We start from the raw sequence: 57,671 nt of genomic DNA, 5'->3' as shown, positions 1-57,671 counted from the left end.
AAATCAAAACAGGTTCAACAATCTCAATGCCTGCTGGAATGAAACACACAGTATTTGCAACTACAGAATTAACAATGATTGAAGTTCAAGTTGGTAAGGATATCAATGTTCATGATAAAATAAAGTATGAGCTTAATTGAGAAGGTATATTGAATGAATGATTGGAAATCACTTTATAATGAATGGACAACTAATGCTTTAGAAGATAAAGATCTTATAAAAGAACTAGAAGCTATTCGAAATGATGAAATCAAAATAAAAGATGCTTTTTATCAAGATCTAAAGTTTGGTACTGGAGGTCTAAGAGGCAAAATAGGCGCTGGGACTAATCGCATGAATGTATATACTGTTGCCAAAGCAACGCAGGGGCTAGCAAGCTATATTATTCACAATTTTCCTAAAAACCAGCATATTGTTGCCATTAGTTATGACTCTAGAGTTAAATCTGATTTATTTGCTAAAGTTACAGCTGAAGTTTTTGCGGCTAATAATATTAAAGTAAGCATATATAACACGCTTATGCCGGTACCTTGTTTGTCTTATGCTGTAAGACAATTACATTGTGCAGCAGGTGTTATGATTACAGCTTCTCATAACCCTTCTGTATATAATGGGTATAAAGTTTATGGTAGTGATGGTTGCCAAATCACTACTGAAGCCGCAAAAAATATACAATTAGAAATAGCAAAAGTTGATATCTTCAAAGGTGTAAAAAGAAAAAGATTTGATGAAGGCATCAATGATAATACGATTTCATACATACCTGAAGTTGTCTTTGATCAATATGTCAAAGATGTAAAAGAAGAAACATTACTCCATCCTGAAGACCATGTAGATAAAAATGTTAATATTATTTATACACCTTTGAATGGTTCAGGACTTGTTCCGGTTTTAAGGGTTTTAAAAGAAGCAGGGTACAATAACATTACAGTTGTCAAAGAACAAGAAAAGCCCGATGGTTTATTTCCAACTTGTCCATATCCTAATCCAGAAGTTAGAGAAGCAATGGAACTTGGTGTTGCTTATGCTAAAAAGTATGATGCAGATTTATTATTAGCGACTGATCCTGATTGTGATCGTGTCGGTATAGCGGTTAAAGATAATGAGGATAATTATATTCTTCTAACAGCTAATGAAACTGGAATGTTGCTACTAGATTTCATTTGTAAGCAAAGAATCAAATATAACGAAATGCCAGTAAACCCTGTTTTTATGAAAACAATTGTCACAATTGACATGGCTGAACGCATAGCTTCCAAATATGGACTACGGACAGTTAACACTCTCACTGGATTCAAATTCATTGGAGAACAGATTGGTTTATTAGAAAAAGAGGGTCGAAAAGAATCATATATATTTGGATTTGAAGAAAGCTATGGATATTTAAGCGGTACTTATGTTAGAGACAAAGATGGTGTTAATGCATCATTACTTATTTGTGATATGTTTAGCTATTATAAATCTCATGGTATTTCATTATATAATCAATTAAATAAACTATATGATGAATATGGCTATTGTTTAAATACACAGCATTCTTTTAAGTATGAAGGCCCTTCTGGGATGGAACGAATGCAATCAATAATGGATAATTTACGTCAACCAATTTCAATGTTTGGGGATAAAAAGGTACTTAAAACAAATGACTATAGTATCGGTGTCGATGGATTACCAAAATCTAATGTTATAAAATTCTTTTTACAGGATCATTGTTCTATTGTTGTTAGACCATCTGGAACAGAGCCTAAATTGAAAATTTATATATCAATTAGTGCAAAGGATAAATCATTAGCACAAAAAGAAGAAACAAAACTATTCAATGAATTGCGTACTTATCTAGATTAGGAGAAAGATAATGGATCGACAACTTAGAAAAAATGTTGTATGGAATATAATTGGGTCGACATTTTCATCATTTAACTCTTTGTTTTTCCTTGTGATTGTAAATAGAGTAAATGGTATATTTGATGGTGGTGTCTTTAGCTATGCATTTTCACTGGCTTGTCTATTTTTTATTATCGGTAATTATGCTGGTAGAACATACCAATTATCAGATAGTGAAGGAAAATTAAATGATAGTGAGTATTTATTACACAAGATAATTACATGTATAATTATGATGGTATGTTGTCTTTGCTATTGTATATTTCAACCATATACAGAGAAAAAACTTATTGCTGTTATAACGCTCACTGCCTTCAGGGGATTGGATGCACTAAGTGAGACTTTTTATGGCTTTATGCAAAAGAAAGAACAGCTTTATATTGCTGGTATTTCAATGTTTGTGAAGTCTTTAATAGGTGTAAGTATATTCCTTATTGTGGATTTATTGACTCATAATTTGGCTTTATCATGTGCTATTCTTATATTGACAAATTTATCAGTTATATTATTAATTGATATCCCCTTTGGAAGAAAAAATATGCATAAAGCAAAGATAAGAAATAATCATCTATTGAGTTTATTTCCATCTGGCTTTTCAGTCTTTGCATTTTCATTTTTAGCAATTTACATTGTCAATGTCCCTAAATATGTCATTAATGGCATTTTAAGTGATGATTATCAGACAATATTCAACATAATTGCTATGCCTGCTACATTTATGAGTCTGTGTGGACAGTATATTATCAATCCAGTATTGGTGAAACTGGTAGATTTCCATGAAACCAACAAACCTGATAAGTTCAAAAAGCTTATTGCTAAAATTTTATTTTTGTTAGTTGGAATATTAGTAATTGTAGAGGTCGGTGCGTATTTATTAGGAATTCCTATTTTGAGTTTAATATATGCAGTTGATTTACATGCATACAAAATGCAATTACTATTAATTCTACTAGGTGCATTTGTGTATACATTAGCGACAATTTACTCCATGGCATTAACCACAATGCAACATAATAATTTTCAACTTGTCATTTATATAGTTAGTTCAATATGTGGATTTGTATTATCATCAGTACTTATAAGAAGACTGGGTATTCAAGGTGCAACGTTTGCATATTTTGGTACAATGTTATTGCATGGAATACAATATACAATTTATTATCATTTTGAATTAAATAGTTGGCATAAAATGATAGCAAAGGAGCAGTAAAAACAATGATTATTGGTATAGATTTAACATGGGTGAAGCCTGGAAAAAATGGTGGGACAGAGTTCTATATTAGAAATTTATTAGATGGCTTTAAAACATTGAAGAATGTTAATTCTTATATTTTATTTGTAGCGGATAATAATAAAGAATCATTCAAATCATATTTAGATGATTCTCGTTTTAAATTTTCAGAATGCCATGTTAATACAGAAAAACTCGTATCAAGAGTGATATGGAAGAACACTCAACTCTATCGCCTCATGAAGAAGGAAAATATAGATTTGGCTTTTTTCCCTGTTTATGATATGCCTTTATATCGCTGCAACAGTTTTAAAATTGTTACAGTTATTCATGATTTACAAGCCCTTCATTATCCAGAATATTTTACTAATGTGGAAAAAGCAGTTTTAAAAGCGAGCTGGAAGAGAGTGGTTAAAAATGCTGATAAGGTGGTTGGTATTTCAAATTATGTGAAAAATGATATAGAGGAGCATTACGGAACTAAAAATGTTGTGGCTATTCACAATCCGATAGTAGTAAAAGACGCATTTGTTGATTTTCAAGGTCTTCAAGAGAAATATGGAATTGATGATAATGAGTATTATTATACTGTTTCATCTCTATTACCTCATAAGAACTTAAAGACTATCCTAGAAGTTAAAAAGAAGATAGTCTATGATAATATAGCTTTACCTAAAAAATTACTCATATCAGGTGTGGGAGGAAAACAGTTAGCGGAAATTAAACGTTATTTAGATGACTATAAGCTTAATGACAATGTTATATTAACTGGATTTATCAGTAACGAGGAAAGAAATACATTAATGAAGCATGCTAATGCTTTTGTCTTCCCTTCAGTGTTTGAAGGATTTGGGATGCCTCCTATTGAAGCAATGCTTCTAGGATCAAAAGTCTTAACAACAAAATGTACATCATTAGAGGAAGTTACAATGGATCGTTGTTATTATGTCAATGACGCATTCAATATTGATGACTGGATTGGTAAGCTTAAAGAAATAAAAGAAAAAGAAAAAAGAACTATTCCTTTCCCTGAATATGAAGTAAAAAAAATAGCACAAGAATACTTGGATTTATTTGATAGTTTAGTATAATCAAAGTGTTATTTAGAGTTAATATATTAATTATGATTCGTGAGGTAGAATATGTATAGTGCTAAAAATCATATGTTTGTCATATGTGCATACAAAGAAAATCATCACATTGAAACAACAATTCAGTCATTGCTTAATCAATCAGTAAAATCTAGAATCCTTCTTTCAACATCTACGCCAAATGAATTCTTAAAAGGCATTTGTGCAAAATATAAAATACCTATGATTGTTAATCCTGAAAGAAAAGGTGCAGGTTGCGACTGGAATTATGCATATGATCATGCAGATACTGAATTAGTGACAATTGCGCATCAAGATGATTTTTATGAACCAGAATATGTTGAGAAAATTATTGAATCGATAAATAATCACAAAGAAGATGATGTTATCATGGCATTTACTGATTATTATGAGTATAAAAAAAATAAAAAAGTAATGACAAATAAATTATTAAAAATTAAGCGTATCATGAATTGGCCTTTAACAAAAAAAAGACTACAAAATAGCATATGGATGAGAAATAGGATACTTTCATTTGGAAGTCCAATATGTTGTCCTGCTGTGACTTATGTAAAGAAAAATGCGGGAGATTCAATTTTCGATACAAAATATATTAATAGTTGTGATTATAAGACATGGGTTGAACTTGCAAAACTTAAAGGAGCATTTGTTTATGTACCAGAACCTTTAATTGCACATCGAATATATGCTGGTTCAGCAACAACAGCTAATTTAAGCGAAAATATAAGAGCAAAAGAAGACTTGGAAATATTTAATTTGTTTTGGCCAATGCCTATCGCTAAATTTATCAATAATATATATAAAACAAGTGAAAAGAGTAATATTGTATAGGGAGTAAAAAATATGAAAATATTAGTTACAGGCGCCAATGGATATATTGGCAGACACATTGTTAAATATTTGCTTGATCATGACCACGAAGTTATTGCAGCAGATTTACGTTATGATAAAGTAGATGAACGTGCAAAACGAAGTCATGAAAATATATTTTCAGGCGATAAAGATATTTATAATAAATTAGGACAACCAGACGTATGCATTCATTTAGCGTGGCGAGATGGATTTAATCATGGGTCTGATGCACATATAATGGATTTACCAAAACATTATGAATTTTTAAAGAATATGATTCAGGGTGGATTAAAACGTTTGGATGTAATGGGAACAATGCATGAGGTAGGATATCATGAAGGGGCGATTGATGAAACGACACCATGCAATCCTATGTCAATGTATGGTATTGCTAAGAATGCCTTAAGAGAAATGCTACTAGTTCTTACAAAGAATTCAGACTGTAAACTAACTTGGACTAGAGCCTATTATATCCTCGGTGATGATGAAGGGAATCATTCTATTTTTACTAAAATTCTTGAAGCAGCTAAAGAAGGAAAGACAACATTCCCATTCAATTCAGGAAAAAATCAATATGATTTTATTTCAGTCACTGGATTAGCAAAACAAATATCTGAAGTTTCTATTCAAGATGAAGTACTAGGAACTATTAATGTATGTTCAGGTAAACCAGTTGCCTTAAAGGATAAGGTAGAAGAATTCATAAAGGAAAGACATTTAAATATTTCACTAGACTATGGTAAGTTCCCAGATCGACCATATGATTCACCAATAGTTTATGGTGATGTTAGTAAAATTCAAAAGATACTAAAAAAATAACCATTACTTTGTAATGGTTATTTTTCGGAAAGTCAATATTAAAGAGGGAGCTTACAATAATGTATTTAGGAGAATATACAAATAAAAGATCAAATAATCTAAGCTTTTTGAAATTTATCGCAGCTTTACTTGTCATTTTATGCCATGCTTTTCCACTTTCTATGGGTAAGCAAAATACAGATTTTATCTCTCAATATACCCATGGTTCAATGAGCTTTGGTAGTATAGCAGTTGGTGTATTTTTTATCAGCAGTGGTTATCTTGTGACTAAGAGCATTATAAAACATAAATCAACAAAACAATACTTAATAGCAAGAATAAAGCGTATATTTCCACCACTCATTGTAACAGTTTTATTGTCTATATTAATACTTGGTTTTTTTGCCTCTAATTTAAGTATTATTTCATATTTCAAAAATAGACAAACATGGTTATATTTATTAAATATGTTGCTTATTCCTGTACATAATTTACCAGGTGTTTTCGAAAACAATATTTATAAGTCTGTTGTCAATGGAGCATTGTGGACATTACCAGTTGAATTCGCTTGTTATATTCTTTTACTTATTCTTTATAAAACAAGATTGTTAGAACGATATACAAGAGTTCTTATAACACTACTTTTCATTAGTTATGTTGGAATATTCATGGTTAACATACCCATATTTATAGTGCTTAGAAATTTTATTGAGCCAGTATATTTATTCTTTATTGCAAGCGCAATGTATATTTATAAAGATAAAATAAAGATTAATCAAAAATATTTATACATGTTCACAATGATATTCATTATTCTATTTATTTTAAAAAAGGGTCATTTAGCAAACGTAATTTGTTTACCATATATAATTCTTTATATTTCTTTTTGCTTGCCTCAAATTCATTCTAAATTAGCTTCACTAGGAAATTATTCATATGGCATGTATTTAATTGGATTTCCAACGCAGCAAGTAATAGCAATGTATATACGAGGTGGTCACGCAATTGTTATTAATTTCCTTATTACTAGCATAATTGCAACATTATATGGTGTTTTTATTTACTATTGCATAGATTTAAATATTAATAAAATAAAACGTTGATGATATAACTGTATCTTAATAGTAATTTTTATATTTTCTAGTTTTTCCTTGAAATATAGGGGTGCGGATAGATTCTTGGACCCGCAATAATGGGGGAGTGATAAAAATGTCATTTACTGAGGAAGAAAAAAGAAAGCACTCCAATTGTATGATGAGACAGGATCGATTGCTAAGGTAATACATAATCTTGGATATCCAAGCAGGCAGAATATGTATACTTGGATTAAAATCGAAATATTGAAAAGAAACACAAGGAATATAGTTTTACTAATTCACCAGACCATAGATTCATCCATCGCTGGAAACAAAACTTGAAATACTTCACCGTTGCTTTAAAGAAAGAGAAGACATAAAATCAATATCAGAAGAATACGGATATTCAAGGACGAGTATTTATAGTTGGAGAAAGCTGTATTTATCTGGAGGTGCAGCAGCGATAATGAATAAAAAGAAAGATTTGCCAAGAGGAGCTTTGATAGTTAATGAAGATGTTGATAAGGGTTCCGATAATAATATTGAATTGGCAGCTAAGATAAGAGATCTTTAGCTAGAAAACGATATATTAAGACAGACAATAGAAATATAAAAAAAAGATCAGGGACTGATACGATCCCCTATAGGTAGACAGTACAAATACACAAAATGTACTGCCCTGCTTTTAGGGGGGTTTTATTATGGGACGAAAAGCAAAATATACATTTGAACAGAAACTGAAAGCTGCACAGGATTATCTATCAGGAAAGAAATCAGCAGCTGCTATTGCCTTTGAATTAGGTATGGGGAAATATGGTGACAACAGAATACGTCAATGGGCGAGTCTCTATAAAGCCAATGGGCAAGAAGCTCTCAAGCCTAAAGAAAGAAATTCATCTTACTCAAAGGAATTCAAAGATATGGTCGTTCAGGATTATGTACAGAATGGGCTGTCACCGTACGAACTGGCAACAAAATACAATATTCCTAGTAAAACAGTCATCGATCAATGGATCAAAAGGTATAATAACCATATAGAGCAGAGGGATTATTGTCCCCATCAGGAGGTCTATATGGCAGAAAGAAAGAAAACAACGAAAGAAGAAAGAATGGAGATCGTTCAGTACTGCATCAATCATGGTCGCAATTATAAAGAAACAGCCGCAAAATATGGCTGCAGCTATTCCCAGGTCTATTCATGGGTACGCAAATATGACAGGCAGGGAACAGATGGCCTGAATGACAACCGCGGACATCGCAAGGCAGAGGAAGACCTTACTGATAATGAAAAGCTGGAGAGAAAAATCAGACGACTGAAGGAAGAACTGAGACGAAAAGAAATAGAGGTCATATTCTTAAAAAAACTCAACGAATTAGGGAGGGGGCGATAGAGAATACGCCGAAGATTGCCCAGCCAGCATTGCGTCATAGGGTGAAGATACAGATCTGTCAATCAGTTCAGGAGACGAGCAGTGACGAACAATGTTCCATACAGTATCTGTGTCAGCTGGCTGGCATATCCAGGGCATCCTATTATAAATGGATCCATCGCAAGCCATCCAGAGTGGACATAGAAGATGCAAGGATACTTCCCCTCATACAGGCCATTGCCGATGAAAACAACAGCCTGTTTGGCTATCAGAAGATGACCTATGCGCTCAATAATAACAGCGATGTGAAGTATAATCGCAAACGTATCTATCGCATCATGGCCATCAATGGCATAGAATCTCATTTCCGCATTGACCGGCGTCATTCCACTTACAGGAAATCAACTCCACAGGAAACGAAGGATAACGTACTGGACCGGGATTTCAATGCCGAAGCACCGAATCTGAAATGGGGCACCGACATAACCGAACTGAAATATGCTGGTGATAAATTATATATCAGCACGATCCTTGACCTGTATGATCGATATCCGGTTGGCGTTGTCGTCAGCAGAAGAAACGATACCAAACTTGTCCATGATACATACTTCATGGCCATCACCTTGAATCAAGGCGCCACTCCGCTCCTGCACAGCGACAGAGGATTTCAGTACACACGCAAGATATTTTCCAGGATGCTTGAGAATGACGGACTGACACAATCCATGTCACGGGTTGGCCACTGTATCGATAACGGGCCAGTAGAATCCTTTCAGGGGTTCATCAAGGATATGGCCAAGGTTCTGTTTGGCAAAGCGCATACGTATGAGGAAGCTGCAGAGATCATATACCGGACATATGAATACTATATCTACAGATATCCACAGAAACGTTTTCATGGGAAGACTGCGTACCAGGTAAGACAGGAAGCACTGACTGCAGATACACCGGAACAGTATCCAATCGCACCAAACAGAAAAATAGAACGATTCTGGGATAGGATTGAGAAGAGCAAAGCAAAACACCAGGCGCAAGCACAACAATAAAAAACAAGGCCAAATCTAATTGACCTTGCTTGGTAGTTATTTTGGATATTTTCTCTGTCTACTTGACAGGGGTCATATCAGACCTTATTGTAGAATGTAATTGGAAATAAAGTGTAAAACATCCGATACTAAAACGATATATGTATATATTTAGAAAATCCATTGTTTAACTGAAAATCATTTTCAAGTCATATATTCAAGATAATTTCTTGATTTCAAATGCTTTATGTGATAACCTACAATGGCAAGAGAGGTTAAAAAGAAAACACAGTATCCATTAATTTCTCTTTGTTTTAACTTGTTAATTTGGGATGAAAACAAGTGAAGAGTGTTGCGTGGGAATATATAAAATATTTGGGATAAGAAAGTAATATGTGAATATTTTATGCGTTTTCACGTGTCGTAAGATACGTGTACAATAAAGAAGTATGTGTGTCTTACATGTACTTCTTTTTTTCTTTGAGGATGTGATAGGATGTACAGTAATTGGTATGCCGTACAGGTAAGAAGTGGGAAAGAAGATAAGTTTGTAGAATGGTGTGAGAAGAAAGTGAATCATCAAACCTACAAAGATATCTTCATACCAAGAGTCATGATGGCAAAGAAATATCAAGGTAAATGGCATAATGAAAAACGTGTGTTATTTCCTGGTTATGTATTTGTCATAACAGATCAAGTAGAAGATTTGTTTCAAGAACTTAAAAAGATTCCTGATCTTACAAAGATGTTGGGAGAATATAAAGGAGAAATATTCCCAATATATTCTAAAGAAGTACAGTATCTTCATAAATATGATCAAGAAGGACATGTCGTTAACATGTCCACTGGATATATTGAAGGAGACAATATTATTATTACTGATGGTCCTCTTATGGGATATGAAGGATCAATTAAAAAGATTGATAGACATAAACGTATAGCTTATCTAGATATAGATGGTTTTGAGGATATTACAAGTGTCAAAGTTGGTCTTGAAATTATCAGTAAGAATTGAGACAAAAGTGTTGTACTTTTAATCGTCGCTTTGTCGCGTTAAAAGAAATGCATGGTTAGGCTTTGAATGTCTGCTTTTAAAGCGGATAGGCGAAGCCTATCCAAATGCATGAAGATAAGGGAGGATATTGGGATATGCGTGTAGTTCTTATGTCGTCTATGGAAGTAGGTGACTGTCATGGATGAAATGGAATTAAAGAGAAAAAAGAGTTGGATAAAACATTATGATTTTATCTTAGCTGATTTCATTGTATTACAACTCTCACATGTACTCGCAAATTTAATTAGATATTATTCAAGTAGTTATGGCGGACTGGGATATGCTTTTAATCTACCTATATACAAGAATGAAGTTATATTTCTAACGGTTTGTTTAGTTGCTTCTATTACATTTGGTGATCCCTATAAGAATGTTTTAAAGAATTCTAAATATGTAGAATTCATTAAAACATTCAAACATACAATTAAAATGGCAATGGTGAACATTGTCATAATTTTTTTCTTACAGTTAGGAGATGACTCTTCAAGATCAGTTGTATTAATGACTTGGAGTATATATTTCATCTTAGAGTATTTCGCAAGACAAATACAAAAAACATATTTAAGAAAGAAAATAAAGCATTATGGTGCAAGAAGAGCTATGATTGTTTATACATCATCTTCTAATGTAAAACGTGTCATGAGGAACTTGGTTACTAAAAAATATGTAGGTTACTTTGTTTCAGCTATATTCTTGAGTGACTATGATGGAAGTATTCAAGAAGTGAGTGGAGTCAAGGTTCTTGGTAATGAAGATGATATGATTAAATATGCTTCACATAACTGGGTAGATTCAGCATTGGTCGCTATTCATGATCGTAATAAGAGTATTCATTTAAGAGATCTATTTGATGTGATGGGAATAACAACACATACTATCATTAGTAGAGTCGATACACACCATAATGAATATATTCAGAAGTTAGGTAATTATATCGTATCATCAAATACATATAGAACTATTCCAATCGGACAGAAGATTATAAAGAGAGCTATTGATATTGTTGGTGGTATTGTAGGTTGTATAGCTACAGGCATACTTATTCTTATTATTGGGCCAATGATATACATAAAATCACCAGGACCAATCATCTTCTCACAAAAGAGAGTTGGTAAGAATGGTAAATTATTTACTATGTATAAGTTCAGAAGTATGTATATGGATGCTGAAGAACGTAAGAAAGAGCTAATGAAACAGAATAAGATTACTGATGGCATGATGTTTAAAATGGAAGATGATCCACGTATTATTGGTTCAGAAAAGAAAGATAAAAATGGTAATCCAAAAGGCATTGGGAACTTCATTAGAAAGACATCACTAGATGAATTCCCTCAGTTCTTTAATGTCCTTAAGGGAGATATGTCATTAGTGGGTACAAGACCACCTACTATTGATGAGTGGAATAAATATTCACCTCATCATAGAAAAAGAATGGCTATAAGACCGGGTATTACAGGATTATGGCAAGTATCAGGTAGATCAAATATCACTGACTTTGAGGAAGTTGTAAAGCTAGATAGTGAATATATTGATAACTGGACTATATCAGAAGATTTACATATTATTGTAAAGACATTTACATCAGTATTAGCACATGAGGGTGCTAGTTAGAAGAGGTAAATTGAGGGGGGAAAAGAATACGATTAACAAAAAATACCATCCTTGGGATGTGTACATAGATAAAAGCACCTTTTTGAGGAATTTAGGTCCGAAGAAGACCGGAGGAGTAAATATTATGAAAAATTACAAAATCGCTGTTGCTGGCACTGGTTACGTTGGTCTGTCGATTGCAACTTTGCTGAGTCAGCATCATCAGGTAACTGCAGTTGATATTGTACCGGAGAAGGTTGAACTGATTAACAATCACAAGTCTCCTATCCAGGATGATTATATAGAGAAATATCTTACAGAGAAAGAATTGAATCTGACTGCAACGCTGGATGCAAAGGCTGCATACTCTGATGCGGACTTTGTTGTGATAGCGGCCCCTACGAACTATGATAGCCACACCCAGCACTTTGACACATCTGCAGTCGAAGCTGTGATCAAACTGGTTATGGAATATAACCCGGATGCCATTATGGTTATCAAGTCCACCATCCCTGTGGGTTACACGGCATCTGTGCGTGAGAAATTCAATAGTAAGAACATTATCTTCAGTCCGGAGTTCCTGCGTGAATCCAAGGCACTTTATGATAATCTGTATCCTTCGCGTATCATCGTTGGTACTGATCTCAATGATGAGCATTTGGTGGAGGCCGCTCATGAGTTTGCTGGCCTGTTGCAGGAAGGTGCGATTAAGGAAAACATCGACACACTGTTTATGGGCTTCACCGAGGCAGAAGCAGTTAAACTGTTTGCTAATACATATCTGGCATTGCGTGTGGCTTACTTCAATGAACTCGATACCTATGCTGAGAGTAAAGGACTGAATACTGAGCAGATTATTAACGGTGTTTGCCTTGATCCTCGTATTGGTAGCCACTACAACAATCCCAGCTTTGGATATGGCGGGTATTGCCTCCCTAAGGACACTAAACAGCTGCTAGCAAATTATGCCGATGTACCGGAGAATTTAATTGAAGCTATTGTTGAGAGTAACAGAACAAGAAAAGACTTCATTGCTGACCGCGTTTTAAAGCTGGCAGGCTACTACGCCTACGATGCAGAAAATGAGTTTGATGAGGACAAGGAAAAGGCAGTTACTATTGGTGTGTATCGTTTGACCATGAAGAGCAACAGCGATAACTTTCGTCAGAGCTCCATCCAGGGTGTCATGAAGCGTATCAAGGCAAAGGGTGCTACGGTTGTGATTTATGAGCCGACTTTGAAAAATGGTGATACTTTCTTTGGATCAGTAGTGGTTAATGATCTAGCTAAGTTCAAGAAAATGAGCAATGCAATTATTGCAAATCGGTATAGTAAAGATCTTGATGATGTGAAAGAGAAAGTTTACACCAGAGATATTTTCCAGAGAGATTAAGAGATAGAAAGGAAGTAGAAGATGGACATTAAAAAAGAATATAATCGTTGGTTGGAAAATGCAACAGCAGATGCAGATGTTGCGGCTGAACTGAAAATGTTGGATGATGCAAAAATTGAGGACGCTTTCTACCGTGATCTTGCCTTTGGAACCGGTGGCCTGCGCGGTGTGATTGGTGCAGGCACGAACCGAATGAATGTCTACACCGTGGCAAAGGCTTCTCAGGGTCTGGCCAATTATTTGAAAAAGAACTTTGAAGAGCCGTCTGTGGCCATTGGTTATGATAGCCGCATCAAGAGTGATGTATTTGCAAAGGTGGCAGCGGATGTGTTCGTAGCCAACGGTGTCAAGGTCAACATTTGGCCTGTTCTAATGCCTGTTCCTACCGTGTCTTTTGCAACCCGCTATCTGCACACGTCTGCAGGTGTCATGGTGACGGCTTCCCATAATCCCAGCAAGTATAACGGCTACAAGGTCTACGGTGCTGACGGTTGCCAAATTACGACGGAAGCTGCTGCCGAAATCCTTGCGGAAATTGAAAAGTTAGATATTTTTGCTGATGTAAAGCATAGCAATTTTGAAACTGATCGTGCTAATGGTAGCATCCAGTACATTTCAGATGAAGTCTATACCGCATTTGTGAATGAGGTTAAGAATCAGTCTGTTCTGTTTGGTGAAGCGGTCAATAAAGACGTAGCCATTGTGTATAGCCCGCTGAACGGCACAGGACTGAAGCCCGTGACCCGCACTCTGAAGGAGATGGGGTACACCAATATCACGGTGGTCAAGGAACAGGAGCAGCCGGATGGCTACTTCCCGACCTGCCCGTATCCTAACCCGGAAATCAAAGAGGCGATGGCATTGGGTATGGAGTATGCCAAAAAGTGCAATGCTGACCTGCTGCTGGCAACTGACCCTGACTGCGACCGTGTGGGCATCGCCGTCAAGAATAAAGCAGGGGAGTATGAACTGCTGACCGGCAACCAGACAGGCATGCTGTTGTTGGATTATATCTGCAGCCAGCGTGTGAAGCACGACAGGATGCCCGCTGACCCGGTCATGGTCAAGACGATTGTCACCATGGATATGGGTGAGCAGATTGCTAACCATTATGGCCTGCGTACCATCAATGTGCTGACTGGGTTCAAGTTTATCGGTGAGCAGATTGGCAAGTTGGAAAAGCAGGACAAGGTAGACAGCTATGTGTTCGGCTTTGAGGAAAGCTATGGTTATTTGACTGGCTCGTATGTCCGTGATAAAGACGGTGTGGACGGCGCTTACATGATTTGTGAGATGTTCAGCTACTACGCTACCAAGGGTATCAGCCTACTAGATAAGCTGGATGAGCTGTATAAAACTTATGGCTACTGCTTGAATACCCTCCACAGCTATGAATTTGACGGTAGTGCGGGCTTTGCAAAGATGCAGAACATCATGCAGGCATTCCGTGCTGACATCAAAGAGTTTGGCGGAAAGAAAGTCGTAAAACTGCTGGATTATGCACCTGGTCTGGATGGTTTGCCGAAGTCAGATGTGCTGAAATTCTTGCTGGAAGATAACAGCTCCATCGTGGTGCGCCCTTCCGGTACAGAGCCGAAACTCAAGACTTATATTTCTGTCAGCGCAGAGAACAAAAAAGCTGCTGAGAAGGTGGAAGCTGAGATACGCAAGAGTGCTGAAGAATACTTGATGTAAAGAAAATATAGAAGGTTATATGAGGAGAAATACAAATGAATATTATTTTACTTTCTGGTGGTTCAGGTAAACGTCTTTGGCCTCTTTCTAATGATGTTCGCAGCAAGCAGTTTATCAAGTTGTTTAAAAATGATGACGAGTATGAGTCTATGGTGCAGCGTGTCTATCGCCAGATTACTGCGGTAGATGTTGGCGCAAAGATCACTATTGCTACAAGTAAATCACAGGCAAGTGCCATCAAGAACCAGCTAGGTGAGAAGGCGTCTATTTGTGTAGAGCCTTGCCGTCGCGACACATTTCCAGCCATCGCACTGGCTACAGCATACTTGCACGATGAGCTAGGCGTTGCTGAGGATGAAGCAGTAGTTGTTTGTCCTGTGGATCCGTATGTGGATAATACCTATTACGAAGCTGTCAAGACTTTGCAGGAGCTTGCGGAACAGGGTAGAGCAAATCTTACTTTGATGGGCATTGAACCGACTTATCCCAGTGAGAAGTACGGCTATATTATCCCCGAAAGCGGCGAAAATGTCAGCAAGGTGAGGGAGTTCAAGGAAAAGCCGGATGTTGATACTGCCAAGAAGTATTTGGCTCAGAGTGCACTGTGGAATGCTGGTATCTTTGCGTTCAAACTGGGTTATCTGTTGGATAAAGCGCACAGCATGATTGACTTCGAGGATTATCACGATCTGTTTAATAAATATGATAGTCTAACCAAGATTAGTTTCGACTATGCGGTAGTTGAGGAGGAACCTAGTATTCAGGTTTTGCGTTACAGCGGTGACTGGAAGGATGTTGGTACCTGGAATATGATGGCTGAAGTCATGGCAGATAAGACTAAGGGTAAAGTTATCTTGGACGAATACTGCGAGAACACCAATGCTGTGAACGAACTGAATATCCCGATTCTCTGTATGGGATGCAAGGATATGATTGTCGCTGCCAGTGGTGATGGTATCTTAATCGCTGATAAAGAACGTAGCGGTTACATGAAGCCTTATGTGGAAAAAATTGAGACAGAGGCAATGTATGCTGAAAAGTCTTGGGGTACTTATACAGTTATTGATGTACAGCCGGGATCTATGACGGTCAAGGTTTCTATGAGGGCTGGCGAACACATGACGTATCACATGCATAACTGCCGTGAGGAAGTATGGACGGTCGTTTCCGGTAAGGGTAAGGCAATCGTTGATGGCATTGAACAGGTATTGTGCATTGGTGATGTAATCACCATCGCACCAGGTTGTAAGCACACAGTCAAAGCTATTACGGCACTGGATATGATTGAAGTTCAGCTTGGTGAAGAAATCAGCGTTGCAGATAAGATTAAATTTCCGATGAAACATAAGACAGTGTAATGGAATTATGAAAATGATTCCGACGGGTAAAGAATTTTTATGAGGTGGTAATCGACTTCGGGAAAGAATATGGTAAAAAGATTAATCTAACATCATTAGCAGAAATTTGGGAGTGTTCGGTTAATCCGGACGGACCAAGTTATGTGACAAATGGTACATAAAAAGAAAAAAATGGCTGAAGTGCTGTAAGGTCAACCGGGATATCTTGGTACAAAAGTAGAAACGATGAGTTATCTGTGCTGGTGAAATTCATCGATGCCAAGTAAGATCTCTCAGTACAAGTTCATCCTTCTAATGAGTATGCGAGAGAACACGAAGGTGACAATGGTAAGAACGAGATGTTGTATGTCATCAACGCTAATGAAGGAGCCAGTCTGATTTATGGTTTCCAGCATGAGGTGACGGAAGAAATTATTCGTAAAGCATTTGAAAATGGAATACTGGATAAGCATCTGCAAAAGATTTCAGTCCACAAGGGTTATACTTATTTGGCTTCGGCTAGTACAGTACACGGAATTGGGAAGGACATCTTGGTAGCTGAAATTCAGGAAAGTTCTAATGTGACTTATCGTGTCTACGACTATGACCGGGTGGATAAGATCGTTAAAAAACGTGAACTGCATTTTGATAGAGCAGTGAAAGTTATGAAAATGAAGGTTGCATCGGATGTGAGTTAGAAAACGAGGATGTTGAAGTACTATTTAGGCTTTCTCGTGAATTGCTCTGGCTTTGCAAATATTTTGAAATAACAAGAATACAAATAAGGAAAGGTTTTGCATTCTTTGTTAATGATGCTTTTTTTCAGGTGTTAATGAGCCTTGATGGATATGGTGAAGTGTAGATGATGGATGTGGAGCAGAAGCCACTGCGATTCAGCGAAGGAGAAACACTTTTTTGCCTGATAGATTGAAGCAAAATTTAGTTATTAGGGATACTGAACTGCTTAAGGTAAGTGTTAACAAGCTTGTAGTGAGGGTGGAAAAATGACAAGAATGAAATTTATGAATACAGAGATTGATAATCTGACAATGCAGGAAACATTGCAGGCTATTGATCGACTGATTAAAGAGGATAAAAGTGCATATGTGGTAACTCCCAATGTGGATCATATTGTACAGCTTGAAACAAGTAAAGAATTACAGGCGGTTTATGAAAATGCGTCATTGGTTCTAACGGATGGTAAACCACTATTGTGGATTGCTAAATGGTATGGAACACCAATTAAAGAGAAAATTTCAGGATCGGATTTGTTCCCACTCTTGTGTGATATGGCTGCGAAAAAGAGATATAAGATGTTCTTTTTAGGTGCGGCTGAAGGGGTAGCTGCAAAAGCAGCAGAAAACCTTGCAAATAAATTTAAAGGATTAAAGGTTGTCGGTACATACTCTCCTCCATTTGGTTTTGAAAAAAATCAGGATGAGATGAATAAAATTAAATCCATGATAAAAGAGGCCGCTCCGCATATTTTGATTGTGGGATTAGGTTGCCCGAAACAGGAAAAGTTTATGTACCACCATTGTAAAGAACTTGGAGTACCGATTTCTCTTGGATTGGGAGCTAGTTTTGACTTTGAAGCAGGAAATATTAAGAGAGCTCCACGATGGATGTCAAATCATGGATTAGAGTGGCTTTTTAGAATTACACAAGATCCAAAGAGAATGGCAAAACGCTACTTGGTAGATGATCGAAAGATTCTCGGACTAGCGATTAAGTATAGAAAATAGGTGAATATATGTATTTAGTAACGATAATTACTCCCATTTATAATGGTGAAAAGTACTTGATGCGCTATTCTGAGCAGGTAAATGCGATTGGGTACAAAAATTTACAGATAATTGTTGTTAACGACGGAAGTAAAGATAAAACATCAGAAATAGTAAAAAAAATATGCTGAGAAAGATAGCCGAATAGAATTCATAGATAAAAAGGTGAATGAGGGTGTCAGCAGTGCAAGAAATGATGCATTAAAAAAAGCAAAAGTGACTTTCTGTTTCTTTTTCGATTGTGATGATACTTTTAATACACAAATCGTTGAAAATGTGTAGCAAAAGTAAAATCTGATACCGACACTGTTTGCTATAACTATGCATCAGTTCGTAGAAATGGAAACATAGCTGAACATCAGTTTTCCTATTTTAATGTCAATATAATAAAACGGAAATTTTGTAGCAGGTACTACCTAACTCCTTTGGAACATCGATAGCAGACTTAAAAGAATATCTTTCAGGTAAGCGAGGAATGCGTCAAGGAAAGGAATTAAATGGTCCGTGGCGCATGATGTATTCACTTAAGATAATCAGAAAGGAGAATATCTTTTTCCGAAAAGATTTGCGTGTTGGTGAAGATACGATTTTTACTAACAAATATCTGGCAGTAGCTGATGTGATTTACATGATAGATGAGTCACTGTATTATCTTCACAACAATGACGGGTCTGCGATAGAAACATATAATCTTGATGTTAATCGAATGATTTCAGGAAAGTTGCAACTTATTCAGGCAAAGAATGAGTTGTGCGATGAGCTGAAACAGAAGGGTATTGATGCATATGAATTGTGGGGTGGGGAATACATACTTTCCTCCGTTCAAATTGGCTATGCTCTAGCGAAGGATAAAAAATTATCATTTGCTGGTAAATGTAAGGCTTTAAAAAGTTACCATTTGAATTCATTAGTTGAAAATCAATGGAACCGCTTAAAAATAAAAGATATTATTGAATCAAAAAGCATTAAGGCAATTCCGGTGTTTTTATTAAAAATAAACTGGATTGCTATTACAGAATTGATGCTTATCCTGTTTTGTAAAATGGGATTTAAAATCAGCTGAGAAAGGGGCAGAGATGAAAGTATTAATAGATTTGACTTCTCTTGCAGATAACTTTTCTGGAATTGAGCGATTTGCACTTAGTATTACAAAAGAATTAATTTCGAATCAGAGCAGAAGTGATATTGAATATATACTCGTTTTCAAAAATGAGGTGCATAAAGATTTTTCTGAAGAGCGGAATAATGTAAAAAGAATTATTGTTAGAGGAAAGAACAAACTGATTTTTAATCAGTTGCAGTTGCCATTAAAACTAGCAACTGTAAAAGCTGATTACTATTTTTTTCCGGCTTTTCCAGCACCATTTTTCTTTTTTAACAGAAATGCAATAAGTGCAATTCACGATGTTGGGTGTTGGGATTGTCCAAGTAAAAATAAGAGGTACATGACTCTCTATTTTAAACTCATGTACAGAAAAGTGGCGTTTGGGCACAAGAAAGTCGTTACAGTATCACAATTCTCTAAAGACAGAATTTCAAAGATTTTGAAAAAAAATCCAGACGAGATTGCAGTTATTTATGATGGTTTATCTGATTGCTTTGCGAACTTTTCCTATAATAGAGAACAAGATATGAAGGCAAAAGAGGCCTACAGACTTCCAAAGGGGTATATTCTCTGTCTCTCGACTTTAGAGCCGAGAAAGAATATGAAACTTTTGGTAGAGGCATTTAGTGAACTTACTAAAGAAAAGATAATTAATACAAACCTAGTTCTAGCTGGAAGAAAAGGCTGGTTGATGGATGATTTGCTTTCAAATCTGGATAAAGAAATTGTTGATCGAATTCATTTCACTGGGTTTGTGGTTGAAGACTTATTGCCGTATGTGTATAGGAATGCACAGGTCTTCGTATTTCCTTCAGTATATGAGGGATTTGGAGTACCTCCAATCGAAGCAATGTCTATGGGAATTCCGGTAATTTCCTCTGATGCAGCTTCACTACCGGAGGTTTTAGGTGATGCGCCTTATTACTTTGAAAATCGAAATTTGAAAGATTTGAAGAAACAAATTGTAACCGTCATGAATCTTCCAAAGGAAAAGGTGGAGCTGACGAAAAAGGTTGGGGTAGAACAAGCACAACTATTTAATTGGAAAAATGAAGCATTGAAGTTAAGAGACACGTTGTTTAGGTGATGTATGGGGGTGATTAAATGCGAATTGGCATAGATGCAAGACCTTTGATTTCAGAGTCCCCTTCTGGAATTGGTATCTATCTGCTCGATATACTACGAAATTTTGAAAGAAATGAAAATACTACATATATTCTCTATACGAACGAGCCAATCAGAAATCAAGATCCTGTGCTGACTGGATTCGAAAAACGTGTAGTTCATGGAAAAATTGGAACGTTCACCATATGCTTTGGTTTAGATAAAGCATTAAAGGCGGATAAAATAGACAAATTTTGGGGTACAGAGCATATGCTGCCCCTTTTTGCGCATGGTGTAAAAAAAGTTTTAACTGTTCATGATTTGGCATTAATAATTAATCCGAAATGGGGAAGCAGAAAAAATGCCATTATGCAAAATATATTCTGCCGATTTTCTTGTAAGCATGCAGATGAAATAATTGTAGTTTCAGAAGCTACGAAAAAGGATATTGTTTCATTATTATCAATTGATGCAAGTAGAAATACGGCAATTCTAAATGGGGGGGTACGGCGAGTATATAACTCTCTCTGATGAAGAATGCAAAAAAATTAAGAAGAGATTTGAAATAGAAGCCGTACCATTCTTTGCGTATACTGGTAATATTGAGTCAAGAAAAAACATTGTTATGATTTTAAAGGCGTTTGAAATAGCTTGTGACAGGTTAGATAAAAATGTATCGCTTATTTTAGCAGGAAAATTAAGCTGGAGAACGCAGCCTATTATCGAATCGATAGAACAAAATAAATATAAAGATTAAATTCGCCTGCCAGGATATATTTCAGAAGAAGAAAAGAAATATCTAATGCACAATGCATGTGCATTTGTATACCCATCTAACTATGAGGGGGTTGGAATCCCGGTAGTAGAAGCAATGTCTTGTGGTGGCATAGTTATTATTGCGGACAATTCCTCTCTAAAAGAAGTTGGCGGAAAAGCTGCTTTTTATATACAAAAAACAGATGAGGTATCGCAATTGGCGGATAGAATGGTGCAGTGCTTTAATCTGTCAGATGCCGATAAAAAGAAATTAACGGTGGATGGAGAAAACTGGGCAGCACAATTCAGTTGGGAAAAGTGCGCTCATGAAACACAAACAGTGTTAGAGCAATATTAAAAACAAATCTCTCCTTAATTACATGTTTAAGGAGAATTATCAATGAAGAGAATTATTTTTAACGGATGCTGGGTAGGAACAAATGTTGTTGGAGTCAGTAGATATGCTTATAACATAATAAAAGAGTTGGATAAATTGCTTGAGGACTCTAAGGATAAGTATTGTGTCGAGTTACTTGTTCCAGCTGATGCTGTTGAGAGTGATTTAAGTTTTAACAATATCACGATAGTGAAGAAAGGCCAATGTAATGGAAAAGTTAAAAAATACTTTTGGGAGCAAGTGGTTTTTCCGCATTATGTAAAAGAAACTAAAGGGGTTGGCGTTGATTTAACGCTGAGCATTCCGGTGCATGGGATAAAATATATTGCTATCCATGATTGCATATATGAAAGCTTTCCAGAAAACTATAAAGGGCACGAACTTCATCGAGCACTATATATGTGGAAAGTAAAAATGGTTACAAAGCAAGAGAAGGTTCAAATAATAACGGTCAGTAATGAGTCTAAGAAGGAAATTGTTAAATATTATAATGTTGCATCTAACAGAATAACTGTAATTGGTAACGGTTGGGAACACATGAAGGACATTACTCCAGATGAGCGAGTGTTTGAAAAATGTAAAATTGATGATAAGAAACCGTATTTCTTTGCACTGGGTTCAAAATATAAACACAAAAACCTGATATGGATTTTGAATGCTGCGAAAAAGAATCCTGAATACAATTTTGTTTTGACGGGGAATGATTCTTTTTCAAATGAGTCTGAGGAATTAAATCGGAAAAAAGTAGATAATGTTATATTTACCGGCTTTGTATCTGACGGAGAAATGAAAGCGTTAATGCTTAATTGTGAGGCATTGATACAGCCGTCGCTTTATGAAGGGTTTGGAATTCCACCGATTGAAGCTTTAAGCATGGGTAAAAAAGTAATTGTATCAAAGGCAAGCTGTTTGCCAGAAATATATGAGGATTCAGCTATCTATATTGATCCTAATAATAGCGATGTCGATTTGAACCAGCTTATGAAAAAGTCGGTCGGAGATGCCAAGTACATTTTGGAAAAGCATTCATGGAAGAAATCAGCAAAAGAAATGCTCAAATTGATTGGCAGATGAGTAAAGGAGGAATTCGCTTTGAGAGTATTGATTATAAATTCTTTCTATGCTCCAGATATTCGTGGTGGAGCAGAATACAGTGTGAAAAAACTTGCAGAAGGATTACAGAGCAGAGGACACACAGTTCGAGTTTTATGCACGGGAGATTTTGACAAAGAAGAAACAATTGATGGTGTTGAGATTGTTCGTTTTAGACCGTATGGTGCACACAAAAAGAAGAACATTCATGATGTGCCACGGTGGCGAAGACTTTTGGGACATATTCTGGACATATGGAATATTGGAAACTGGAAGCGTTTATCTCAAGAAATTGATCGGTTTGCTCCTGATGTAATCAATACGAATAATTTGTACGGTATTACGCCTGTTGTGTGGAAAATTGCTAAACAAAAAAAAATTCGCTTGGTTCATACGATCCGTGATTACTACCTAATGTGCCCTCTTGTTGCGATGTCGTGCAAAAAGACAAATGGAGAAAAATGCGTGCATCCTGGATATGGTTGTCAGTTACATAGAAATTTGAATAGAATACATTCCAAGTATGTTGATTGTGTAACGGCTCCTTCTGCATTAACGCTAAATGTGTTGGTTGATGATGGCTTTTTCAAAAATAGTGAAAAGAAAGTTATCGCAAATGCAACGGATTTCGACATTGATTTAGTAAAGAAAATCTTATCGGTTCGGGTGGCTGAAGTTGACAAACGGAAAGGTGTTTCGTTTGTATATCTTGGCACATTAAGTGAGCAAAAAGGTATCCGCTGGATGATAGATTCGTTTAAGGCTATAGAAAATAAAACATGTAAGCTGTATATCGCAGGAAAAGGTGATTTGCAGGACTATGTCATAGATGAAACAAAAATAGACAATCGAATTGAATTTGTTGGTTTCTTGAATGAACAGCAGGTTTCACAGCTTCTTCAAAGAGCAGATGTTTTGCTTTGCCCTTCATTGTGGGAAGAACCTTTTGGGCGTGTTGTGCTTGATGCCTATAAAAATGCAATGCCTGTGATTTGTAGCAATATGGGAGCATTACCAGAGTTAGTCGAGGATGGACAAACGGGTTTTGTTGTTGAAGCAAGAAATCTTGAACAATTTAAGGATCGAATGACGTATTATATTGAAGATAAAAAGCGAATTATCCAGCAAGCGGAGAATGGTGTTAATCAGTTGGAAAAATATACTATAGAACATCAGATTGATGAATTTGAGATAATTTATAAAGGGTAAAAAAAGTGAAAATAAATAGAATAAATTTTAATAAACTGTTTTGGATAATATATTTTGTTATGATTGCATTGCCATTACATGCATCGAATAAATTGATTTCATACGTTTCTATAACAGGTATGGTTTCTATTTTTCATGTGTTGCTTGGAGGAATGCTTATTTATGCAATTGCTGCTGCTATAAAAAGTCATAAAATTAGCATAGAAAAAAATAGCTTTTTAGTTTATTTATTTGGAATCACTTTGATTGTAGCATTAATACATGGTATTGAAAACCATCCGGGAAATATAAATGCTGTTATTGGCGACTTTTCTATGTATTTCCTGTCCTACGCCATTTTTAGTATTATTAATAGTAGGATATTCGAAAGTGTAGATTTGCGATGGTTTTTTAAAATAACATTTTATGCTATGACAATATGCTTAACAATAAATATTCTGATGTATGCAACATCTGGATTTAGTTTCTGGGGTGTATCGACATTTGGTGGAGGAAGATTTGGTGGGGGGTATGTTTCTCTTATCGTTGTTACTGTTCTATATGGGGTGTATGATTTTTTATATGAAAAAACAATAAACACAAAGATATTAATTTATCATATTGTGTTGGCAATTATTAGTTCGCTCCTGGCACAAAGTCGAACGCATATTATTTTATGTGCTGTTGGATGCATTTTACTTCTTATTCCATTCTGGAAAAAAATATCATCGGCAATAGTTCTCAAGGTTTTTATCGTAGTAGTTATTGGGATAATTGGTTCGATGATTTTTCTTAAGGGAGATAGTAATCTTGCTCAAAGATTACTCAATATGGATATTACTAGCAATACAGAAACGACTGAAAGCAGAATGATTACATGGATATTTTACTGGAATCGTATTAAACAGAACCCTGTGGGAACAGGGTTTGGGGAAACGATGTATAATATTAATCCTTCTATGACATATGCTTTAGATACTGCAACGTATAATGTTGATAATGCATTTGCTGTTGTAATGTATAAGGGTGGTTGGATATTTGGATTTTTGTATTTTATGCTTATATTTAGGGCAGTATACAGAGATATAATACAATTAAAAAGGTCAGGAGACAAATTTTATGCGCTTGTGGCTATATTACTTTTAATGATGGTCGTTTCAACGATGATAATGACATCACAGGTAATTCATACTTATGCTATTAATACATTTATGTGGACGTTGTTAGGACTTAATAATAGAAATACTAGGAGGAGGGTTTATTGATATATGCCTTTAATTAATAAGGTAAAAAGACATTGTCTTATATGGTATAATATATTTTGCAAGACTATTCTTAACATTGCATTTCGAATAAAGTTTCTCTTCCCACCAAGTTATGGCTTAAATGTGGATGAAGAAAGACAAAAACATATTATTGTTTCATTAACCAGCTTTCCTGATAGAATGAGCACAATTTATATGTGTTTACGAAGCTTGCTTTGTCAAAAGAAGAAACCAGACAAAATAATATTGTATTTAAGTAAAAAACAATTTGAAGGAGTTGAAATTCCTAAAAAGGTTTTGAATTTAAAGCAATATGGAATTCAAATTGTTTTTTGTGAAGATTTAAAGCCACACAAGAAGTATTTTTACGCTATGCAGCAATATCCAAAAGATATTGTGATAACAGTAGATGACGATGTTTTCTATAGGTCTAATTTAATTGGAGACTTATTAGAGGCACATGAAAGGGAAAAAGAAGAGATTATATGTACAAGAGCTCATAAAATGAAATTTAAAAATGGAAAGTTGCTTCCTTATAAAGAATGGGATTATGAAACAAAAGATATACAAAATTCTAGCCATTACTTGATGGCGACAGGCGTAGGTGGTGTATTGTATCCGCCTGAAATACTTCCAGATTATGCTTTCGATAAAGATAAAATTATTCAGCTTTGTTTATTTGCTGATGATGTATGGTTAAAAGCTGTAGAGATTAAAGCGAGGAAAAAAGTACGGGCAATTCCCTCTTCTAAAACGAAATACGTCGTTGGAATCTGGGGATCAGAACGAGTTGCATTGAATTATTCAAATGTAGGTGAAAATAGAAATGATCAATATATAAAAAATACGTTTTCCTATTTTAAACTCACAGAGAATGACTTAAAGAATTAAAAAGGAAAGAATTATGAATATAGTTATTATTACATCAATTATGCTGCCTATGCCACCAGTGAAGGGCGGTGCTGTTCAAAATCTGATAAAGTTTTTTTTAGATGACAATGAGAAGACAAATGAAAATACAGTTCATGTTTTTAGTTTTTATGATTATGAAGCTGAAATGCAAGCTTCTGAATACAGGATGACTACATTCCATTATATTAAAAACACAACTTTTCTTGAAAAGATTCAAGAACTTAATATTAGTAAAGTGAGCAGAGCAGCAGTACTTATTAGAGAGAAGATATATATTGACAATGTTATCAAATGCATAGATGCTAATGATGAACTTAAAAATTGTGATATTATTCTACTTGAGAATTGTCCACAATTTGCTATTAAAATTAGAAAGAAGTTTTTATCCAAAAAAATTTATTGTCATTTGCATAATGATTATATTAACCTTAATAGTAGAAATGCTATCTCTATTATTCAGTCACTTGATAAGATAATCTGTGTGAGTGATTATATTGGAAGACAAGTACTATCTGTTTCAAAAAAAGCCAATGTAGTCACGTTACATAATGGTGTGTCCATCAGAAAACCAGATAAAAGAAAAGTAGAACTAATCAGGAACAAATATAAAACATCACAAAATGAAAATCTTGTGATATTTACAGGGCGTCTTATACCAGATAAAGGTGCACATGTATTATTGGAAGCATATTCTAAAATGCGGAATAAAGATAAATGTTCAATTTTATTTCTTGGAAGTCAATTGTACGGGAAGAATGTGGAAGATGAGTATCTGAAAAAATTGAGAGAGATGTCAAGAATGTATGGAGAACATATACATTTTACCGGATATGTTCCGTATGAAGAAATCTCGAATTATTATACTGCTGCTGATGTCGGCGTAATGCCATCTCTTTGGGAAGATCCTTGTCCGCTAACCGTGATTGAATGTTTGAGATATGGCGTTCCAGTTATAACAACGGATTCAGGAGGTATTCCTGAAATTGTTGATGAGAGTTGTTCGGTAATTCTTAATAGAGATAACATGCTATCACAAAAACTTGCAGATTGTTTAGATAAATTAATGAATAATAAAGATATAGTAAAGAAAATGAGTTCTGCAGCCTTGAAACGTTCAGAATCCTTTTCAGATGAATCTTATTTAAGAAATTTCAAATTACTTGTTCTCGATATTAAACCTACTGAATAATAAAAATTACTGACAACTATTCTAATCGATATAAACTATATGAAGAAAAATGACATATGAATGTAATGCGATTAATATTGGTAGTTGTTATGAAAAAAAGAAGTTGAGAGTGAGATATGATTAAGCAAGAAACTTATAAGTATTTATCGGAAGATCATGCAGTACTGTATTTGAAAGCTGTTGCCATTATGTTCATGGTATTTCATCATCTCTTTGCATTTGGAAATTTTGTTATTGCGTCTAATAGTTGGGTGTCAATAATAGGATATAAAAAAGCAGAAACAACAATTGCTATTTTTTGCAAAATATGTGTTGGTATATTTGCTTTTATAACGGGGTGGTTCGCCAGTTGTCATCATTATAAGTATGATTTTTCTTATCGTATTTATAAAATCGAACGACTACTTAAGAAGTATTGGCTATATTGTTTTGGATTTGTGATGGTTGGTTTTTTAATCTCAGAACCGCTACCTACTTTATCACAGTTTTCCTTTAATCTTATAGGCTTAGGAACAAAAGTATTTAATTATAATACGGTGGTGGGGTATATAAATGTCAGTCATGCTTGGTATGTCTTTTTTTATTTATTGACTATGCTGATTACATGTCCGCTTCTTAATAGAATGCGAAATATACAGACAAAGGGCAAAATCATTGCTTTTTGCATTATTATGGGTGGTTTGCATATTGCAATGAAAATGCTCCAGGATTTTTATGTATTACGATTTCCAGTTAGTATTATAATTGCAGGTGTAGACGATTATGCAAAATATAGCCCAATTGTTGCAGTTGGATATTGGTTGAAAGAGTACGATTATGACCTATTTAATAAACGGTACTTTAAACACTATGGCGTGTTGGGAATACTCATTTTTATTCTTCAATACAAGATACCATTCATGTTTGGAATCAATGCGGAAGTTATATATGTGCCTGTATTTGTATCATGTGTTCTTTCTTTTTTAGATGATTTGTTTAAAATGTTGGATAACCATCAAAAGAAAAAAGAAAATATTATATATAGCTTGACACAATTAGGAAAAGATAGCACTGACATATGGTTCTTACATAGTATTTTTTTTACGCCTCTTAGAAAATTACAATGGTTAGCATATTTTCCACGAATTAGTGTGCTAATTTGGGTGTGGACATTATTTTTGTGTTGCGCTATTACTGGAATATTTAATTACATTCGAACTGCTCTGTTCGCAAATCATTCCAAGCATTATGATTCTAAAATTTAATAGGAGGGAAAAAGATGGTTTCTATTTTGTAAATCATTAGATTAAACAATGAATAATTCAAGAACTAAAAAATCAATAAGGAATACAATAGTAGCACTGGTTGAGCAGGGAATATTTACTGTAATGTCTTTTCTATGTAGAACAGTATTTATATACTCACTGGGAAAAACTTATTTAGGATTTAGTGGTCTTTTCAGCGATATTTTAACGCTTCTATCGCTGGCGGAACTGGGTGTTGGCACTGCAATTCTGTATTCTATGTACAAACCACAAGCTAAAGGTGATCATAAACAAGTGGCAGCTTTGCTTAATCTCTACAAGAAAGTTTATAACACAATTGGTGTTATTATCACCATAATTGGTCTTGCATTGACTCCATTCTTGAAATATCTGATTTCGGATATTCCTGACATGCCAGAAATACCGATAATTTATATTCTTTATCTATTAAATACAACAGCAAGTTACTTCTTTATTTATAAGAAGAGTATTTTGATTACTGATCAAAAAAGTTACATTGCTTCATTGGTGTATATATGTACGACTACATTGCAGAATCTGCTTCAAATTATATTTTTGCTGACGACTCACAATTTTATCATCTATCTCTTGATTCAAATTGCGTGTACGCTGGCGAATAATATTATTATTTCTGTTTATGTTGATCGACATTATTCGTACTTGAAACAGTATAAAAATGAACAGCTATGCAAAGAAGACAAGCAAGTAATCTACAGTAATGTTAAGGCGATGTTTGTCAGTAAACTTAGTTCTGCGGTTGTTACATCAACGGACAATCTATTAATTTCAAAGTTTGTTAGTACGATTGTCCTAGGCTTGTATTCAAATTATACTCTGTTTACGACGATGCTTCGTACAATTTTCTCAAAGATTTTTGAGGCATTGACTGGAAGCGTTGGAAATCTTGTGGCACTTGAATCCAATGATAAGGTGTACAAAACTTTCAGAAAAATATGGTTTGTTAATTTTTGGTTGGTCTCTTTTTCCTGTGCGGCGCTTTTTGTTCTCGTGAATTCATTTATAGCTATCTGGGTAGGAGAATCGTATCTGTTAGAAGAAAAAGTTGTGTTTATTATTTGCTTGAATCTGTATATGCGACTCATCAGAAGTACATTTTTGACATTCAATGATACATACGGCATGTTTAAGCAGTTGAAACCGAAGTGCATTGCAGAAGCTATAATTAATCTGACAGTTTCGTTGCTTTTTGTCGGACCAATGAGGATGGGAATATATGGAGTTCTGCTTGGCACATTTGTAAGTAACATCACAACAAATTTCTGGTATGAGCCGTATCTACTCTTTAAAAAATTCGGTGTTAGTTTGAATAAATATTTTTCTCTGTTCGGAGAATATATTCTATTGACAGTAATAAGCGCAGGAACAATGTTTTGGGTCTGCAACTATGTGATTACTTTGAGTGGCTGGATTGGCTTTATCCTGAAAGTTTCAGTTACATGTATTTGTATTAACTTGTTCTATATTGTAGTGTTTTCTAGGACTGATGAGTTCAAATACTTTATGGGAATTATCAAAGCAAAATTAAAAGGTAAAGATAAATGGTAGAAGGTACTAGATCACAATCAGTTGATATTGAAAAAGGAATTCTAATTATATTAGTGGTTGTTGCGCATGCGCAAAGGGACATAGTTCACGATATTATTTTTATGTTTCACATGCCACTCTTCTTTGTAATTTCTGGTTTTCTCATTAAACGAGAAAAATTGTTAAAAGCTGGATATATGATGGGGAAGATTAAGCATTTGATTATTCTGTATGTAGTATATTTAGTGATTGATATGCTTCTTGTACGAAAGACATTCTCTGTACACGATTGGATGTATGCTATTTGGGGTGGCCGAGCAGTAACGGGTGTTTACTGGTACATAACCTGTTTCCTCTTCACTCTGTTTTTGTTTTTCGCACTTATAAGAAAATTCCCTGATGCGGCTGTAAAGGGCTTTGCTCTAATCGGGGGGGGAATAGCAGTAATTGAATCACATCTTATTGACAATATTCATTTTCTGCAATCACCTGGCATTCCGTGGAACTTGGACGTATCCCTAATGGCACTTATCTATTTAACCATCGGATTTTACTACAAAGGTAAGATTAAAGAACTGCTAAAATCTGATTTAAAAAAATATGATTTAGCAGCAGGGATCCTTGCAGCTGTCTTGGCTCTAATTTGCTGGTTTATTTACAGAGATGGTAATAGGCTTTACTATTTCGATATGAAGCCTGTGTGTTACAAAGAACTTATATCAGCATTATTGATACCATGTGCATTTGGATTTGTATTTGTAAGGTTGGTTTATTGGATGGAAAAAAACAACTGGCTTAAAGTTTGAAGCGTTTCCTTGCACTTTGCGGGCAAGCAACCATCCCAATCATGTTTATGCATATCCCATTGAATCATTGGGAAAAAAGCCTAGGGTATGGCAGAGCTACGTATGTGGTAATTGGTATTGGTATTTCTATAGTATTTACATTGATTTTCAATAAGTATAAAGCCATGAGAAAACTGTTCGGATTACCGAAATTGTGATATTTTGAGGGATGGAGCTCCCTACGCTGCTTTAATAATCACACAAATCTCTGGAGAGAGTAAATTGAGAAGCTCAAAAGTGTGGAATGAGAGATTTTGAACACAACATTATTTATCATGGCGCTCCGAATCGGTAGTCGGTTTGGACTAGAAATAAACAATTGAAGCCGGTCGATGATGCGAACCATATCATTATGGACTTCTCAATCCATGATGCGATTGAAGCTGATTTCAATCATATGGTATTTTTCATCCGTAAGGATATTGAGAAGGAGTTTAAAGAGGTCAACGGTGATCGCATTGCCACTATTTGCTCTTCTCACAATGTAACTGTAGAATACGCTTTCCATGATATCAATGATATTCCAGAAGAACTTCTGGAAAGCTGTACAAAGCCGTGGGGAACTGGACAGGCCGTGTTTGCAGAGAAAAATGTGATTGATACTCCATTTATCGTTATCGATGCAGATTATTACTATGGCAAAGAAGGTTTCATAGAGTTCTTCGAAAAAAGAAATCCCGGGCAATCCTCTAAAAGCCGAGTATCTGATCCCTATCTTCATTGGTTTTATGTTACTTATTTCAATTTCTATTGAATACATCTAATAAATATGATCTCATGTTTTACAGTTAGAAAACTTATAAAGGCGAAATGTATTGATAGAATCAATGCTTTTCGCCTTTTTGCTTGTTATTTCAGCTTCGTACTTTTCTTGGAGTTGACGACCCGCTGAAATTTTTTCAGATACTTCTGTGTAATGATCTCCCTTGATGGCTGGAATCCGAATGTCTCGGCCAGCGCATCAACAACTTCCGTCCGGGTGAATGATGGAATGTAGTTCGTTCCATTCAGGTATGTGATGTTGAGGTCACGAAGCGTGCTGAACACTTCGTCGCATGTGTATTTCTCGTTCAGATATTTCTTCTCTAGAAGGCGGTAGACCATGAGCGCCATGAAGCAGGTGAGAAGATGTCCGTTAATGGAGTCCTCCCTTGAGACATACATCGGTCTTGTCTTCAGCTCGCTCTTCATTATCTGGAAGCTTTCCTCGATCTCCCATCGCTGCTTGTTGGCCCTTATGATCAGTGACAGGTCACTGTCCTCCAGATCTGTCGTCACCGCATAGAAGCCGTCATATTTCTTTTCTTCGGCAATCTTGTTCTCGTCGATTTCATACAGCTTCTCGCTGGCAACCTCGCCGTCACCCGTCACGGACATTTCCGTGATGTAGTAGCGCGGGTCGCGCTGGTTCGTCTTCGTCAGCTTTCCGGGATTGCTGAGAAGCTTACGGGCTCTTTCCAGCTTCTTTTCCCTGATGTGGTTCTGATAGTCAGCGAACTTCCTTGAGTAGGTGACGATGTAGTTTTCCTCAAGGGTATACGTGCCGCCTGATGACTCTGATTTCCTGGTGCGCTTCTCCCATCTGTGCTTGAAGAAGACCAGGTCCCTTATTCTTCTTTTCTCGCCGCTGACTTCAATGAACTCCTTGCCTTCCAGGTCATTCAGGCTGAAGGTGCCTGGATGGCCCTCGAGCTCCCATCCGTCAGGGGAGATGGCCCATTCCTTCATCGTCTTTGCCATTTTCCTGATTGGCTGGGTAACGATGTAGGCGCCGTTCCTCTTCATGTCATTGTAGACCTTGTTCTCCCATCCGTTGAGGCCGGCATCCGCACAGACGATGAACCTTGACACCTCGAAGTCCTTCTCCACCCTTGCCTCGAGCTCCCTCAGGGACTTCTGCTCGTTCTGGTTACCGGGAAAGATGTAGTCAGCCAGGGGGATGCCGTCCGAGTCCATGAAGAGCCCGTACTGGACGATGGGGCTGGGGCGGTTTTCCTTGCATTTCCCGTACATCCTGAAGCCATCCTCCTCCTCAATCTCGAAGTAGAAGTTGGTGCAGTCGTAATAGAGGACCGAAGTGTTCTTCTCGAAGAGAGCGGCACTGTTCCGGTAGAGCTCCCTTTCGATGAGGTACCTGTTCTCGGAAAGGACGCTCAGTGAGCGGTAGACGTCCGCCAGGGAATAGTCAGGCGCATCAAGGAATTTTGCGGCCGTCTCGTATGTGGACTTCTTCGATGACGGGCAGATGACCCTTGCGGCAACCAGGTCGCTAATGATGGCTGCAAGGTCGTACCTGAACCTGTGCTCTCTGGCGATGGCACTGCAGATGTCCCTGATGCCAAGAGAGCAGAGGATGTTCCTGATGTAGAGATAGCCGATATTGAAGACGCGTTTCGAGTCCCTGCTAATCAGGTGCTCGGGACTGAGCGACAGCTCAACGACAGCCTTGTCCTCCCGGTCCTTCTTTCTCAGGCTCTCGACATGGTCCCTGAGCTGTCGCACCACCTCGTCACGCGAGTCGGTGCCGTACTTCTCCATCAGCGATGCCAGGCTGCCCAGCCTCTCGACGACGAAGGTCGTCTTTTTCTTTGTTTCAGGGTTGTAGTAGTCGTCGATGACGTAGAACGATTCTGAATGCTTTGACTTTGAACTTTTGATGCGCTTTGCCATGGGAATACCTCCATAGAGCCATTATATCATACATTACGGAATATTACGATACTAAAATACACAAAATTTGACAAAAAAGTCATGAAAAAAAGAGCAGAATTTGAATTCTGCTCCGTCCAAACTGTAAAATGCCCGAGATTATTACTATGGCAAAGAAGGTTTCATAGAGTTCTTCGAAAAAAGAAATCCCGGGCAATCCTCTAAAAGCCGAGTATCTGATCCCTATCTTCATTGGTTTTATGTTACTTATTTCAATTTCTATTGAATACATCTAATAAATATGATAATCTTTCAACGTACATTTGTATAATAGCGTGGATACAAATATTTGTATATTGGGAGAAATTAGAATGTTAATTTATTTTGGGGAAATCAAATAATATTTATCTTAATGGTAAGCAATAGTTGTTTACCATTTTTCTAGTTCTTTCAGTTATTAAAGGAGCGTGAATGAAAATGTTAAAGAAGATTTTAAGAAGACGTAATTTCTTAATCTTACAGGCAATTACATCAATTGTATTGATGATTATGGTTGTAAGATTAGGATTAGTCCCAATGAAGTATTTAATCATTGTTGGATTAGTATTAGTTGCTTTAGAACTAGGAATGTATGTATGGCTACAGCCATATAAACATAGACATCATCATGACAAGAAAGGTAAGACAAGATACTTAGTTGGTAAGATTGTATCCTTGGTATTATCTTTACTAATGGTTGTTGGCAGTTTTGCTGTTAGTAAAGGTAATAAGAGTATTGATGAAATGTTTGGAGATAATAAAGAAGAGATTACTTATTCAGTTATTGTTCTTAAGAACAGTTCATATAAAAAGTTAAGTGATCTCAATGGTAGAAGTATTGGTGTACAACCAAATGTTGACACTACAAACCAAAACTATGTACTAAAAGAGATTGCTAAAAAAGTCACATTAAGTCCTACTGAATACTTAAACTATCAAGCAGTTGCTGAAGGATTAGTTAGTCATTCAGTAGAATGTATTTTACTGAATGAAGCATATAGAACAGCACTAGCTGAATATGATAGTAACTTCTCTAAAGATACAAAAGTCATTTGGAAATATACATTGACACAGAATGTTAAGCCACAAACAAAGAGTACTAATGCTGCAGGTACATTTATTGTTTATATTTCTGGTATTGATGCATATGGTACTGCATCAACAGTTTCTAGAAGTGATGTCAATATGATTGTTACTGTTAATACAAATACCCACAATATTCTGATGACATCTATTCCAAGAGACTACTATGTACCATTAGCTAATTCAGGTAAAGAAGATAAATTAACGCATTCTGGATTATTTGGTGTTGAAAACACAGTTAAGACAGTAGAAAATTTCATGGATATTGATATTGATTATTATGCTAGATTAAACTTTACTACATTAACTGAGCTTGTTGATGCAATTGGGGGTATTGATGTTTATAGTGATAAAGACATTAAATTATTACATGGTAGAGAACTTCATGAAGGTGTTAACCATATGGATGGTGCAACTGCGTTAGCTTTCGCAAGAGAACGTTATGGTTATGAATCTGGTGATTATCACCGTGTGCAGAACCAACAAGATGTTCTTACAGCTATCATCAAGAAAATGTTATCTCCAACACTATTAACGAACTACACGAAGATTCTTGATGCAGCAGGTGATTCATTCACTACAAATATGCCAGCCGACAAGATGAAAGAATTAGCTAATGAACAGCTTAACACAAATGCATCTTGGAACTTCTCTAGTCGCATTATGCAGGGAACAGGTAAAATGATGACAGGTGGTTATATGATGCCTAATACAAAGCTTTACTATACAATTCCTAATGAAGATAGCGTTAAACAAAATAAACAATATATCAAAGATGTCTTATCTAATGACACATTGAATTAATAGGAAGGAACTCTATGGATAATACTTTTGTAACTGAAACAAACAAAGAAGAAGAAACTACCATTGATTTAATGGAAGTCTTTAAACAGCTCAAAACACATATTAGATCTATTATTCTTACAACACTTTTAATTGCTCTTGTTGCAGGTGTAGTAACAGTATTCTTTATACCAAAGAAATATGAATCTACTGTACGTTTGTATTTAAAACCTGATTCTTCTACAGGTGTTTCTGATTATAGTCAGGTTACAGCTAATAACTTATTAGTAAACAACTATGTTGAAATGATCAAAGGTAACAATATAACTGAAAAAGCTGCTAATGAATTAAAATTAGATCAAGAAGAAGTATCAAAAGCTCTTTCAGTCAGCAATGAAACGAACACTCAGGTTATTTCAATAACTTCAACTACTACTGATCCTGCATTATCAAAGAGAATTGTTGATCAAGTCACAAAGACATTTAGAGATGAAGTAAGAGAAAACTTAAATGTTACAAACATTACTATAATTGATAACTCTAAGATTGCGACTTCACCAGTATCACCATCATTACCTAATAACTTAGCTATGGGTGCATTTGCTGGTGCTGTATTATCGATTGCATTTGTGATTATTAGAATGCTTATGGATACAAGAATCCATAATAAAGATGAAGCTGAACAGTATCTTGGTATCCCTAACTTAGGTGCTGTACCATTTATTGAGAATAAGTAATGGAATTTGTAGATATTCATGGACACTATGCATGGGGTATTGATGATGGTATTAGGGATCTAGATGAAGCCAGAGCAGCTTTACAGAATGCATCTAAAGTTGGTGTAAGAGTCATTGCTGCTACACCTCATGTTATTAGTGGAACACATTTTGAAAAAGATATCCAACACTTTAAAGAACGTATCAACGAACTAAAGAAAGAAGCAAGTCAAGTAGGTATTGAAGTTCATGAAGGAAGTGAACTTTTCCTGAATCATGATGCACCAACTTCTATTCGAAGTGGTTATTTCATTCCATATGAAAATACTAAATATGCATTATGTGAATTCGATGTCAGAAGAAATCTACCCGATGACGAAGATGAAGTAGAAGAATACCTATATTCATTTAAATCACATGGCTATACACCTGTAGTAGCACATGTTGAACGTTACTTCAAAAAGGGTATTGATATTGATCGTGTAAGTGAATGGGTAGATATGGGTTATTTCATTCAAGTCAATGCATCCAGTCTCATTGGTACACATGGTTCAACAGTTCTCAAGAATGCAGAGGCATTAATTGAGAACAATCTAGCTATGTTAGTAGCGAGTGATACACATAAGAGTGAAGGAAGACGTTCTCCTGCTACACTTGTCGATGCATATGCATTTATAAGCAAGAAATATGGTGAAGATACAGCACATATTCTCATGCATGATAATCCACTTCATATTCTACATAATGAACCTATTGTAAGGACACAAGTAAAAAAAGTTGGCTTCTTTAAGAAACTATTTGGGAGGTAGACATAATGGCTAAGAGAAAGAAAAGAACACATATTGGTCATACTTATAGCATTCTCGATAAATCTAGCGAACATCAGCAATTTGACTATGCAGAAGTGTTCAGACATATTAGAACAAATATCGAATACTCTGGTACAGACCAGGAAATCACATCAGTATCAGTTACATCTACACAAGCTGGTGAAGCGAAATCAACAGTTTCAATGAATCTATCTTATATCTTTGCAGCTAAATATAAGAAAGTTCTTATTATCGATGCAGACTTAAGAAAAAGAACATTACATAAATATATGAACTTACCAAACGATGAAGGTCTAACAGACGCTGTTAGAGAATTTGGTAAAACACATATGTATGATTCAAAATTCTTTAAAGTTATGGAACATGAAAGCTTTGCAGGTAACCTCTATGTACTTACATCAGGTACACAGGTACCTAATCCTACTGAAGTATTAGGTTCTAAGAGCTTTGCGGATTATATGAGGGAATTAAAGAAACATTTTGATTTCATTATCGTTGACTGTTCTCCTGTTCTTCAGACATCAGATCCTGTTCCTGTAGGTAATGCTGTTGATGGTACAATCTTTGTCGTATCTGCTCAGGATACGAATAGAAAAGATGCTACTGCAGCAGTAGAAATGTTGAAGAGAAATCAGGTTAATATACTTGGCTCCGTATTGACTAAAGCTGAAATGCATGATGCCTCAGCATATTACTATTATTACTAATGCTTAAGAATATTGGTTTTAAAATATCTGTTGTTGTTATAGTCGCTATGATTGTAGGCCTTCTTGGCTACAATCATTACACTGAAAAGATGAATGCGGAGTCGCTAAGCAAAGAAGAAGTAACAACACCAACAGAAACAAAGCCTGAAAACACAAAGAAGAATAATATCATTGCTATTGGAGATGGATTTGTCAATGGACAAGTCAATTTCATTGATGCATTATCTAATGATGCTAATGCAAATGTTACACAGTTTGGTGGTGTTAGTGATACATCAACTGATGTAGCAATCAGAGCAAATGCCCTTAATGTCTATGTCAACAATATTACTATTCCATCTTCCGTATCACCAGTCGCTATAACGCTCTATAACCAACAAGGAGAATCACTTGACGCTTTACATGGCAAGGGCACGAACTTCGACAATGTCACAATTGGTGGCATAGAAGGTCAGCTCTCTTATAACCAACAAGACAAGAAACTCTACTTTTCGAGAAACAATGCTGGTAAAGAAACAGCCATCACTAAACTTACACAAGTTGAAGGACAGAAAGTTGAATTTAATGCTAATGATACTTATGTCTTCTTTGTTGGTCAAAATGATCCCTATTATAAAGGATCAATCTTTAAAACAATCAACAATATTAATGCTATTGTAAAGAAATACAATATCAATAAATATGTTGTTGTATCTCTTACAAGTAAAAGACATTATGAAATCGTTGACGATATGAATGATGTATTAAAAGAAGAATTCAAAGATCATTATCTAGACTTTAGAACATATCTTCTTACAAGTGGTCTTAAGGATGCAGGTATACAACCTACAAAACAAGATACAACAGATATCAAACAACAAAAGATACCAACATCATTACTCAACCAAGATCTCTTTACAGGCAATAAGTCATTCAATGACTTATTAGCCAAGCAGATCAATGAGAAAATGAAAGCACTAGGGTATTTAAAATAACAAATTCATGAAAAGGGTATCTCTACATTCTGTAAAGATACCCTTTTCTCTTAATATATGTATATTGTATAATAAATGAGAAGACTTATTGAGGAGAGGGACTTATGTTTAATGAAAATAATAGAAAAAAGAATATAATAACACTTGCTGTATGTTTGATACTGGTTCTTTGTATCGTTGGTCTTGTCTTCTACAATAAAAAATCAACATCTAAAGCTTCAAAAGAAGCCATGAAGATTGCTGAAGCACAAAAGGTTAAGAAGAAAGCAAGAAAGAAAGAAGAAACACAGCCTGCTACACAAACTACACCTACTGTAGAACAACCATCCCAAGAATCTACACAAACAAATAACCAGGCACAACCTCCAAAAACAAGTACAGAAGAACCTAAGAAAACTATAACAACAAAACCTCAACAAACAAAGAATACAAATAATAATAACGTAACAACAACTAAACCAAAACAAAATACTACAAATAAAAAAACGAATAATACAACAACACAAACACATCATTCAAAACAAAATACAAACACAAATAAACAACAAACATCTCAACCTGTAAAACCTAAAACAGAACAACCAAAAGAAGTCAATTCTCATGAGAATGACTCATCGACAAAACAAGATCAGGATTCTCCTGAAAATTATAAGACTGAAGATAGTTCAAATTAGCTAAGGATGTTTGTATAATTATGGTATTTTAATGCTACGGTATAAATGTTGTATTTGATGTTGGTTATAATGAAATATTTATTGATATTAGGCAATGGCTCTAAAAAGCTGTTGCCTTTTTTGCTTTATTTAGGGATATCTATTTACAAAGTACATCATGTTGATGACAAGCCAGGAGAGTTTTATAAAAGAAATGGGATTGTAATACGATGTTCTTGTATCAGTTCAGTTTGAACATAATAGCTTAAAATTGGACAATTTATATGTATACATGGGGGGATTTATGATGTTGTTGAATATTACCAATCATCCTTCTCGAAAATTGAGTTCAAAACAAATAACAGCGAGTGAAGTATATGGTGAAATTGTGGATATGCCTTTTCCCTCTATTTCACCATATCTTGAAAGCAGGGAAATTGATGTCATTGTTGGTGAATATCTAGAAAAGTTCAGGCTTATGATCAACCTGTGGTGCTATTGCAAGGTGAATTTATATTCACTTACAGGCTGACACAATACCTTAAAGAGAATGGCTATAAGGTTATAGCTGCAAGAAGTGATCGTCGTACTGTGGAATTTACAGATAAACATGGCTATATGGATAGAAGAAGTGAATTTGAATTTGTAGGTTATATGGAGTACTAGATTATGCATACGAATGAAATTATACACATCAACGGAAGATATCATAAAACTGATTGTGATCTGATCGATGACAAGCATGTGGCAATTAGAATAAAAACAGGTAAGGATATAAGACGTGTAGAGGTCGTCTATAATGATCCCTATATTCGCCTTAATACACAAGAAGGACTCTACTGGCCCTTTCATATAGCTGAAATGAAGCAAACTGGTAATACTTATACCAATAACTACTATACAGCAATCATTCCTTGTGATTTACATCGACTGAAGTATTATTTCAAAATATATTCTGATACTGAATGTGTACAATATAGTGAAACAGGCTTTACAACAGATTATAATCATGATGATCTAGCCATGTTCTTCATGCCCTATATTACAGAAAGCAATATCTTTACACCACCATCATGGATTAATGATATTGTTTGGTATCAAATTCTACCTATTAGATTCAATAAAAATATCAAGGGTATTATTGATAAATTAGATTATCTTCATGACTTAGGTATTAATGGTATGTATATTAATCCTATCTATAAAGCCAAAAGCTATCATAAATATGATGTTACTGATTATGCTAGGGTTGACGATGATTTAGGGAATGAGGAAGATTTTGAGAATCTTTGTAAGAAAGCTCATGATCTTGGTATGAAAGTTATGCTTGATATCTCTCTAACACGTTGTAGTGACCTCAATCCTATGTTTCAGGATGTAATAGAAAAGCATAAGAAGTCGCCCTATTTTGATATGTTTAAGGTGCTGGAAACTGAAGATGGCCAGCTAGAATATGAGACTTTTAGGATGATACGCTCAATGCCTAGAAAGCTTTGAAACTATTTCTTTCTTTGCGAATGACGTGATAAAGAAATGGATGAGACTGGGAGTAGATGCATGGCGCTTAGATGTAGCAAATGAAATCTCTGATCACATGCTTGATAATATCAAACATGTGATTAAAGATGAAAAGAAGGACACATATGTTGTAGGAGAAATATGGCATAATGCTACAGAATGGATTTCTAACAATGGCCTTGATGGTGTAACAAATTATGCTGTCTCAAGAGCTATTCTATCTTTTGTTTGTGATCCGCCCATGATATCTTTAAGTATCGCAGTGTTGTTGATGAAATCATCCATAGCTATACCCAAAAGCAACTCAAATCCTCCATGCCTCTCCTAGATTCCCATGATACACCTTGATTAAGAACAATTGTCCATAATGACAAAGATAAAATTAAACTCGCCTTGCTTCTCTTATTGACATTTTATGGTACACCTTCCCTTTATTATGGCACTGAACGCTATATGGAAAGTGCAGGAGATCCTGATAACAGAAGACCTACTAACTGGGATGAAAATAGTGTTGATGTACAGGATATTTATCATATCACAAAGCTATTCATACAATTAAAACGCGAGCATCCAGTTTTAGCCAATGATGGACAGCTAGAATGGATTGATCATAATGAACTGCTCATCATGCATCGCTATAATGACAAAGAAAACCTCAATATTATCATTAACAGCAAAGAATATGATATAGATACTGTTCTACCTATGAACATGAACTACATCAATATCATCGATAACTGCCCAATATCCAATTCTGTACATATCAATCGTCTAGGCTTTATGATTCTTAAACCTAGGTCATATGTGTGATGTACTATATACTCATTATAATGAAAGAATTTGCATGTCTTTAGTTACATACGAATCAATATATAAAGCTCTTGATATATAATATCTAATCCACTAACAACAATGATTAACGATGATGTTGAATAATCCACTATTGCTTTATTTTCATAAAAGGAAAATGCAACAGTAATTCAGTAATGTATTTGAATCTTCATAATATTCTTGTTATATTTGTTATGTACAGAAAATCCAAATTCCGAAAAAACATGAGAACTGTACACAGGCAACGGTTAGGTTTAACTGTTGCTTTTTTGATTGTTATTATAGGGGAATCTGAATTTTCAAAAAATGAAACAAATGATTATGCAATCGCTTTCCTCTTCGATATAATGTGAACAAAGAAGGGAAAGGAAAAGAGATGAAGAAGAAACTTATAATGGGCATAACAGTTGCATCGATGGTAGCTAACCCAATGGCAGTCTATGCAGCTGATCTCAAAGATACCCCAACAAACACCAATAACGTCCTTGAAGAAACACCAACTATTCAAGATAAGACAGAATACCAGGAAGTAGAACAAGCGCAAGCACATGTATCTCAGTTAGAAGAACAACAACAATCTGCCAATATTGCTGTTGAAGAGACTAAAGCTCACTATGACAACACAACAACGACAAAAGAACTAGCTGAAAAAGAGAAAAATAACAAATAACAACAAGCCTACCAACAAGTTCTTAATCAACACAATCTTGTGATTGCAAGTGAAAAAGACTTCAATCAAAACACTGAAACACTAAGACTTCTTGAAACAGATCTGCTTACTAAAGAAAGCGAACTTAGTACAGCCAACGAAACATTGAATAACGCCAGTACACGTCTATTAGAAGCGCAAAATAATGCTACATTAGCTAATGAAAAGATGGTTTTACAAAAACAAACAGTTGATGAAAAACAAGCTCTTTTTACAAAAGCTACTCAGGATGAAGCATTAGCACAAGATCAATTGAATAAAGCTCAGGAAGATTTCAAAGTAGATACAACAGCACAAGAAGATGCAAAGCAAGCTTATGATCTTGCAAATAAGACTTATCAAGAAAAAAACCATCTTGTTGTTGAAACAAAGAAGGCATTGGATGAAGCAGTAAAACAAGCTAATCTTTACAAAGATGATACAGCTTTAGTACAGAATGTCACAACAGCCAATACAAATTATCAACTAGCACTTTCTGATCAGACAAAGGCGAAAGAAGAAGCGGATAAACGCAAAGCTGTATTGGATGAGAAAACACAAGCTGTAATATTAGCACAAGGTGCTGTTGAACAGGCTCAAAAAGATGTCCTTGCGAAAGAAACAGAAAAGAAGAACTTAGAACAAGAACTTGCCTCACTCACACAAACTGTTGATTTTACTCAAGCTCAAGAAGAATTAGAAAATGCACAAAAAGCATTACAACAAGCTCAAGATGATTATAACCAAGCTAATGCATCATTAAAAACAGCTCAGAATAATCATAATGAACTTAATAATGAGATTGCTGAACAGGAAAAGAATGTTGCTACACTTAAAACAGCTTATGAGAATAGTACTACTGCTGAAGCTAATAGCTTTAAAGGTTTCTTAAACTATGTGAAGGCACAGAATGCATCAAATAGTACATTGGTAAAAGCTATCGATTATACACTGCAGATGTTTAGTGATAAGACATATTCTGATCCATATGGTATGTGGAATGAATTTGTAGAAATTACACAGTTTACCCATATGGGAGAGAAGGATGATGCATCAAGCTTAGAGAATATCAAAAATTCCATAGAAATGCTAAAGATGACCAATGCTTTAAGAGCAAGCAAGAATGATCCAGATATTAAGCCATTAAAAGTTTCTTATGAAGAAATGGCATCGGCCATTATTAATGCGAATGCCAATGGTAGATACAAATACGGTCATACAGGTGCTTTATGGGGTGGAGAGAATATTGCCTATGTCGCTTCCGCAGGCAAGGGACATCTCTTTGAAGCATATCGTTACTATAAGTATAACAAGGATAAAGTATGGATCAATGATCCTGAAAGTGTAAGTCAGGCTGATTATAATAATCCTGATTTTCTTAAATATATGCTTAGTGATACTATGACACATAATGGTTTAATTAAGGATGATGTTGATAAAGGTATAGATGAGAATGGTATTAAGCTTTATCAGAAGGTTGGCTTTACAAACTATACTGAGCCCTACCTCTACTGGTACAATCTGGAACAAGCTGTAAAAACCAAATATCCAACGCAGGCCGATTATGATAATCGAAAAGATAAGAAAAATTCAGATCAAGATTATCATAGTGCTACAGGTCATTTAGAGAACTTATTAGACCAATATGAAACAACTGGTGTAGCTTATATAAATGTTCCTAAAGAAGGCACAAATGCTAATGGCAAATCATTTACATATATCTATACTTATTATGCACAACGTTTCAATAATTATCCAAAGTATGGCTATGCCATGAGTGTTGATGAATTTGAACAGCAACTAAATGATTATCAAACATACTTAAATAATACAAAGACAAACTATGACAATGCTAATACTCAACTTACATCACTCACCAACAAGAAATCAACGCTAGAAAAGGAAATACAAACACGACAAGAAACAGTTCAACAGAAAGATAATGCTGTTAAACAAGCACAGGTTGCACAAGAATCAGGCCAAAAGAGAGTTGATGAAATTAAACAAAATGGTAGTCCAACTGATGCTAAAGAAGCTATTGAGAAAAAGCTAGAAAGTGTTGAAAATGAACTAAGAGATGCAAAGAATACATTAGCTACATTACAACAAAACTTAGCAATCTTAACTTCCAAGAAGGATGAGGCTGTGAGTAACTATAATCAGCAGTTAGATATTGTTAAAGAGAAAGATCATGCTGTTGATAGCTATAAGACTGCATATGATGAAGCAACAAAGACATTGAATCAATTTCATAATGATCAAAAACTTGCCCAAAAGAATCTTATAAGCAAGCAGAATGCTTATAAGAAGGCTTTAGAAGAACAGGATAAAGCTCAGGCTGATCTCACTTTTAAACAAACTGAATTTAAAAGTGCAACAACATCTCAGACAGAAGCACAAGACAAAGTTACACAAGCAATAAAGCAGTATGAAGAAGCAAGAAAGCAGACAAAAGCTAAAAAAGAAGAGCTTGATGAAGCAACGCGTATTCTAACTGAATTGGTCAATGCGCATGATAATTTAAAAGAGGCGTTGGAAAAGAAAGAACTTGCGAGTGAAGAAGTAAAGGTGTTAGAACAGGAAAAGAGTGGATTAGAAGAAAAGATTGCTGAAGTGAAGAAAACTAATGAGGCTCTTAAAGAAGCATATTATCAAAACAATAATACATATCAACGCTATCTCACGAGCTACAATGCGATTCACGATCACAATCTTTTGAATAATGATTCCTCATTATTCAATGAATATCAACAAGCTATGCAGCTTTATCAGCAAGCTGTACTTGTTGAAGCTAATGCAAGAATTGCCTATGAAAAAGCTCTGCAACAAGCTGAAACTATAAATCAACAGCTCATTGAAGCAAAACAAGATTTAGAAGTAAAAACAAAAGCATATAATGATAAACTAAAAGAACTGTTTGCTATTCTTAATGTAGATAGTGAAATACAACATCACTATGATATTAAGGATCATGATCTTGATGTACAGATTATGACATTACAAAATGCTAAGTCTGGTTTAGATCAGGATGATATTGCGAATAGACTCTACAACAAAGAAAATATTGAAGTGAAAGTTATTTATGACAAAGATGCTAATAGTGATGATGTTTATCAATTAAGTGAGTATGCTCATATGAATGCAATTAATCCACTTGACTATTTCACACTTTCTATTATGTTAAAGACGGCTGATGGTATTTCATCCATAACTTCGCTTAGCCAGCCTATAACATTTAGTATTGATATAAGTTCTTATCTCAAGCCAGGGCGTACTTTCTATCTTTTACGTCTGCATAATGGTTTAATAGAATGTATTGACTTAAAACAAGAAGGTAATACACTTATCTTTACTAATGATAAGTATTCATCATTCTTATTAGGTTACAAAGATATACCTACTACAACAATACAACCAAAGGCAACAACTTCAGCTCCAACAAAAGAACAAACAAAGGTGGTTGCTACTGGTGACAACACATCTCTAGAATCCTGGATGCTTACACTTATTGCATCAGCTGGAATGGCTTTTGTCTTAAGAAAGAAAAGAAGAGACTCAATAAGTTAAGCATTTCATAGAAAGACAAAGAACACTAACTGCTCTCTGTCTTTTTTGTTTTCTGTGAGAAAAAAATGATAATGTAATAAATTACATATTAGATATAATCATGTATATTTTAAATGTTATATAATAAAATAAATATATCATAAAAAGCATTATTATGTTTACTTGATGTTTTGCCTATGATATTATTTGGCTGTAGAGGAAATCTTGTATATATAAAAATCTCATGTGTAACTTATCAGTTAGGAAGGTGAAATTCCATGGAAAACAATCATAACAAGCAACGCGTCGACAAGCTCATCGACGGGTTCCGTCTTATTGACGACACATTCATGAATGTGGTCTTTCAGGGCAACCTCAAGGCAGTTGAGCTCATACTCAGCATCATCCTTGCGAAGCAGGGCATCGTTGTTGAAAGGCTGGCAGTCCAGAAGACCATGATTAATCCTGAAACAGGGGGCAAAGATATTGCCTTCGACATCTATGCGAGAGATAATAGTGGAAAGAGATATGACATCGAGATGCAGCGTTCGGGAGGGATCCTGGTGCTGAAGAAGCGTGGACGGTATTACAGCGCAGCACTGGATCATGTGATGCTTAAGGAAGGCGAGGACTACAGGGACATGAAGGACTCCTATGTGATCATGTTCATGGAGGAGGACTATCTCAAGGGCAGTAGACCTATCTATGCTTTTGAGCGAATGGATATTTTAACAGGCAAGCGCTTTGATGACGGCAATCACATCATCTACGTTAACTGTGCCTACGAGGACAGCAGTACGGAGATCGGAAGACTTGTACATGATCTCCTGTGCCGTGAGGCAAGTGAGATGTATTATGACGAGCTAAAGAAATCGGTGGCATACTATAAACATGACGAAAGGGGCAGAACAGAAATGTGTAAGGAAGTTGAAGAATATGCAAAAGATTACGCTAAGGAATACAGAAAGCAAGCGGAAGAGGCCAAAGAGAACGAAGCAAAGATGAAGCAAAAGTTTGACGATATGATTATGAATGCGGTCAAGAAGAAAAGAAATCTGAAAATGGCAGAAGAAGAAATCAAGTCGTTTATCATGGATGTATATGATCTCAGTGAAAAAGAGGCAGATGCGTACATCAAAAGAGTTCAGTAGTCTTTTACATTAATTTATTGATGTTTCAGAGACAGGCAATGACAAATATATCATTGCCTGTTGATTTTAAAACACCCTCCCAGATTGTCTGGTGGTCCAAACAAATCTTTCTTGTGCAGAAGATGTTACGTAGATACAGTAGGTAAGAATACAAAGAAAATCGAAGAGTACAATAGAAACCAGCTGGTAGATGCAGAGCTATGCATGGAATTGAAAAGCCATTGGCTTAGCCGTTGGATATTTACTAGTTTTTGTCATTAGTAAGATGAATATCAGCCATGTGGATCTTTGGTAAGCTATAAACATGACGAAAGGGGGCAGAACAGAAATGTGTAAGGAAGTTGAAGAATATGCAAAAGATTACGCTAAGGAATACGCTGAAGATTACGCTAAAGAATATAGAAAGCAAGCGGAAGAGGCCAAAGAGAATGAAGCTAAAGCTAAAGAGAACGAAGCAAAGATGAAGAAAAAGTTTGACAATATGATAATGAATGCGGTCAAGAAGAAAAGAGGTCTGAAAATGGCAGAAGAAGAAATCAAGTTGTTTATCATGGATGTATATGATCTCAGTGAAAAAGAGGCAGATGCGTACATTAAAAGAGTTCAATAGAATTTGGCAGTAATTTATTTATTATCGGAAAAGGCAAAGATAAGTTTATCTTTTTCTATCAAAAGAATGGTCAATAGCTGATGATGGCTTTATTCTGGAAAACGTATAAATAGAAAGAGCTTTGTCTAAATTGATTCTTTTGCATAATGATCTATTTTATAAGTTAAGCAATAATATAATAATCATGCTAAAAGGACTACTCATGAGTTGCCCTTTTTAGATATGGAGAAGTTTGCGCATTTCTTCTAGAAAAATTAGCCGTCCTCTAAATGAATGAAGATCATTAATTCCCATGATACGATAGACTGTAGAATGAAAGTCTTCTAGTGGAATTAATGTTAGCTTGTCTTCATAACCTTTAATCATATAAGCGGGTAGGAGGCTAACACCTGCATTTTGTGAAAGCTTCATCAAAAGAGTGAGGCGGTTGTCAACACTTTCGAAGGTTGGATGAAGGTTTTCTATATCCCATGTCTGTTTCGCAAATTCTAGCGTTGAGAATGTTGATTTTTGACATAGAATGAAATGATGCTCTTGTTCAATATCCTTAAGCTTAACACTATTTCTTTTGGCGAGTGGATGATTTCTAGATACGACAAGGTAATAAGGAATCTTATCAATTTCCAAGAAATGGTAATGTGTTAAGGAAGAAGCTTCAAGCGTATTCGAATGAATCAAGAAAAAAGCTGTGGTCGTTGTGTCTTCTGTCGTGAAGGCTATATGCAGTTAGCCGCTCTCTTTAGTGATCTTACAAGTGGAAAGTGCAAGGAACAGGGTTTTGATGTAATGAAAGACATTGTGAATGCGATGGATGTCTATTCGAATTGTTCTGTAGGTACAAATGGGAAGAAGACATTGTTAAGCTTATTAGAGAATTTCAATGAAGAAGTACAGGCGCATATCAAAGGGGAATGCCCAACGCTGCAATGCCAAGATCTTATTCATTATTATATTGATCCAAAGCTATGTAATGGATGTCATGATATCTGTGAGGTACATGCCATACTTGGAGAAAAGGATGATATACATGTCATTGATGATTTTAATTGTGTCAAGTGTGGTAAGTGTCTTCATTTGTGTGAAACAAATGCAATGAAATGTATGACAGGTGTACTTCCAGAATTACCTGATGAACCAATTAGTCTTAAAAGGAAAAAGAGAGTTAAAGAGAAACGTGTGGTAAGAAAGCGTGTTAGACCACAGGCTGTACTCTTTAGAAAGAACTTACAAACAAAGGTTGAACAAACAATAGAGTGGAAAGGAAATGGAAAGATGAAGGAAATGAATGCCGATGTTATTGTTGTAGCAGCTGGACCTGCTGGCTTGGGAGCAGCTATTGCCGCTGGAGAAAAGCATCTGAAAACAATTGTATTTGAAAAATCCAATACAACAGGTGGCGCAGCGAATATGGGTATGGGACCATTAGGCATTGATACTGATGTCCAGAAAAAAAAATTCAATCAGATTACTGTCAAAGATGCCCTAGCAATGCATATGGACTATACGCACTGGAGAGTTGATGCAGATTTAGTTTCAACATATTTCCATAAATCAGCGGATACTATTCGCTGGTTAGAAGACATGGGTGTGGAATTTGCGGGAGCATTTAAGTATTTTGCAGAGTCAGAAGCAACATGGCATATCGTTAAACCAGAAAATGGCGTTATTGGCCCACGTGCTGCAGGAGGAATGATTAAAGCAATGACTGCACGTGCAAAGGAATTGGGTGCTCAGTTTGTCATGGAAACAACAGTTGTTGATTTAATTAAAGAAGGCGAAAAAGTCGTAGGCGTACGTGCTGTTGACCAGGCTGGACAACAAATTGAAGCCCGTGGCAAGGCTGTTATTGTAGCTACTGGTGGTTTTGGTAACAACAAAGAAATGATTGAAGAAGAATTCAATCTCCATCTAGGTGAGGATTATTATCCATTCCAGATTCCTGGTATTACTGGTGATGGATTAAAGATGATGTGGCGTGCAGGCGCAATGAAGTTTGGTGCAGGAATTGAAGCTATTTATCAGCTGCCTGATAATATGAACTGGTTCTTATTGGATGCCGTATTAAGACAACCTAATTTATTAATCAACCAGTATGGTGAACGTTTCATGAATGAAGACCGTATGGGCAATACAACTTTCACAGGTAACGCCATAGCCTTACAGCCAGGTCATTATGCCTACTGTATCATGGATGGTGCAATCTTGAATCATTATAAGAAAAATGGACCAGATATTTTCGATATCGTCCATCCAGCTGACTGTTTCTTTGGTTTTGAAGCTGAAGCTAAACGTGCAGTAGAGCAAGAATATGATGCTTATATTGAAGCAAGCACACTTGATGAATTAGCTGAGAAACTTCATATTCATCCCGATACATTAAAGAATACAGTTGAAGCTTATAATGAAGCTTGTGAAACTGGAAGGGATACTCAGTTTGGAAAGAATCCAGATTTCCTTCATAAGATCACAGGTAAAGGAAAGTATCTTGTTGGTAAATTCTATCTAGGTGCTTATGGTACTATTGGTGGTATCCGTATCAACAAGTATTGTGAAGTTCTAGGCGAAGACTATTTACCAATTCCTGGTTTATACTCTGCAGGATCTGATGCCAATACTATTTATGGAGATTCCTATAACTTCACATTACCAGGGAACACAATGGGCTTTGCGATTAACTCTGGAAGAATGGCTGGAGAATCTGCAGCACAGTATATTCTTGATGAAGAATAATTATTGAGGCGTTTCATTTCAATAAACAAGCTTTCAAAGCTATAATAAAGGCAAGAGGTGAAAAAACATATGAAGAAAATCACATGGTTCTATATGCAAGGTTGTCCTTATTGCCGTAATGGAGAAAAAGCATTTGCTGAAATTCTAACAGAACATCCAGAATATAAGGATATTCCAATTCAAAAAGTGGATGAAAGAAAAGAAGTTGCATTTGCGGATGCACATGATTATTACTATGTGCCAACACTCTATCTTGATGAAGAAAAAGCTTATGAATGTAGTCCTCAAGATAGCTTTAATGACATCAAGCAACATTTCAAAGAAGTACTGGCAAAGGCCTTTGAATAACATGTTAAAGACAAAGAACACTAACTGTTCTCTGTCTTTTTTGTTTTCTGTGAGAAAAATATGAGAATGCTATAAATTACATGTTAGATATAAATATGTATATTTTGAATGTTATATTACTAAATAAATATATCACAAAAAGAACAATTATGTTTACTTGATGTTTTGCCTATGATATTATATGGCTGTAGAGGAAATCTTGTATATATAAAAATCTCATGTGTAACTTATCAGTTAGGAAGGTGAAATTCCATGGAAAACAATCATAACAAGCAGCGCGTCGACAAGCTCATCGATGGGTTCCGTCTTATTGACGACACATTCATGAATGTGGTCTTTCAGGGCAACCTCAAGGCAGTCGAGCTCATACTCAGCATCATCCTTGCAAAGCAGGGCATCGTTGTTGAAAGGCTGGAAGTCCAGAAGACCATGATTAATCCTGAAACAGGGGGCAAAGATATTGCCTTCGACATCTATGCGAGAGATAATAGTGGAAAGAGATATGACATCGAGATGCAGCGTTCAGGAGGGGTCCTGGTGCTGAAGAAGCGTGGACGGTATTACAGCGCAGCGCTGGATCATGTGATGCTTAAGGAAGGCGAGGACTACAGGGACATGAAGGACTCCTATGTGATCATGTTCATGGAGGAGGACTATCTCAGGGGCAATAAGCCGGTTTATGAGATTGAGCGCATCAATTTGTCAATGAACGTGCGCTTCGATGACGGCAATCACATCATCTACGTTAACTGTGCTTACAAGGACAGCAGTACGGAAATCGGAAGACTTGTACATGATCTCCTGTGCCGTGAGGCAAGTGAGATGTATTATGACGAGCTAAAGAAATCGGTGGCATACTATAAATATGACGAAAGGGGCAGAGCAGAAATGTGTAAAGAAGTTGAAGAATATGCAAAAGATTACGCAAAAGAGTACGCTGAAGAATACGCAAAAGAATACGCTGAAGAATACGCTAAAGAATACAGAAAGCAAGCGGAAGAGGCCAAAGCGAATGAAGCTACAGCTAAAGAGAATGAAATAAGAGCCAAAGAGAACGAGGCAAAGATGAAGCAGAAGTTTGACGATATGATAATGAATACGATCAAGAAGAAAAGAAATCTGAAAATGACAGAAGAAGAAATCAAGTCGTTTATCATGGATGTATATGATCTCAATGAAAAAGAGGCAGATGCGTACATCAAAAGTGCTTAGTAGTCTTTTACATTAATTTATTGATGATTCGGAGACAGGCAATGATAAGTATATCATTACCTGTCTATTAGTTTTTGTCATTAATAAGATGAATTTCAATCATGTGGATCTTTGATAAGCTATAAATATGATGAAAGGGGGCAGAGCAGAAATGTGTAAAGAAGTTGAAGAATATGTTAAAGAGAAACTTAGCTATATGATTATGAATGTTCTCAAAAAGAAGAAGAATCAAAACATGACTAATGAGGAAATACTAACATACATCATGGAAGCATATGATCTTAGTGAAGAAGAGGCGAAAGCATACATCAAAAGTGCTCAATTGTAGAAGAGGTCATATTAAAAGTTTAGAGAATGGTAATAACATTTCATTGCTTTTATAAGTTTCAAAGAGACTTAATAGAATAATCGGAAAAAAAGTAATGTAGAGATATAGACTAAAGTTGGCAATACTATCTATTTCTTTAAACAGGAAATCTATTGTTTCTTTATTTTTAGATGTATCATCATAGGGTGAACAGAATGTAGCGGTTTAGTAGCTTCTAGTTTTTGAGAAGGGGAAACACTGACATTTGTAGACACTCTTCAAAGAGCAGAATTCCAGTGTGATATGTTTGGCTTTGTAAAGGAGGTTGTTGTAGCAGATGAAAACTTGATTACTTCTGTAAGACCTGAAATACTCTATAAAACATAATAGGCAAAAAAGAGCAGTAAGCCTGCCCTAGAAAAGTTATAGCTCATCAAAACCTCTATATTAATATTGCGTCCCGCTTCTTTTTGGTTGATGTTTAAATTTAATTGCTATGAGTGCTGTGAGTAATTCTGTTAGTGGGAGAGTTAGCCAGATACCTGTCATTTTCATTGTTGCACTTAGAATAAGAGCAGCAGGTATGAGAATAATTATCCCTCTGAGCAAAGTGACAAGTTGGGCGGGTAATGGCTGATTGATAGAAATCAAATACATAATTGTAATGATATTGAAGCTAGCAAATAATGGGGCAATGAAGTAAAGTAAGAGTCCAGTTTCTGCTAAGCTTTGTAATGTTTTGTTATGTTCACTATTGAAAGCTGAGACAATTGGAGATTTAAAGAAAACTGTTAAGAGATAAACAATGATAGCAATCACAATACCAAGAATTAAAGCATGATGGCGAACTTTCTCTAAATCTTCATGATTCCCCTTTGCATAGCATTCACCCATTAGAGGTTGTACACCTTGAGCAATACCATTAAAGAAGGCAAGAATGACAAGATAGATGTTGACAATCACACCGTAGGCTGCTACACCAATATTACCTGCAATATGAAGAATCAAGTAATTAAATACCAACATAACAACCCCACCAGAAATCTCATTGATCAAAGAAGGGAACCCAAGAGTAAAAGTTTTAATTACAAGGTTGATATTGAAATGTATATGTTCAAAATGAATGCTTGATTTATGATTGATAAAACGTGTTAAAAGTATCAATATCCCTATAACAGGAGAAAAGGCAGTTGCGAGAACAGCACCCAGCATTCCAAGATGACAAGGAAAGATGAAAATATAGTCAAAGATGATATTAAATAAACTCCCCGCCAGCATCCCGATCATTGCTAGATGAGGATCCCCATCATTCTTTGTATAGGCAGACAGGACATTGTTTAACATAAAAGCAGGCGCAAAAATCATCACATATTTAAGATATGTTGAAGTCATGCCGTGAATGGCTTTAGTGGCCCCAAGTATTGAAGCGAGCTCACTTGAATAAGCTAAGCCAAAAAAGACAAATACCGCGCCAAATAAAAGCACAAGAATAAGACCATGCAGAAAAACATTGTTAGCGTCATGGCGATTTTTTGTTGCTTTATAGGTGATGAACTGAGCAGCCCCACCTATCGCAATCAACATTCCTAAACCAGAAATCAAATTATAAATAGGTAAGGCAAGGTTAAGGGCTGTTAAACCATTAGCGCCTATTCCTTTGGCGATAAAGAAGGTGTCGGCAAGAATGTAAAGAGATAAGCCAATCATTGAAATCATATTGGCTGAGACGTAATGAATAAATTTTTGTTTTAGTGTCATAGATGCTTCCTCCACATAAAAAGCATTAAGCCATAATTCCCATCTGCTAAGGCCTATCGATGGGGGACTTAATGCATATTCTACCCGGCGGCAGAGTTTCTATATTGGTTGTCATTATACCTGAAGAAATAGAGTTGTCAACAGTTCTGTTGCTTAGAAATGTCAATGTGTTACAATACGCCTAGGTGATAAAGATGTATTTAATTGTAATAATATGTATAATCCTAGTAACTTATCGCATGGATCCCGTATTTGGAAAAAGTCCGGGCAAGAAAGATCGCCAAAACTATGCCCAAAGAAGTCATAATTACAAAAATGGGAAGTTTTTCTATGATGATCATTTAGATCAAGACCAGAAGTACAGCATTCATGCCAATAGCATTCTTTCGCATAAAGGAAAACACCCTCAATCCCCTTTACCAACCCAAAAACCTGATTTTTCTAAGAATAGTCCTTTAGCATTTACCTGGTTTGGACATTCTACTTTATTGATTCAAATACAAGATAAGACGATTCTTGTTGATCCCATCTTTTCCAACTATCCTTCACCTCTACCATTTGGTCTTTTTAAGCGTTTTGATCGACCAGTTATAAATGTCAAGGATCTACCTGAAATAGATTTTTGTCTTATTACCCATAATCATTATGATCACTTAGATTATTCTTCTATTATGAGGATAAAGGACAAGGTTCATCATTTTATTGTACCCCTAGGTGTGGAAAAGGACTTAGAACGATGGCATATTTCTCAATCAAGTATCATCAATATGGCTTGGGGAGAAGAAGTGGAAATAGAAGATATAACATTCGGTTGTCAGCCGGCAAGACACTTCTCACAAAGAAATCTCTTTGATCGCAATAAAACACTTTGGTGTTCTTATGTCATAGAGACGAGTGCTTATCGTCTCTTTATTGGTGGGGATTCAGGCTTTGGTCATCACTTTTCTGATATCCAGAAAAGATATCAGAATTTTGATCTTGTTTTTCTAGAATGTGCTCAATATGATGGACGTTGGATGAATATTCATATGTTTCCTGAAGATGCAAAACAAGCGGCTAAGATTCTTCATGCCCGTTATTTTGTTCCTGTTCACTATGGTGCTTATTGCCTTTCAGTGCATCCCTGGGATGATCCTTTAGTACGTTTAACTGCACATCATTCAGAAATACCTGTTATTACGCCGCTTATAGGAACAACGGTTGATATAAGAAATATAGAGGATTATCAGGATCATTGGTGGGAAAAGGTTCAGTGATGATAAGATTTAGAAAGAAAGAGAAGAAATATGCATAAAGAATTGTTGATTAAACTAAGAAATGGTGACAAACTCACCATCAAAGACTCCATCAGGCTTACAATACAAATCTCATTACCAGCCATCATGTCACAAATATCAACTATTGTCATGGAATATGCGGATGCAAGTATGGTTGGTCGTCTTGGAGCACATGATTCTGCTTCAATTGGCTTAGTCTCCTCATCAACCTGGCTGATTGGTGGTCTCTTAAATGCAGCATCACTAGGCTTTAGTGTTCAGCTCGCTCATCGAATTGGTGCTAAAGACAATAAAGAAGCAAGAAACATCATGAAGATTGGCTTGTTTTCAACACTTCTCTTTTCCTTCATTATGCTTATTCTTGCCTTAAGTGTCGCAAAACCTCTCCCAATTTGGCTAGGGGGCAACAAGGCTATTGTTCATAATGCCTCAGTCTATTTTATGGTCTTTGCCTGTCAGCTGCCTTTCCAGCAGCTTAATAATGTTGCTGGTGGTATGCTTCAGGCTAGTGGTAATATGAAAACACCAAGTCTTTTAAATATCTTGATGTGTTTGTTGAATATTCTCTTCAATCTCTTATTGATTTTTCCAAGTGGCACAGTAGGAAGCTTGCCAGGATGGAATTTAGGAGTTGCTGGGGCAGCGTTGGGTACGGCTTTCTCACAAGCAATCATTTCTCTTATTATGTTGTATTGGCTGCTTAGAAGAAGTGAAATGCTGAAGCTTAGAAAAGGGGAAAAAATGCGTTTTTCTAAGGGCTATTTTATAAGCGCCTTTCGCATTGCTCTGCCTGTCGCTTTAGAACAGATTGCTCAGGATGGTGCCCAGATTGTCTCAACACGTATTGTTGCCCCGCTAGGCACTAAGGCCATTGCTGCCAATAGCTTTTCCGTGACAGCTGAGTCACTATGCTATATGCCGGGTTATGGAATAGGCGTCGCCGCTACAACAATGATTGGGCAGTCAATTGGCGCTAAGCGTGAGGATTTAACTTATCGCCTCGGCTGGCTTGTGACAATACTAGGCATGGTAGTCATGAGTATAACAGGCATATTAATGTATATCTTTGCCCCTTTCATGCTTGCAACATTAACACCTGATTCTTCTATTCAAATGCTAGGTGTAAGAGTCTTACGTATTGAAGCTTTCGCTGAACCTTTGTTTGCCGCTTCGATAGTAGCGACAGGTGTTCTAAGAGGAACAGGGGATACAATGATTCCATCGCTCTTTAACCTTGTCTCAATGTGGCTTGTGCGCTTGCCATTAGCTTCCTTGCTTTCACCACAAATTGGTCTTGTTGGTGTATGGAGTGCGATGGCCATTGAATTATCTGTTCGTGGGATTCTCTTCTTATGGCGTCTTTCTAAACGCAACTGGTCCACAAAAGAAGTGATCACTGCCCAAAGCTAATTTTATCTTGAAAACTAAGAAACTTTTTTGTAGAATAGAGGAAACAAAAGGGAGTAACTAGCAGCCTAGCTGTATCTCAAAGCGTCATTTCACGGGTGTATTGCCCCGCTTGAGGTTGAAATAGTGAGACTTTTGCATTCAAAATCTTTTTGGATGCAAGAGTCTCTTTTTGTTTGAAAAGGAGATAGGTTATGAAAAATTGGTATGAGATGAATCATCAAGAAGTCCTAGATGCTTTACATTCAGGACGTGATGGCTTAAATGAGGCAGAAGTAAAAAAAATCAGGGCAGAAAAGGGATCTAATAAGCTTGAAGAAACAAAACAAAAGGGTCCATTGGCGATATTCTTATCACAGTTTGCGGATTTATTAGTTATTATCTTAATTATTGCCGCTAGTGTTTCACTGTTTACTGGGGATATGGAAAGTACTTTGGTTATTATTGCTGTACTGATATTAAATGCCATTTTAGGTACCGTTCAAACAGTCAATGCCCAAAAGTCACTTGCTGCCTTGAAGTCACTTTCATCGCCCCATGTCAAAGTCATCCGTCATGGCCAGCGTTTAGAAATTGATTCTATAGATGTTGTACCAGGTGATATTGTCATGCTTGATGCGGGAGATATGATCTGTGCTGATGGACGTCTATTAGAAAGCTTTTCCTTACAAGTCAATGAAAGCTCACTAACAGGTGAGTCGACAAATGTGGAAAAGAAAGATGAAATTCTTCAGGGTAATGTCGCATTAGCAGACCGCACAAATATGGTATTCTCTGGTTCACTTGTCACTTATGGTCGTGCTGTTGTCATTGTGACAGAGACGGGCATGCATACAGAAATAGGTAAGATTGCTCAGCTGATGAATGACACAAAAGAACATAAGACGCCTTTACAGAAAAGTCTTGATGACTTCTCTGGTAAACTTGCGACTGGCATTATGATAATCTCTGTGATTGTCTTTGGATTAGAAATGTGGCGTGGTATGAAGA

54 protein-coding genes and 3 pseudogenes (2 of these 57 running past the window's edge) are annotated in these 57,671 nt (G+C 35.8%); 54 read left to right on the top strand and 3 right to left on the bottom strand.

The window, feature by feature from the left end:
- From FYJ79_RS01155 to FYJ79_RS01000, 32 genes and pseudogenes are all read left to right on the top strand, one after another.
- On the top strand, positions 1-140 hold the 3' portion of the coding sequence (locus FYJ79_RS01155) for a sugar phosphate nucleotidyltransferase (RefSeq protein WP_154514154.1). 1,174 nt of this gene lie to the left of the window's left edge; 140 of the gene's 1,314 nt are visible here — the last part of the coding sequence; its start codon lies beyond the left edge, outside the window; the stop codon is at positions 138-140.
- A gap of 13 nt (positions 141-153) precedes the next feature.
- A complete protein-coding gene (locus FYJ79_RS01150) occupies positions 154-1,845 on the top strand; it encodes a phospho-sugar mutase (protein ID WP_154514153.1) in 1,692 nt (563 codons plus the stop codon).
- A gap of 10 nt (positions 1,846-1,855) precedes the next feature.
- The gene (locus FYJ79_RS01145) at positions 1,856-3,094 is read left to right on the top strand and encodes a lipopolysaccharide biosynthesis protein (RefSeq protein WP_154514152.1); all 1,239 of its coding nucleotides are present in this window, start codon (positions 1,856-1,858) and stop codon (positions 3,092-3,094) included.
- A 5-nt stretch (positions 3,095-3,099) separates the two neighbouring features.
- A complete protein-coding gene (locus tag FYJ79_RS01140) occupies positions 3,100-4,206 on the top strand; it encodes a glycosyltransferase family 4 protein (protein ID WP_154514151.1) in 1,107 nt (368 codons plus the stop codon).
- Positions 4,207-4,257: 51 nt separating this feature from the next.
- On the top strand, positions 4,258-5,058 hold the full coding sequence (locus tag FYJ79_RS01135; RefSeq protein ID WP_154514150.1) for a glycosyltransferase family 2 protein: 801 nt from the start codon (positions 4,258-4,260) through the stop codon (positions 5,056-5,058).
- Positions 5,059-5,070: 12 nt separating this feature from the next.
- On the top strand, positions 5,071-5,898 hold the full coding sequence (locus FYJ79_RS01130; RefSeq protein WP_154514149.1) for an NAD-dependent epimerase/dehydratase family protein: 828 nt from the start codon (positions 5,071-5,073) through the stop codon (positions 5,896-5,898).
- A gap of 59 nt (positions 5,899-5,957) precedes the next feature.
- Positions 5,958-6,980 carry an acyltransferase family protein gene (locus FYJ79_RS01125; RefSeq protein ID WP_154514148.1) on the top strand — a complete coding sequence of 341 codons (1,023 nt, stop codon included), beginning with the start codon at positions 5,958-5,960 and terminating at the stop codon, positions 6,978-6,980.
- Between the two features lie 286 nt (positions 6,981-7,266).
- Complete coding sequence (locus FYJ79_RS12660) at positions 7,267-7,527, top strand: helix-turn-helix domain-containing protein (RefSeq protein WP_326803009.1); 261 nt, start codon at positions 7,267-7,269, stop codon at positions 7,525-7,527.
- A 127-nt stretch (positions 7,528-7,654) separates the two neighbouring features.
- Entirely contained in the window at positions 7,655-8,344 is a 690-nt protein-coding gene (locus FYJ79_RS01115) for a helix-turn-helix domain-containing protein (RefSeq protein WP_154514146.1), read from the top strand.
- Positions 8,305-9,369 (top strand): IS3 family transposase, encoded by a 1,065-nt coding sequence (locus FYJ79_RS01110; protein WP_326803007.1) that lies wholly within the window; start codon positions 8,305-8,307, stop codon positions 9,367-9,369. Before FYJ79_RS01115 ends, FYJ79_RS01110 begins: the two co-directional genes overlap by 40 nt.
- Positions 9,370-9,844: 475 nt before the next feature.
- Positions 9,845-10,363, top strand: coding sequence for an antiterminator LoaP (gene loaP / locus FYJ79_RS01105; RefSeq protein ID WP_154514144.1), 519 nt, complete (start codon positions 9,845-9,847; stop codon positions 10,361-10,363).
- Positions 10,364-10,540: 177 nt separating this feature from the next.
- On the top strand, positions 10,541-12,013 hold the full coding sequence (locus FYJ79_RS01100; RefSeq protein ID WP_154514143.1) for a sugar transferase: 1,473 nt from the start codon (positions 10,541-10,543) through the stop codon (positions 12,011-12,013).
- Positions 12,014-12,137: 124 nt separating this feature from the next.
- Positions 12,138-13,385 (top strand): nucleotide sugar dehydrogenase, encoded by a 1,248-nt coding sequence (locus FYJ79_RS01095; protein WP_154514142.1) that lies wholly within the window; start codon positions 12,138-12,140, stop codon positions 13,383-13,385.
- A gap of 21 nt (positions 13,386-13,406) precedes the next feature.
- A complete protein-coding gene (locus FYJ79_RS01090) occupies positions 13,407-15,080 on the top strand; it encodes a phospho-sugar mutase (protein ID WP_154514141.1) in 1,674 nt (557 codons plus the stop codon).
- Between the two features lie 35 nt (positions 15,081-15,115).
- Positions 15,116-16,438, top strand: a complete 1,323-nt coding sequence (locus tag FYJ79_RS01085) for a sugar phosphate nucleotidyltransferase (RefSeq protein WP_154514140.1) — start codon at positions 15,116-15,118, stop codon at positions 16,436-16,438.
- Positions 16,439-16,776: 338 nt separating this feature from the next.
- Positions 16,777-17,115 carry a class I mannose-6-phosphate isomerase gene (locus FYJ79_RS12490; protein ID WP_229771277.1) on the top strand — a complete coding sequence of 113 codons (339 nt, stop codon included), beginning with the start codon at positions 16,777-16,779 and terminating at the stop codon, positions 17,113-17,115.
- Positions 17,116-17,421: 306 nt separating this feature from the next.
- Entirely contained in the window at positions 17,422-18,162 is a 741-nt protein-coding gene (locus FYJ79_RS01075; RefSeq protein WP_154514139.1) for a WecB/TagA/CpsF family glycosyltransferase, read from the top strand.
- Between the two features lie 8 nt (positions 18,163-18,170).
- Positions 18,171-18,332: a glycosyltransferase family 2 protein gene (locus FYJ79_RS12790; protein WP_154514138.1), complete on the top strand. Its 162-nt coding sequence runs from the start codon at positions 18,171-18,173 to the stop codon at positions 18,330-18,332.
- A 7-nt stretch (positions 18,333-18,339) separates the two neighbouring features.
- Positions 18,340-18,483 (top strand): annotated as a pseudogene (locus FYJ79_RS12785) (glycosyltransferase); the annotation flags it as partial.
- A gap of 193 nt (positions 18,484-18,676) precedes the next feature.
- On the top strand, positions 18,677-19,264 hold the full coding sequence (locus FYJ79_RS01060; RefSeq protein WP_154514137.1) for a hypothetical protein: 588 nt from the start codon (positions 18,677-18,679) through the stop codon (positions 19,262-19,264).
- Positions 19,265-19,277: 13 nt separating this feature from the next.
- Entirely contained in the window at positions 19,278-20,393 is a 1,116-nt protein-coding gene (locus FYJ79_RS01055; RefSeq protein ID WP_154514136.1) for a glycosyltransferase family 4 protein, read from the top strand.
- 17 nt (positions 20,394-20,410) lie between these two features.
- The gene (locus tag FYJ79_RS01050) at positions 20,411-20,941 is read left to right on the top strand and encodes a glycosyltransferase (protein ID WP_154514135.1); all 531 of its coding nucleotides are present in this window, start codon (positions 20,411-20,413) and stop codon (positions 20,939-20,941) included.
- A 226-nt stretch (positions 20,942-21,167) separates the two neighbouring features.
- Positions 21,168-21,524, top strand: coding sequence for a glycosyltransferase (locus FYJ79_RS01045; protein ID WP_326803004.1), 357 nt, complete (start codon positions 21,168-21,170; stop codon positions 21,522-21,524).
- A 42-nt stretch (positions 21,525-21,566) separates the two neighbouring features.
- Positions 21,567-22,637 carry a glycosyltransferase family 4 protein gene (locus tag FYJ79_RS01040; RefSeq protein WP_154514133.1) on the top strand — a complete coding sequence of 357 codons (1,071 nt, stop codon included), beginning with the start codon at positions 21,567-21,569 and terminating at the stop codon, positions 22,635-22,637.
- An 18-nt stretch (positions 22,638-22,655) separates the two neighbouring features.
- A complete protein-coding gene (locus tag FYJ79_RS01035; RefSeq protein ID WP_154514132.1) occupies positions 22,656-23,864 on the top strand; it encodes a glycosyltransferase family 4 protein in 1,209 nt (402 codons plus the stop codon).
- Positions 23,865-23,869: 5 nt separating this feature from the next.
- Positions 23,870-25,108 (top strand): O-antigen ligase family protein, encoded by a 1,239-nt coding sequence (locus tag FYJ79_RS12730; protein WP_154514131.1) that lies wholly within the window; start codon positions 23,870-23,872, stop codon positions 25,106-25,108.
- 3 nt (positions 25,109-25,111) lie between these two features.
- Entirely contained in the window at positions 25,112-25,999 is an 888-nt protein-coding gene (locus FYJ79_RS01025; RefSeq protein WP_195836980.1) for a glycosyltransferase, read from the top strand.
- Between the two features lie 13 nt (positions 26,000-26,012).
- Entirely contained in the window at positions 26,013-27,209 is a 1,197-nt protein-coding gene (locus FYJ79_RS01020; protein ID WP_154514129.1) for a glycosyltransferase family 4 protein, read from the top strand.
- A gap of 116 nt (positions 27,210-27,325) precedes the next feature.
- Positions 27,326-28,453: an acyltransferase family protein gene (locus tag FYJ79_RS01015; protein WP_154514128.1), complete on the top strand. Its 1,128-nt coding sequence runs from the start codon at positions 27,326-27,328 to the stop codon at positions 28,451-28,453.
- 48 nt (positions 28,454-28,501) lie between these two features.
- On the top strand, positions 28,502-30,040 hold the full coding sequence (locus FYJ79_RS01010; protein WP_154514127.1) for a lipopolysaccharide biosynthesis protein: 1,539 nt from the start codon (positions 28,502-28,504) through the stop codon (positions 30,038-30,040).
- Positions 30,034-30,825, top strand: a complete 792-nt coding sequence (locus FYJ79_RS01005; RefSeq protein ID WP_229771276.1) for an acyltransferase family protein — start codon at positions 30,034-30,036, stop codon at positions 30,823-30,825. The genes FYJ79_RS01010 and FYJ79_RS01005 overlap by 7 nt, the downstream gene beginning before the upstream one ends.
- 358 nt (positions 30,826-31,183) lie before the next feature.
- Complete coding sequence (locus FYJ79_RS01000) at positions 31,184-31,618, top strand: hypothetical protein (RefSeq protein WP_229771275.1); 435 nt, start codon at positions 31,184-31,186, stop codon at positions 31,616-31,618.
- Between the two features lie 95 nt (positions 31,619-31,713).
- Here FYJ79_RS01000 and FYJ79_RS00995 read toward each other — a convergent pair whose 3' ends face one another.
- A complete protein-coding gene (locus FYJ79_RS00995) occupies positions 31,714-33,534 on the bottom strand; it encodes an IS1634 family transposase (RefSeq protein ID WP_154514126.1) in 1,821 nt (606 codons plus the stop codon).
- 456 nt (positions 33,535-33,990) lie between these two features.
- On the opposite strand from FYJ79_RS00995, the gene FYJ79_RS00990 reads away from it, so the two are divergent.
- From FYJ79_RS00990 to FYJ79_RS00920, 15 genes and pseudogenes are all read left to right on the top strand, one after another.
- Complete coding sequence (locus FYJ79_RS00990) at positions 33,991-35,439, top strand: LCP family protein (RefSeq protein WP_195836979.1); 1,449 nt, start codon at positions 33,991-33,993, stop codon at positions 35,437-35,439.
- 14 nt (positions 35,440-35,453) lie between these two features.
- Positions 35,454-36,155 (top strand): YveK family protein, encoded by a 702-nt coding sequence (locus FYJ79_RS00985; RefSeq protein WP_154514124.1) that lies wholly within the window; start codon positions 35,454-35,456, stop codon positions 36,153-36,155.
- A complete protein-coding gene (locus FYJ79_RS00980; protein ID WP_154514123.1) occupies positions 36,155-36,943 on the top strand; it encodes a tyrosine-protein phosphatase in 789 nt (262 codons plus the stop codon). Before FYJ79_RS00985 ends, FYJ79_RS00980 begins: the two co-directional genes overlap by 1 nt.
- A gap of 5 nt (positions 36,944-36,948) precedes the next feature.
- Positions 36,949-37,671: a CpsD/CapB family tyrosine-protein kinase gene (locus FYJ79_RS00975; RefSeq protein WP_154514122.1), complete on the top strand. Its 723-nt coding sequence runs from the start codon at positions 36,949-36,951 to the stop codon at positions 37,669-37,671.
- On the top strand, positions 37,671-38,645 hold the full coding sequence (locus tag FYJ79_RS00970) for a hypothetical protein (RefSeq protein WP_154514121.1): 975 nt from the start codon (positions 37,671-37,673) through the stop codon (positions 38,643-38,645). The genes FYJ79_RS00975 and FYJ79_RS00970 overlap by 1 nt, the downstream gene beginning before the upstream one ends.
- Positions 38,646-38,749: 104 nt before the next feature.
- Complete coding sequence (locus tag FYJ79_RS00965; protein ID WP_154514120.1) at positions 38,750-39,319, top strand: hypothetical protein; 570 nt, start codon at positions 38,750-38,752, stop codon at positions 39,317-39,319.
- A gap of 283 nt (positions 39,320-39,602) precedes the next feature.
- Complete coding sequence (locus FYJ79_RS00960) at positions 39,603-39,830, top strand: hypothetical protein (RefSeq protein WP_195836978.1); 228 nt, start codon at positions 39,603-39,605, stop codon at positions 39,828-39,830.
- A gap of 137 nt (positions 39,831-39,967) precedes the next feature.
- Positions 39,968-40,795: an alpha amylase N-terminal ig-like domain-containing protein gene (locus FYJ79_RS00950; protein WP_154514117.1), complete on the top strand. Its 828-nt coding sequence runs from the start codon at positions 39,968-39,970 to the stop codon at positions 40,793-40,795.
- A gap of 40 nt (positions 40,796-40,835) precedes the next feature.
- A pseudogene (locus FYJ79_RS12780) lies at positions 40,836-40,982 on the top strand (hypothetical protein); the annotation flags it as partial.
- Between the two features lie 287 nt (positions 40,983-41,269).
- A complete protein-coding gene (locus FYJ79_RS00940; protein WP_154514115.1) occupies positions 41,270-41,626 on the top strand; it encodes a hypothetical protein in 357 nt (118 codons plus the stop codon).
- Positions 41,627-42,023: 397 nt separating this feature from the next.
- Entirely contained in the window at positions 42,024-42,317 is a 294-nt protein-coding gene (locus tag FYJ79_RS00935; protein WP_154514114.1) for a hypothetical protein, read from the top strand.
- A gap of 39 nt (positions 42,318-42,356) precedes the next feature.
- Positions 42,357-45,902, top strand: a complete 3,546-nt coding sequence (locus tag FYJ79_RS00930; RefSeq protein WP_154514113.1) for a hypothetical protein — start codon at positions 42,357-42,359, stop codon at positions 45,900-45,902.
- 257 nt (positions 45,903-46,159) lie between these two features.
- Positions 46,160-47,032: a PD-(D/E)XK nuclease family transposase gene (locus FYJ79_RS00925; protein ID WP_154514112.1), complete on the top strand. Its 873-nt coding sequence runs from the start codon at positions 46,160-46,162 to the stop codon at positions 47,030-47,032.
- A gap of 99 nt (positions 47,033-47,131) precedes the next feature.
- Positions 47,132-47,218: pseudogene (locus tag FYJ79_RS12865) on the top strand (IS200/IS605 family transposase); the annotation flags it as partial.
- Between the two features lie 142 nt (positions 47,219-47,360).
- On the top strand, positions 47,361-47,642 hold the full coding sequence (locus FYJ79_RS00920; protein ID WP_154514111.1) for a hypothetical protein: 282 nt from the start codon (positions 47,361-47,363) through the stop codon (positions 47,640-47,642).
- A 216-nt stretch (positions 47,643-47,858) separates the two neighbouring features.
- Here the strand turns inward: FYJ79_RS00920 and FYJ79_RS00915 are convergent, their stop codons facing one another.
- Positions 47,859-48,320, bottom strand: a complete 462-nt coding sequence (locus FYJ79_RS00915) for a LysR family transcriptional regulator substrate-binding protein (protein ID WP_195836976.1) — start codon at positions 48,318-48,320, stop codon at positions 47,859-47,861.
- Between FYJ79_RS00915 and FYJ79_RS00910 the strand changes: the two genes are divergently transcribed.
- From FYJ79_RS00910 to FYJ79_RS00895, 4 genes are all read left to right on the top strand, one after another.
- The gene (locus tag FYJ79_RS00910) at positions 48,312-50,372 is read left to right on the top strand and encodes an FAD-binding protein (protein ID WP_154514109.1); all 2,061 of its coding nucleotides are present in this window, start codon (positions 48,312-48,314) and stop codon (positions 50,370-50,372) included. The genes FYJ79_RS00915 and FYJ79_RS00910 overlap by 9 nt on opposite strands.
- A gap of 57 nt (positions 50,373-50,429) precedes the next feature.
- Positions 50,430-50,720 carry a glutaredoxin gene (locus FYJ79_RS00905; protein ID WP_326802970.1) on the top strand — a complete coding sequence of 97 codons (291 nt, stop codon included), beginning with the start codon at positions 50,430-50,432 and terminating at the stop codon, positions 50,718-50,720.
- Between the two features lie 252 nt (positions 50,721-50,972).
- Positions 50,973-51,932 carry a PD-(D/E)XK nuclease family transposase gene (locus tag FYJ79_RS00900; protein WP_154514107.1) on the top strand — a complete coding sequence of 320 codons (960 nt, stop codon included), beginning with the start codon at positions 50,973-50,975 and terminating at the stop codon, positions 51,930-51,932.
- A 151-nt stretch (positions 51,933-52,083) separates the two neighbouring features.
- On the top strand, positions 52,084-52,260 hold the full coding sequence (locus tag FYJ79_RS00895; RefSeq protein WP_154514106.1) for a hypothetical protein: 177 nt from the start codon (positions 52,084-52,086) through the stop codon (positions 52,258-52,260).
- A gap of 426 nt (positions 52,261-52,686) precedes the next feature.
- Here the strand turns inward: FYJ79_RS00895 and FYJ79_RS00890 are convergent, their stop codons facing one another.
- Positions 52,687-53,997: an MATE family efflux transporter gene (locus FYJ79_RS00890; RefSeq protein WP_154514105.1), complete on the bottom strand. Its 1,311-nt coding sequence runs from the start codon at positions 53,995-53,997 to the stop codon at positions 52,687-52,689.
- A gap of 194 nt (positions 53,998-54,191) precedes the next feature.
- Here FYJ79_RS00890 and FYJ79_RS00885 point away from each other — a divergent pair, with 194 nt between their 5' ends.
- From FYJ79_RS00885 to FYJ79_RS00875, 3 genes are all read left to right on the top strand, one after another.
- On the top strand, positions 54,192-55,253 hold the full coding sequence (locus FYJ79_RS00885; RefSeq protein ID WP_154514104.1) for an MBL fold metallo-hydrolase: 1,062 nt from the start codon (positions 54,192-54,194) through the stop codon (positions 55,251-55,253).
- 30 nt (positions 55,254-55,283) lie between these two features.
- Positions 55,284-56,684: an MATE family efflux transporter gene (locus FYJ79_RS00880; RefSeq protein ID WP_154514103.1), complete on the top strand. Its 1,401-nt coding sequence runs from the start codon at positions 55,284-55,286 to the stop codon at positions 56,682-56,684.
- A gap of 191 nt (positions 56,685-56,875) precedes the next feature.
- Positions 56,876-57,671 carry the beginning of a cation-translocating P-type ATPase gene (locus FYJ79_RS00875; RefSeq protein WP_154514102.1) on the top strand. Its footprint extends 1,832 nt past the window's final position, so only the first 796 of its 2,628 coding nucleotides appear in the window; it begins with the start codon at positions 56,876-56,878; the stop codon falls past the right edge of the window.

Origin of the sequence: Sharpea porci (assembly GCF_009695655.1) — a bacterium.
Classification (GTDB): domain Bacteria; phylum Bacillota_I; class Bacilli_A; order Erysipelotrichales; family Coprobacillaceae; genus Sharpea; species Sharpea porci.
Note: the sequence above shows the minus strand (reverse complement) of the source record. Positions and strands in the feature narration are given on the sequence as shown.

Bases quoted from the DNA above. Each gene is read 5' to 3' on its own strand.
- FYJ79_RS01060 (WP_154514137.1), top strand. From the start codon at position 18,677: ATGCGTCAAGGAAAGGAATTAAATGGTCCGTGGCGCATGATGTATTCA.
- FYJ79_RS01150 (WP_154514153.1), top strand. From the start codon at position 154: ATGAATGATTGGAAATCACTTTATAATGAATGGACAACTAATGCTTTA.
- FYJ79_RS00895 (WP_154514106.1), top strand. From the start codon at position 52,084: ATGTGTAAAGAAGTTGAAGAATATGTTAAAGAGAAACTTAGCTATATG.
- FYJ79_RS01085 (WP_154514140.1), top strand. From the start codon at position 15,116: ATGAATATTATTTTACTTTCTGGTGGTTCAGGTAAACGTCTTTGGCCT.
- FYJ79_RS01055 (WP_154514136.1), top strand. From the start codon at position 19,278: ATGAAAGTATTAATAGATTTGACTTCTCTTGCAGATAACTTTTCTGGA.
- FYJ79_RS00985 (WP_154514124.1), top strand. From the start codon at position 35,454: ATGGATAATACTTTTGTAACTGAAACAAACAAAGAAGAAGAAACTACC.
- FYJ79_RS00980 (WP_154514123.1), top strand. From the start codon at position 36,155: ATGGAATTTGTAGATATTCATGGACACTATGCATGGGGTATTGATGAT.
- FYJ79_RS12790 (WP_154514138.1), top strand. From the start codon at position 18,171: ATGTATTTAGTAACGATAATTACTCCCATTTATAATGGTGAAAAGTAC.
- FYJ79_RS01015 (WP_154514128.1), top strand. From the start codon at position 27,326: ATGATTAAGCAAGAAACTTATAAGTATTTATCGGAAGATCATGCAGTA.
- FYJ79_RS01100 (WP_154514143.1), top strand. From the start codon at position 10,541: ATGGATGAAATGGAATTAAAGAGAAAAAAGAGTTGGATAAAACATTAT.
- FYJ79_RS01005 (WP_229771276.1), top strand. From the start codon at position 30,034: ATGGTAGAAGGTACTAGATCACAATCAGTTGATATTGAAAAAGGAATT.
- FYJ79_RS00900 (WP_154514107.1), top strand. From the start codon at position 50,973: ATGGAAAACAATCATAACAAGCAGCGCGTCGACAAGCTCATCGATGGG.
- FYJ79_RS01075 (WP_154514139.1), top strand. From the start codon at position 17,422: ATGACAAGAATGAAATTTATGAATACAGAGATTGATAATCTGACAATG.
- FYJ79_RS01040 (WP_154514133.1), top strand. From the start codon at position 21,567: ATGAAGAGAATTATTTTTAACGGATGCTGGGTAGGAACAAATGTTGTT.
- FYJ79_RS00880 (WP_154514103.1), top strand. From the start codon at position 55,284: ATGCATAAAGAATTGTTGATTAAACTAAGAAATGGTGACAAACTCACC.
- FYJ79_RS00990 (WP_195836979.1), top strand. From the start codon at position 33,991: ATGTTAAAGAAGATTTTAAGAAGACGTAATTTCTTAATCTTACAGGCA.
- FYJ79_RS01010 (WP_154514127.1), top strand. From the start codon at position 28,502: ATGAATAATTCAAGAACTAAAAAATCAATAAGGAATACAATAGTAGCA.
- FYJ79_RS01020 (WP_154514129.1), top strand. From the start codon at position 26,013: ATGAATATAGTTATTATTACATCAATTATGCTGCCTATGCCACCAGTG.
- FYJ79_RS01095 (WP_154514142.1), top strand. From the start codon at position 12,138: ATGAAAAATTACAAAATCGCTGTTGCTGGCACTGGTTACGTTGGTCTG.
- FYJ79_RS01145 (WP_154514152.1), top strand. From the start codon at position 1,856: ATGGATCGACAACTTAGAAAAAATGTTGTATGGAATATAATTGGGTCG.
- FYJ79_RS01125 (WP_154514148.1), top strand. From the start codon at position 5,958: ATGTATTTAGGAGAATATACAAATAAAAGATCAAATAATCTAAGCTTT.
- FYJ79_RS00925 (WP_154514112.1), top strand. From the start codon at position 46,160: ATGGAAAACAATCATAACAAGCAACGCGTCGACAAGCTCATCGACGGG.
- FYJ79_RS00885 (WP_154514104.1), top strand. From the start codon at position 54,192: ATGTATTTAATTGTAATAATATGTATAATCCTAGTAACTTATCGCATG.
- FYJ79_RS01025 (WP_195836980.1), top strand. From the start codon at position 25,112: ATGCCTTTAATTAATAAGGTAAAAAGACATTGTCTTATATGGTATAAT.
- FYJ79_RS00950 (WP_154514117.1), top strand. From the start codon at position 39,968: ATGCATACGAATGAAATTATACACATCAACGGAAGATATCATAAAACT.
- FYJ79_RS00995 (WP_154514126.1), bottom strand. From the start codon at position 33,534: ATGGCAAAGCGCATCAAAAGTTCAAAGTCAAAGCATTCAGAATCGTTC.
- FYJ79_RS00975 (WP_154514122.1), top strand. From the start codon at position 36,949: ATGGCTAAGAGAAAGAAAAGAACACATATTGGTCATACTTATAGCATT.
- FYJ79_RS01050 (WP_154514135.1), top strand. From the start codon at position 20,411: ATGCGAATTGGCATAGATGCAAGACCTTTGATTTCAGAGTCCCCTTCT.
- FYJ79_RS12490 (WP_229771277.1), top strand. From the start codon at position 16,777: ATGTTGTATGTCATCAACGCTAATGAAGGAGCCAGTCTGATTTATGGT.
- FYJ79_RS00890 (WP_154514105.1), bottom strand. From the start codon at position 53,997: ATGACACTAAAACAAAAATTTATTCATTACGTCTCAGCCAATATGATT.
- FYJ79_RS00970 (WP_154514121.1), top strand. From the start codon at position 37,671: ATGCTTAAGAATATTGGTTTTAAAATATCTGTTGTTGTTATAGTCGCT.
- loaP (WP_154514144.1), top strand. From the start codon at position 9,845: ATGTACAGTAATTGGTATGCCGTACAGGTAAGAAGTGGGAAAGAAGAT.
- FYJ79_RS01140 (WP_154514151.1), top strand. From the start codon at position 3,100: ATGATTATTGGTATAGATTTAACATGGGTGAAGCCTGGAAAAAATGGT.
- FYJ79_RS01090 (WP_154514141.1), top strand. From the start codon at position 13,407: ATGGACATTAAAAAAGAATATAATCGTTGGTTGGAAAATGCAACAGCA.
- FYJ79_RS00960 (WP_195836978.1), top strand. From the start codon at position 39,603: ATGATGTTGTTGAATATTACCAATCATCCTTCTCGAAAATTGAGTTCA.
- FYJ79_RS00910 (WP_154514109.1), top strand. From the start codon at position 48,312: ATGAATCAAGAAAAAAGCTGTGGTCGTTGTGTCTTCTGTCGTGAAGGC.
- FYJ79_RS00920 (WP_154514111.1), top strand. From the start codon at position 47,361: ATGTGTAAGGAAGTTGAAGAATATGCAAAAGATTACGCTAAGGAATAC.
- FYJ79_RS00940 (WP_154514115.1), top strand. From the start codon at position 41,270: ATGGAAAGTGCAGGAGATCCTGATAACAGAAGACCTACTAACTGGGAT.
- FYJ79_RS01115 (WP_154514146.1), top strand. From the start codon at position 7,655: ATGGGACGAAAAGCAAAATATACATTTGAACAGAAACTGAAAGCTGCA.
- FYJ79_RS01130 (WP_154514149.1), top strand. From the start codon at position 5,071: ATGAAAATATTAGTTACAGGCGCCAATGGATATATTGGCAGACACATT.
- FYJ79_RS01135 (WP_154514150.1), top strand. From the start codon at position 4,258: ATGTATAGTGCTAAAAATCATATGTTTGTCATATGTGCATACAAAGAA.
- FYJ79_RS00965 (WP_154514120.1), top strand. From the start codon at position 38,750: ATGTTTAATGAAAATAATAGAAAAAAGAATATAATAACACTTGCTGTA.
- FYJ79_RS00935 (WP_154514114.1), top strand. From the start codon at position 42,024: ATGAAGAAGAAACTTATAATGGGCATAACAGTTGCATCGATGGTAGCT.